Raw genomic sequence first — 57,671 nt, 5'->3', positions numbered from 1 at the left:
ACGAGTTGGGGGCGCGTTTTGGTGCGCGCGGGAGTACTGGTGGTCGCCTTCCTGGGGCTGGTCGCCTTCTCGGTCGTGCTGGCCAAGGTGACGCTGACACCGTCGCCCGCGTCGGAGGGGATCGTCACCTCGAATCTGCACCCGGGCCGGTCCATCCGGCAGTACGCCGAGGACTACACCTTCCTCGCCGCCTGCAAGCAGGCTGGCGGCAACATCCTGCTGGGCGCCCCCTTCGGGATCCTGCTCCCGCTGCTGGTGCCCCGCCGGCTGCGGATGCTGCGGATGACCCTGCTGACCGTCCTGGTCATGGTGGTGGTCGAACTCCTCCAGGGCGCCGCGGTCCAGGGCCGCGCCTTCGACATCGACGACGTCATCCTCAACACGGCCGGTGCGCTGCTCGGCTATCTGGTGCTGGGCCGCAGGATCAGCCACCGCTACCACTCCTACGTGCAGGGGACGGGCCGCGGAGGCCCCGCCGCCCCGGACACCTCCACGCCCGCGCCCGCCCGTGAGCGCTTCCGGTTCGGCCGGCGTGCCGCGGTGGCCGGCGCCCCTGCGGCCGTCGGCGCGAAGAGCGTGCCGGCCAAGCCCGCCGGGGCCCCGCCGGCCAAGCCGGCGAAGCCCTCCCCGGTGAAGAGGCCCGGCGCCAAGGACCCCGCCGGGGCCCGCACGACGCCGGCCACCGGCGGGCGCGCCCTGCTGGACCGCTTCCGCAACCGCTGAACGGGTCCGGGCGCTCGCCCGGACCCGTCACCGGTCCTCGTACGTTCCTCCGGGGTCCGGGCCGCCGTCCCGCGCGGCCCGGACCCCGGAGGGCGAGCCCTAGAGCGCCGGGTAGGCGTTCTTCATGAGCTCCTGGAACTGCGCGGAGAACCACTGTCCGGAGATCGGGGCGTTCGGCAGCGCACCGGACATGCTGTTGCCGTTGCGTGCGTTACCCGTGTACGTCGGGTCGCACATGCGGTCGAATCCCTTGCCCTCGTCGTTCGGGATCGCCGAGCTGGAACCGTCGGACTCCCCCGGGGGCTTCATCCACACGTACGCGTCGATTCCCGCCTCGGGCGCGGCCTTGGGCCGTTCGCCGAGACCGGCTCCGGACTGGTTGCACCAGTTGCCCATGTGGATGCGGCGGTCGATCCGCCCACCGTTGACGTAGGTGTCGACGCTGGTCGTCGCGCCCGGCCCGGTCGGCCGGTTGGCACCGCCCCAGCCGTTGCGGGAGGTGTCGATCAGCATGCCGATCTTCGAGTCGAAGCCGACCGACACCAGCTTGTTCCGGAAGCCCTGGGCGAAGGAGAGCTCGTCCGTGTAGCGGTTCCAGTCCACCCACTTCGACTGCCGCACCGAGGTGCCGTTGACCGAGTCGTCGATGGTGAAGTACTGCTCCTTCAGCGCGCTGTAGTTGGCGGTGTTGGTGATGAAGCCGTGCACGTCGGCGACCGTGGCGCCCTCGGCGGTCGCGGCCGCCTTGAAGGTGTCCGCGGACGGCCCGAAGTTGTCGTCCCAGCCGATCCAGCCGTGGTGGCCGGCGTCGATGTAGTTGTAGACGTTGGCGACGTCGCCCAGCTTGTTCAGGGCGTAGCCGACGCCCTTCACGTAGTTGCCGTTGGCCTTCATCACGTCGCAGTTGGGCGTGGCGGTGGCACGGCTGCCGGTGTTGGTCACCAGGTTCGGCAGCGAGTCGATCTCGACGGTCGTCACGATCCGGAGCCCGGCGTACTTCGCCTCACCGAGGATCGAGGCGATCGGGTCGATGTACTCGGTCTTGTACCGGCCCAGGTCGTTCGGTCCGAGCTCGCCGTTGGAGGCGAGCGCGGCGCAGTCGCGGCCGGGCAGGTTGTAGATGACGAGCTGGACGACCATCTCGCCGCTGCCCTTCTGGGCCAGTGCCGCGTCCAGGTGGTCGCGCAGACCCATCCCGCCGTTGGCGCCCTGGATCGCCGCGATGCGGTCCAGCCAGACACCGGTCGGCTGGTTGGCGACCCGGCTGCCGCCCGGCTCGGCCGCGGCCTTGGCCGACCACTCCGGGTTCACGTAGACCTTGGAGCCGACGTAGGGGTTGTCGACCCTGGTCCCGGTGCCCGGGTCGGTCGGGTCCGTGGGGTCGGTCGGGTCGGTCGGGTCCGTCGGGTCGACGACGCCGCCGTTGCAGGCCACCCCGTTCAGCTTGAAGGCGGCCGGCACGGCGCTCTGGCCGTTGCCGGAGGCGTTGAACCCGAAGGACGCCGAAGCGCCGGTGGCCAGCGTGCCGTTGTACGAGACGTTCTTCGCGGTGACGGCCTTGCCGCTCTGGGTGAGGGCGGCGTTCCAGCCCTGGCTGACCTGCTCGGAGCCCGCGAAGGACCATTCGAGCTGCCAGGCGTTCACCGCCGCCCCGTTGTTGGTGACGTTGACGGAGGCGGTCAGCCCGCCGTTCCACTGGTTCTGGATCGTGTAGTTGACCGTGCAGCCCGCGGCGGCCGCGGCCGCCGTGAACGGCCCGGCGGCCGCGGCGGTCCCTGCCGCCGCGGCGACGAGGGCTCCGGCCGCCATCAGGGCGGTCCGTGATCTGCGCGAGGTGGTGCGGCTCGTGCGGCTCATGCGAATTCCGTTTCCTTAACTGTCCAGGGCGAGCGGGTGGTCCCGCCGCCCGATGTGTACGCGGTGGGGGTGCCGGCGTAGTCACTGATCGGGGACGGACACGGGGAGCTGTCCCAGGTGCTCCAGGTCCGTCCGGGGTACGGGAAAGGGGAAGAGGGGCGCCGGCGGCGTGAGTCGGGCGCCGCGGCGTGCGTCGGCGTGGCTTCCCGGTGACCGGAGTGCACGTCGAAGCGGTCAGCCACAGGACCGGAAAGTGCAGGGGATTCCCGTTCCATTCGGCCGTCGGGGCCATTCCGTGATCCTCGGCGCGACGTCCGGAATTCGTGTGTCACGTCGAAGCGGCGGTCGTGCGGCGGGCGTCCGCAAAAAGCGGTCCGGTGTTTTCCTTTGCTGGTCGGCACTCCTTTCCGTGGACGTCGGAACATGGTTCGCGTACCGGTCCGTGAAAGTCCGGACGGACGCTGGTCCGGCAGGGCCGCCGAAGGCGCCGGGGCCCCGGTGCGGGGGAATTCACCGCCGCGGCGGTCGGCGCCGGGCACGCACGGCGGGTCGTGCCGGACGCGTCGGCGAGCCGGTCGCCGGGGCGGAGGGGTGAGGGGAGGGCCACTGGATCCGGAGGGGTCCGTGGGGTCCGTGGGGTCGTCGTGGAGGCCGGACCTGCCGGTCCGGGGCTAAGGGTTCGGGTCGGCCGTTCCGGTGTCTTGATCGGTGGCGCGGGCGGCGCCATGTGCGTCGACTCGCGTGCTCCGGCGGCGCGTTGGACGCCGGAGTGGGCGGGCCGGGAAGCCGGCGGAAGGTTCCCGCCGGTGGCCCGGAGGCCGTGCCGGGACTCGGACTCCACGGTCCGGGCGCGGACCGCAGGGCCGGATCGGCAAGGCTGTCGTACCGCCGGAAACCGTCCCGCGACCGGTCGGCGGCGGGGTGCTCCGCCGTACGCACGGGGCGGATCCGGAGGCGAAGACCATGGGGGCGATGGTGCTGCCGGCCATGGCCGGAACTGCTCCGAGGAGCAGGCGGAACACGTGCGGGAAGCGCCGAAAAGGAGAGGGACGTGGTGCGAGCGATTCCGTCTGGACCGGACATGCCCCCTACGACATGCCGACCGGTGGAACCGCTCCCACCGATGTGGCACGACGTTAGAGCGTTCACAGGATTCGGTCAACACACCCGTTCTGAACTCTCACTATCGAATTTATTCGACTCTTCACGCGTCTTGACGTCGATTTTGCGCACTCTCCATGCTGGGAGCGCTCCCACCCGTTCAAAGCTTGTGCACAGCCCTTGCACGCCCCCCATGGAAGTCAGAGCCGCGAGGAGGACCCGCGCATGCCCTCGGTCAGCGCACGAAGAACGTGGAGACCCACCGGGCTCCGCAGAACCGGAGTCCGGTCACGCCGGATGTGGACGACGCTCGTCGCGGCCCTCGCCCTCCCTCTGGGCATGACGGCCGCCGGAACGCCCGCCCGTGCGGCGGTCGTCCAGTGCAGCGTCGATCAGAAGACCAACGACTGGGGTTCGGGCTTCACCACCGAACTCACCCTCACCAACCGGGGTACCGCGCCGATCGACGGCTGGACCCTCACCTACGCCTACGCCGGCAACCAGACCCTCACCAACGGCTGGAACGGCACCTGGTCGCAGACCGGCAAGAACGTCAAGGTCACCAACGCCTCCTGGAACGGCAAGGTCGCCGCGGGCGCCGCCGTCACCACCGGCGCCCAGTTCACCTACAGCGGCGCCAACGCGGCGCCCACCTCGTTCGCCGTCAACGGCACGGTCTGCTCCGGCGCCCACCAGCCCCCGATCGCCGTGCTCACCAGCCCGGCCGCCGGATCGGTGTTCACCGCCGGGGACTCCGTCCCGCTCGCCGCCACCGCGGCCGCGGCCGACGGCGCGACGATCAGCAAGGTCGAGTTCTACGACAACACCACGCTCCTGGGCACCGACACCACCTCCCCCTACACCTACAACGCCACCGGCCTCGCGGCGGGCGGGCACTCCGTCTACGCCCGCGCCTACGACAGCCTCGGCGCCTCCGCCGAATCGACCCCGGCGGGCATCACCGTCGCCGCGGGCCCGGCGCTCGTCGCCACCCCCGCCCAACTCGGCGTCCAGCAGGGCAAGTCGGGCACGTTCGACGTCGCCCTCTCCACCCGCCCCACCGCGAACGTGACCGCCACGGTCGCCCGCTCCGCCGGCAACAGCGGCTTGTCCGTCACCTCCGGGGCGAGCCTCACCTTCACCCCCGCCAACTGGTCCACCCCGCAGCGCGTGACCGTCTCCGCCGACGCGGACGGCACCGGTGCCGCCACCTTCACCGTGACCGCACCCGGTCACGGCGCCGCCGAGGTCACCGTCACCCAGCTCGAAGCGGCGGGGGAGTACGACGCCCGCTTCCTCGACCTGTACGGCAAGATCACCGACCCGGCGAACGGCTACTTCTCCCCCGAGGGCATCCCCTACCACTCGGTCGAGACCCTCATCGTCGAAGCGCCCGACCACGGACACGAGACGACGTCGGAGGCGTACAGCTACCTGATCTGGCTCCAGGCCATGTACGGCAAGATCACCGGTGACTGGACCAAGTTCAACGGTGCGTGGGACACCATGGAGAAGTACATGATCCCCACCCACGCCGACCAGCCGACCAACGCCTACTACAACGCCTCCAAGCCGGCCACCTACGCCCCCGAGCACGACGACCCCTCGCAGTACCCCGCCTTCCTCGACGGCTCCGCGGCCTCCGGCGCCGACCCCATCGCCGGCGAGCTGAAGAGCGCCTACGGCACCGCCGACGTCTACGGCATGCACTGGATCCAGGACGTCGACAACACCTACGGATTCGGCAACGAGCCCGGAAAGTGCACCGCCGGCCCGGCCGCCACCGGCCCCTCCTACATCAACACCTTCCAGCGCGGCCCCCAGGAATCGGTCTGGGAGACCGTCACCCACCCCACCTGCGACAACTTCACCTACGGCGGTGACAACGGCTACCTCGACCTGTTCACCGGGGACGCCTCCTACGCCAAGCAGTGGAAGTTCACCAACGCCCCCGACGCCGACGCACGCGCCGTCCAGGCCGCCTACTGGGCCGACGTCTGGGCCGGGGAGCAGGGCAAGAAGAGCCAGGTCGCCGCGACCGTCGGCAAGGCCGCCAAGATGGGCGACTACCTCCGCTACGCCATGTTCGACAAGTACTTCAAGAAGGTCGGCAACTGCGTCGGACCCACCGCCTGCCCGGCCGGCAGCGGCAAGGACAGCTCGCACTACCTGATGTCCTGGTACTACGCCTGGGGCGGTGCCACCGACACCAACGCGGGCTGGGCCTGGCGCATCGGCTCCAGCCACGCCCACGGCGGCTACCAGAACCCGATGGCCGCGTACGCGCTCAGCGCCTACCCCGACCTGAAGCCGAAGTCGGCCACCGGCGCCCAGGACTGGGGCAAGAGCCTCGACCGCCAGCTGGAGTTCTACCGCTGGCTCCAGTCCGACGAGGGAGCCATCGCGGGCGGTGCCACCAACAGCTGGAAGGGCCGCTACGCCCAGCCCCCGGCCGGCACCCCCACCTTCTACGGCATGTACTACGACGAGAAGCCCGTCTACCACGACCCGCCGTCCAACCAGTGGTTCGGCTTCCAGGCCTGGTCGATGGAGCGCGTCGCCGAGTACTACCACGAGTCCGGCGACGCCGAGGCCAAGGCGGTACTCGACAAGTGGGTCGACTGGGCGCTGTCGGAGACCACCGTCAACCCCGACGGCACCTACCGGGTCCCGTCCACCCTCCAGTGGTCCGGCGCACCCGACACCTGGAACGCCGCCGCCCCCGGCGACAACGGCGACCTCCACGTCACCGTCGCCGACTACACCAACGACGTCGGCGTCACCGGCGCCTACGCCCGGACCCTGACCTACTACGCGGCCGAGTCCGGCGACACCGAGGCCGCGGCCACCGCCAAGGCTCTCCTCGACGGCATGTGGGACCACTACCAGGACGACGCAGGCATCGCCGTCCCGGAGACCCGCGCCGACTACAACCGCTTCGACGACCCGGTGTACGTACCGGACGGCTGGACCGGTGCCATGCCCAACGGCGACACCGTCGACGAGGAGTCCACCTTCCTGTCCATCCGCTCCTTCTACCAGGACGACCCGAACTGGCCCAAGGTGCAGGCGTACCTCGACGGGGGAGCCGCCCCCGTCTTCACCTACCACCGGTTCTGGGCGCAGGCCGACATAGCCCTCGCCCTCGGCGCTTACTCCGACCTGCTGGAGTGACCTGACCGGCGGGCGGATCCGGCGGAGGGACGACCCCCGGATCCGCCCGCCCCACCACCTCGCCGGCGGCCGCGACCGACCGTACGGCTTCTCCCGGCGCCGGTGGACCCCACCGGTGCCGGGGGCAGCTCCGTAACCGGGTCGCGTCCGGCCCCCGGGCGGGTCATCATCTCCGGATGACCTGGACCGCACCCGATGCCGCCCGCGCCGACGGCTCTCTCGTCGCCGGCGAGCGCGAGACCCTGACCGACTTCCTCTCCTTCCACCGCGCCACCCTGCTGCAGAAGTGCGCGGGACTGACCGGCCCGCAGCTCGCCGAGCGGGCCGTCCCTCCGTCCCGCCTCAGCCTGCTCGGCCTGGTCCGTCACATGGCCAAAGTCGAACGCACCTGGTTCCGCGAGCGGTTCGCGGGCCAGAAGCTGGAGCCGATGTACGACCCCGCCCTCGGCAAGGACGCGGATTTCGAGCATCTCGACCCCGCCCGCGCCGAGGCCGACCACGCCCGCCTGTGCGAGGAGATCCGCCTCGCCCGGGAAGTCGTGGCGGCCGCGGGTCTCGACGAGACCTTCGTCCACCGGGACGAGGTGTACTCCCTGCGCCTGGTCCACGTGCACATGATCAGCGAGTACTCCCGCCACCTCGGTCACGCCGACCTGCTCCGGGAACGGATCGACGGCGCCAAGGGCTACTGACCCGCCCGCCCCGCCCGCCGCCAGCGCCGTGATCCACCTGCGGACAAGGGCAGTTGGTACCCGAACGGCGGACTGATCCGGCGCTGACGGGTCACATGTCCCTCATGACGTCCACCGACACGGAACCAGACAGCACCCGCAGCCCGGGAAGAGCCACCGGGCGGCCGGGCGGGGTGTGGCTCAGGGCGTTCGGCATCTGCGCCGTCGTCCTGGCCCTGCTCTTCGCGGCCACCCGGCTCGACCTCGTGCCCGGCTTCGACGACCTCTTCGGCGAGGAGACCCAGGACCGCTCGGGCCCCGCCGTCCTGAAGTCCATCCAGGACATGAGCTCCTACGAGGCGGCCTCCGGCAACTTCCAGGTCGTCGTCGACCTGGAGAAGGACGCCAAGTACCTCCCCGACGCGATCCGCGGCACCCGCACCCTGTACGTCGGCGCCGGGACCGTCTCCGCCTCCGTCGACCTCGGCAAGGTCGTCAAGGACGGCGTCGTCGTCGACGAGGAGCGCACCGAGGCCACGCTGCGGCTCCCGCACGCCGTCCTCGGCAAGCCGGCCCTCGACCCCGACCGCTCCTACGCCGTCTCCAAGCAGCGCGGCCTCCTCGACCGCCTCGGCGACTTCTTCTCCGACAACCCGTCCGGCGAGCAGGCGGTCAACAAGCTGGCCGCCCGGCACATCGGCGAGGCCGCGAAGGAGAGCGGCCTGACCGCCCGCGCCGAGAAGAACACCGCGAGCATGCTCAAGGGCCTGCTCGGCTCCCTCGGCTTCGAGACCGTCACCGTGACGTTCGTCGACTGAGCCCCCGAACCCCGCCGCCGGCCCCGTCTCCCTCGCCGACCAGGGCCGGCGGCGGACCCGCCACGTCAACCAGCCACATCCCACCACCCCTCGTACGTGTCGTCGGGCGCCTCCGGCGGCACGCCGCGACCCCGATGCGCGACCGACCGGCTACCTTGCGTCAGCAGTAGTCGATCTTCCGCGCACGAGGGGACCCCCGCATGAACCGCACCCGGACCGCGTTCGCCGCACTCGGCATCACCGCCGGCCTTCTCACGGCACCGGGGGCCTCCGCGTCCGCCGCGCCCGACCCGGTGCCCGCCGTCCAGGCCGCCCGCCCCGAGCCGTGCACCGGCGAGTTCCGCGGCGACGCCCGCCTCGGCCCGAAGTGGCTGCCGAACGAGAACCGGGCCCCCGTCGGCCCGCTGCTGCGGGGATACCGCCGCACCGGTGGCCTCGCGCCCGACGACTTCCTCAAGAAGTACTGGGAGGGCCCGCAGGACACCGGAAGCTGGAAGTACCCGCCCAACGACGGATTCGCCACCGTCAACGGAGAGCTGGACAAGGAACCGTTCAAGCTCCGCCCCGGCCTGCGCCTGGACCGCTTCGGCTCCGAGTACGGCAGTTACCTCGCGCCCGCCGGAGACGCGTACGCCGAGCGCGCGCTGCCCCCGCAGAGCCTCAACACCCGTGACGCCGCGGTGCCGTGCGACTACCGCGTCTACCGGGTGTCCAAGCCCTTCTGGGTCTGGGAGGGCGGTATCGCCCCCTGGTTCGAGCAGCCCGGCGGCGGGCGCCAGATCAAGCTCGACGCCGTCTTCCTCGACCCGGGCGAGGGGCAGCGGCTGAACGTCAAGTGGCTGCTCGACCACGGCTACCTCACCGCCGCCTCCTGAGCCCCGTGGACCGCCGCGCGCTGCGCGCGACCCTGCGCGCGGCCGGGGTGGCCGACGGCTACTACCGCATCGAGGGCGTCCACGAACCGGCCCCGACACCACCGGACTTCCTGTTCCTGCGCGCCGCCCCCGACGGGACCTGGGAGACCGGGGCGTACGAACGCGGCGCCTACGAGGTGGTGGCCCGGCACCCCGACGAGGCCGCCGCCTGCGCCCACCTGCTGAGCCTGCTCACCGGACCGGGCGGGCGGTAGCCGCCGGCGGCCCCGCCCGCCACGAGCCCGGCCCCGGCCGCTCTCCCGTGATCCACAGATCCAGGATCTCGTCCACCGGCCCGCCCCGCCGAGCCGCCTCTCAGGTCCGGGAGTGAACGGCCGGCCCGTTGATCGCTTCGACGACCTGGTCGTAGTCGCCCCGTGCCTCACCGTGGCGGAGGAACTTCACCCGCTCGACCTGGATCTCCTTGGCGTCGGGCCGCGCCTCGATCAGACCGACGGCCTCCGCGACGAACTCGTCCAGGGGCATGGCGGACCCGCTGTCCTCCTGACCGGGCAGCAGCGCGGTGCGGACGGCCGGCGGGACGAGTTCCATCACACGGACCGAGGTGTCGGCGAGCTGGAGACGGATCGACTCGCTGAGCATGTGGATCGCGGCCTTCGACGCGTTGTAACTCGGCGTGAGTCTCAGGGGCGTGAACGCCAGGCCCGAGGAGACCGTCATGATCGTGGCGTCGGGCCGCGTCCGCAGATGCTCCACGAACGCGGCGACGAGCCGGATCGGACCCAGCAGATTGGTCGTCACCGTCTCCTCGGCGGAGGCGAGGAACGACGCGGGGTCGTGCCAGTCTTCGACCCGCATGACGCCGGCCATGGTCACCAGGACGTTGAGATCGGGGTGGTCGGTCAGCACCTGCTCCGTGGCGGCGGCGATGCTCGCCGGGTCCGCCGTGTCGATGTGTACGGTGCCGATGCCCGGGTGTGCGGCGGCGATCCGTTCCAGTAGTTCGGTGCGCCGGCCGCCGACGACCACGGTGTTCCCCCTGGCCCGCAGTTCGAGGGCGAGGGCGAGTCCGATGCCGCTGGTGGAGCCGGGGACGAAGACGGTGTTTCCGGAGATGTTCATGACTCGATGGTGGCCGTCCGGGCGCGGCGGGTGCAGAGACCGCTTGTCGGGGGACCGGCGATCCCTGGCTGAGCGACGCGCGCCGGACCACAATGGGCGCCATGGACCGTGCCGCGCTCGCCGACTTCCTGCGCCACCGCCGCGAGGCCCTCCGGCCGGAGGACGTCGCTCTCCCCCCGGGGGCCCGCAGGCGTACCGCGGGCCTGCGGCGCGAGGAGGTCGCCTCCCTCGCGGTGATGTCGACCGACTACTACACGCGGCTGGAACAGCGGCGCGGCCCGCAGCCCAGTGAGCAGATGCTGGCCTCACTCGCGAGGGCGCTGAGACTGACGAACGACGAGCGCGGCTACCTCTACCGGGTCGCCGGCCACCACGCACCGGCCTCGCTGTCGGCCTCGCCGCACGTCGCTCCCGCGCTGCTGCGGGTGCTGGACCGGCTGGACGACACCCCCGCCCTCATCCTGACCGACCTCGGCGAGACGCTGGTGCAGAACAGGATGGCCCTCGCCCTGTTCGGGGACGCGTCGGCCCACACGGGCCCCGCCCGCAGCGCGGTCTACCGCTGGTTCACCGACCCGGCCGAGCGGTCCCTGTACCCGGAGGCCGACCGGGCCCGGCAGAGCCGTGCGCAGGTGGCCAATCTCCGGGCGGCCCACGGACTGCGAGGTCCCCGGTCCCGGGCCGGCGAACTGGTGAGCGCCCTGGAGAGGGCGAGCGCGGAGTTCGCGGAGCTGTGGGCACGGCACGAGGTCGCCCAGCGGTTCGAGGACCACAAGACGCTCCTCCATCCCGAACTCGGCCCGATCGAAGTGGACTGCCAGGCGCTGTTCACCGAAGACCAGTCCCAGACCCTGCTGGTACTCACCGCTCCGCCCCGGTCCGAGGGCCACGAGAAGCTGCGACTGCTCTCGGCGCTCGGACTCAATCGCTTCGGACCGACGGCCCGCCCGGACGCCGTCCCCACGCCGACGGGGCCCGGCCCGGACGCCTGAGGGTTGCCGGACGCCGACACGCCGGGCCACGGCGCGTGGATGCGCCGTCCCCCATGCGGGGCCATGGTGGACGGATGAACACTGCGGATCTGCTGCTCGACGCGTTCGGACGGGTACGGGAGACGGTGCACACCACCGTCGGCGGCCTGTCGGCCGACCTGCTCAACGCCCGGCCCGACAAGGACGCCAACTCGATCGCCTGGCTGGTGTGGCATCTGACCAGGGTCCAGGACGACCACGTCGCGGACGCCGCCGGCACCGGACAAGTGTGGACCGGCGAGGACTGGGCGGGCCGGTTCGACCTGCCGCTGCCCCCGGAGGCGACCGGATACGGCCACAGTTCGAAGGAGGTGGGGCAGGTCCGGGTCGCGTCGGCCGACCTGCTGCTCGGCTACCACGACGCCGTGCACGCGCGCACCACCGCCTTCGTGCGCGGGCTCGGCGACGACGCGCTGGACAGGATCGTCGACGAGGCGTGGTCGCCCCCGGTGACCCTGGGGGTGCGGCTGATCAGCGTGATCGCGGACGACCTCCAGCACGTCGGCCAGGCCGCGTACGTGCGCGGCGCCCTGGAACGCCGGTAGAGCCGCGCACGACGAACCGGGCGGCGGACGCCCTCGCGCGTCCGTGCGGCTCCGGAATGCCGGTGCCATACTCGAAGGAAGTCCCGCGGGCAGTCAGGCCGGGACCGAAGGGCGAGGCGTCATGAGCTGGGCATCGTGGACAACCAGCGGCGTATACGCGGGAACCGGCGGGGTACGCACCGTCGAGGTGGGCGTCGTGACCGGTGATCTCACCGTCCACACGACGTGGTCGGACGAAGAGGCCGCCGTGGCCGTGCAGTTCAGCGGCTCTTCCGACTGGTTCACCTTGGCGGGAAGTCCCGCGCCGTGCTTTTCCGAAGAAGAGAGCCGCGCGTTCCATCAGTCCGTCGTGGAAGCCGTCCGCGCGGGAGCCGGAGCAACGGTCCCCGTACCGCACGGTGATCCGACGGCGAGACCGCCGTCCCTCGCGTGAGAGGCGGCGCGCTACCGCCCGCCCGGACACCGGGCGGGCGACAACCGTGCCCGCGTGAAACCGGCCGCACGGCTGGGCGGGCACCGCTGACCCGTGCGTGACGCCGACCCCGTCAGCCCCGGCGCCGGGTCAGTCCCGGGTCCGGCCGAACCCCTCGACGTAACGCCGCTGCCAGGGGGTCTCGACCGCACGCGGGTGGTAGTGGCGGCGTACGTAGGACACGGCGTCGGCGGGACGGACGCCGTCCAGCACCGCGATGCAGGCCAGGGCGGTTCCGGTACGCCCCCGGCCCCCGCCGCACGCCACCTCGACCCGTTCGCCCGCCGAACGCCGCCAGGCCTCCTGCAGCACGGCGCGCGCCCCGGCCCGGTCGGCCGGCAGCCAGAAGTCCGGCCAGCGCAGCCATCGCGCCTCCCACCCGACCGGGGTCGGAGGCCGGCCGACGAGGTGGACGGCGAAATCGGGCAGCGGCCCCGGCGGAACCGCGCCGCGCAGCGCCCGCCCCCGGACGCGCCGGCCCGAGGGCAGGCGCATCACCCCCGGAGCGGACGGATTCCACGACGGTGACGGGGTCATCGGCGAAGCCGGGCACCGACGGGCACGAGCCGACGCCTCACGGCGCGGCGGTGTCCGGCCCGGGGCCGGGAACCGGCCGGGCGAGCGTGGGCACGCCGGGGACCTGGTGGCCGCCGCTCGCGAGCATGCGTACCTCTCCGCGTTCGCTGATCTCCGCGCGGACGATCCCCGTGTCGTCCTCGTACACCGGGTAACCCCCCGCGCCGGTGCGCTCGGTGAGGCGTACGACGACCACGTCGTCCTCGGCGCCCGTCGCATGGAAGATCAGCTCGAAACTCTCCGGATGTGCCATGTGTGCCTCCCGACGGGGCGGCGGACTCGGCCGGACCCTTGTCCCATTGTTTCGCACCCGGGTCCGCAGCGCCCCCGCAGGGTCGGGCATTGTGACGGAAAGCGGTCCCTGGGGGAGAGGCGCGGCGCCCGCATGGCGGCAGCCGCCAACGGGCGGAGAGGTCCGGTCGATCGGGTGACGCACACCCGTATGACCACATGACTTTCCGCGGGGCGGGCTAGTCATGCGCACATGAGACTTGATCCTCCACACACGCCCCGTGCATCCACCCGGCGACGCACCGTCCGCATCGCCGCTTCGGCCGTGAGCCTCGCCGTCGCCTCCGTACTGGTGGCGGGCTGCGGACAGGACAGCGACACCGTGACGTCCGCCGCCACCTCGGAGGCGGCCAAGGCCGTTCCCCAGAAGACGACCTCGACGTCCCCCTCCCCGTCCGGCAGCGCCACCGAGACGCTGACGGCGGAGCAGCAGAAGCGCAAGACGGTCCTGGACGCCACGAAGATCACCTATGACGAGGCATCCACCACGGCCGTCGGCGAGGTCTCCGGCAGCACCCTGGTCGACCTGGAACTCGGCGGCCTCGACGACGACGAGGACGCGAGCGCCAGCCCGAGCGCCTCGCCGAGCGGCTCCGCCAGCCCGAGCGGCTCGGCCAGTCCCAGTGGCTCGCCGAGCGGCAGCCCCAGCCCCAGCGGTTCCGCGAGCGCCAGCCCGAGCGGCTCCGCGCCGGAGTGGGTCGCCGAAGTGGCCGAGAAGGACGGCACCGCGCACACCGTCCGCATCGACGCCGTCACCGGCAAGGTGATCGCCACGGAGCCCGACGCCGACCAGGACGCGGACGACAAGAGCGAGCTGGCCGACCTGGTCTCCAAGGCCACGCAGAAGCCCGCGCAGGCCGCCAAGACCGCCACCGGCAAGGCCAAGGGCACTGTGACCTCGATCAACCTGGACCAGAACGACGACGACGTGGTCGTCTGGGCCGTCGACGTCATCGGCAAGGACTGGAACAAGACCTCGTTCGAGATCGACGCCGAGAAGGGCACGATCGTCAAGGAAGAAGTCGACGAGGACTGAGCCCGCGGCGCCCGGCCGGCGCCACGGTTGCGCGGCCCCGTCCGGCGCCCGCCCCCGACCGGGGCGGCCGCCGGGCGGGGCCGCGTCCGTGCGGGGGCACCCCGTGCGCCCGTCGTGCGCCCGGCCGGGGCCGGGTCAGCCGGACCGGTCCGGGTGCAGCACGAGCGACAGGCCGTGTGCCGCGTCCCCGTGCAGCGCGCGGGCGTACGCCGTCTCGTACGCGGCGCTGCCCGCCGCCTCCCGCGCCATCCCCTCCCACCGGTCGCGGATGGCCCCCAGCTCCGGCGTGCCGCGCTGCGGATGGCCGACCATCCGCCAGAACGAGTGCCCCGTGCCCGACGTGCGCGCGGCGGCCAACCCGTCGCCCAGCGACGCGATCGCTCCGGCCAGCAGATCGAGACCGAGCGCTATGCCCAGACTGTCCTTGAGCTCGTGCTTGCTCCGCAGCATGGCGCGGGCGTGCCGCTCGGCGTCGGCCGGACGTCCCCTCAGCAGGTGTATCAGCGCGAGCTGATGATCGGCGTACCCGCGCGCCCAGCGGTCCCCGTACCGCACGCTCAACTCCTGGAGGCCGAGGGCGTCCTCGAAGGCCTCGTCGAGCCGGCCGAGCGCGGTCAGGGCGAACAGCCTTATCACCCGGCAGCGCAGGACCGAGGGGGCCGCCGCCGGGTCCACCGGGAGCTCTTCGAGCGTCCCGTCGCTCACCACCAGCGCCATTTCGGGCCGCCCCATCATCAGGAGGTTCATCCCGACCGTGTGGGCGGCGGACAGGATCGATTCAGCATCGTTGTCCGCGCGCGCGGAACGCTCGCACTCCTCACCCGCCCGCCGCGCCGCCTCGTGGTCGCCCTGGAGCGTGAGGACGATGCCGAGCGCCCACAGCGCACGCGTCCGGTCCGGTCCGCTCTTCGGACCGCACGCCAGTGCCCGGCCCAGGAACGCGCGGGCCTGGTGCAGGTGGCCGCAGCAGCTCCAGAACAGACTGGCCTGCCCGGCCATCGACAGCGCCCGCTCCGGATCGGTCGCCAGCAGATGGTCCAGCGCGGTGCACAGGTCGTGGTGCGCCTCGTCCACCCGCCGGTACCAGGCCAGTTGACCGGGGCCCAGCCAGCCGGTGTGCGCCCGGGCCGCCACCGAGGCGAAGTGCGCCGCGTGGCGGTCGGCCAGCATCTCCTCCTCGCCCAGCTCCCGCAGCCACATCGCCCCGTACTCGCGCAGCGTGTCCAGCATCCGGTAACCGGCACCCTCGCGCCGCAGCACCGACTGGGAGGTGAGCCGGTCCAGGCCGTCCGCCACCCTGCCGACGGCGAGCGGGCCGCCCGCGCACACGATCTGCGCGTCGCTCAGCCGGATCACCCCCCGGAACGTCGACAGCCGTGCCCAGAGCAGCCGCTCCAGCGGAGCGCACAGCTCGTGGCTCCAGCCGATCGTGGTGCGCAGCGCCCGGTGCCGGCGCGGCCAGATGCTGTCGTCGGTGAGGCTGTCCAGGCGCGAGACCAGCGTGGCCGCCAGCTCCTGCGGCCCGGTGTCGCGCAGCCTGGCGCAGGCGAGCTCCAGCGCCAGCGGAATGCCCTCCAGCCGGCGGCAGATCTCGGCGGCCGCGGCGACCGCGGCCGGGGTGTCGAACCGGAGGTCCGGAGCCGCGACGGCGGCCCGGTCGTGGAACAGCCGGAGCGCCTCACCCTCCTCCCCGGCCGCTCCCAGCGGGGGCACCTCCACGACGTACTCGCCGGCCACGTCGAGCGGTTCACGGCTGGTCGCCAGAATGGTCAGCCCCGGTGCCGCGGCGAGGAGTTCGCCCACCAGCCGGCGGCAGGCGCCGACGACCCGCTCGCAGCAGTCCAGGACCAGCAGCAGCTCCCGGTCGGCCAGCCACCGGGCCAGCGCCTGAGCCGGCCGGCGCCTGCTGTGGTCCAGCAGCCCCACGGCGTCGCAGACCGTGGTGGCGAGCGACGCGTCGTCGTACAGGTGCGAGAGGTCGGCCCAGCAGACGCCGCCGGCCCGGTCCGGATCCAGCCGCTCGGCGCACTGGAGTGCCAGGCGGCTCTTGCCGATGCCGCCGGTCCCCGTCAGAGTGACCAGCCGGTGTTCGTCCAGTGCCCGCTCGGTCCGCTCCAGCTCGGCTTCCCTGCCGACGAAACTGGTCGTGACGGCGGGAGGGTTGCCCATCACGGAGGACATCCTGCCTGGCCCCGGACCGCCGCCCCCACCCGCGCGGGGAAGCGGTCGAGAACGGCCGGGAACAATCCAGGAGCGGTCGGGAATTGGCTTGAAAGCGGATGGCGCCGCCGGTGAAGGCCGTTCGAACGGCCGAGAAGCGCCGTCCCGGCGGCCCGTTCACCTCAGGGGACCAGCACCAGCTTTCCCATGGTGCGCCGGGCCAGCAGATCCTCATGGGCCCGCGCCGCCTCCGCCAGCGGGTAGGAGCCGCCGGCCTTCGGCACCAGCCGCCCTTGGAGCGTCAGTTCCAGCAGTCCGGCCAAGGCCGTCGAGAACGCGCCGGGACGGCTCAGCGAGCGCCCGAGCTGGAAACCGGTCACCGATGCGTTGAGCATCAGCAGCCGCGTGGGGTCCAGTGCGGCGGGCGGCGTCCGCGAGGCGTTGCCGTAGGTGACCAGCCGGCCGTGCTCGGCCAGCGATCCCAGGGCCAGATCGAACAGCGCGCCCCCCGACGCGTCCAGTACGACGTCGGCGGGCGCCGCCAACGGGTACTCCACCGCCTCGTCCGCTCCGAGGTCCAGCGCCGCCTTCCGCCGCTCGGCCGTCGACGCCACCGCCAGCACCCGCCCCGCGCCGAACTCACGGGCGAGCTGCACCGCCAGATGGCCGACGCCCCCGGCCGCCGCGTGCACCACCACGGTCTCACCGGGCTGCAGCCGGGCCGCCGACGTCAGCAGGTGCCACGCCGTCAGCCCTTGCATCAGCAGCGACAGGGCCTGCGCCGCGCCCAGTTCCTCCGGGATCTCCACCGCCGCGGCCGGATCGGCGAGCACCCGTTCCGCGTATCCCGCCCGCACCCGCGCCAGCACCCGTCGTCCGTCGGCGGTCCGCCCCACCACCTCGCTGCCGGGCACGAACGGGAACGGCCCCGGCGCCGGGTACGAGCCGTCCGTCACCAGCGTGTCCACGAAGTTGACGCCGGCAGCCTCGACGTCCAGCAGCAACCGCCCCTCGACGGGCTCCGGATCGGGGACCTCGGTGTACGTCAGAACTTCGGGGCCTCCGTGGCGGGAGACATGGACAGCGCGCATGGTCGATCACCGTTTCGACGCGACGGTGGCGGCCGCCCCCGGGGACGGCCCGCCCGGATCCCGGGTTCGGCCTGCTCCCGGCGCAAGGACCTTACCCGGACAGTGCCGGGGCGTCCGCCGCCGCGAGCCCGGCCTCCACGTTCCCCACCGCCGCGTTCCCGGTCTTCGCGTTCCCGGCGTGCGCGACCGCCCAGGTGGGCCGGCCCAGAGTCTCGAACACCCTTCGCGCGCGCTCGGGTTCGGTCCGCACCACCCCGAGCACCCCCGGTACCGCGATGCCCGGCAGCACCAACCGGTACAGATCCGAGGTGAGCACCAGCAGACCGCCCGGGTCCCCGCCCGCCGTCGAGACGAGTTGCAGCCCCGTGAACGCGCCGACCAGCACGTGCGCGGTCTCCACCGGGTCGACGTGCTCGAACACCTCGCCCCGGCGCCGCCCCTCCGACAGCAGCGCCGCGATGGTGTCCCGCCACTGCGGCCACGGCCCACCGAAGAACGGCCGCGCGCTCTGGTCGGCGGCCAGCCGCGCCGCCCCGCGCAGCAGCGGCTCGCGCGGCAGGCGGTACGCGAGCACCAGCCCGAGGTCGACCATGGCCTGCATCGTCAACCGGTGCTCCGGCTTCAGCGCCACCGCCTGCCGCAGCACCGCGTGCGCCAGCGCCTCCTTGCCGGAGAAGTGGAAGTACAGGGCCCCCTTGGTGACCCCGGCCACCGACATGATCTCGCTGATCGTGGCGGCCGCGTACCCGCGCCGGGCGAACACCTCGGCCGCCGCTTCCAGCAGCGCGCGGTACGTCCGTGCGGCCCGCTCCTGCTGCGCCATGCCACGCTCCTTCGCTGCCGCGCGTGCGGCGCCCCGCGACGCGGGCGGTTCCTCCGCCGAGGGAGAACGGACGCGGCGGGGCACCGGAAACGGGCGCGGCGGTATGTTACCGCGCACACCCGTGGGCCACCGCCGTCCCGGACTCGGCGCACGCCCCCTCGCCGGTGCCTGCGGTGTCTCCGGGTAGCGTTCGGTGCGGCGGGGGGCAACGACCCGGCCGGCGGCCCCGGCCGCCCGCCGGGCGGATGGGAAGGGGTGGCGCCATGGGGGCGCTCGAAGGGAAGAACGCGCTGGTCACCGGCGCCGGACGCGGGATCGGCCGGGGCATCGCGACCCGGCTCGCGGCGGACGGCGCGCTCGTCGCCGTGCACTACGCCCGCGACGACGCGTCGGCCGCCGCGACGGTCGCCGCCGTCCGCGCCGCCGGAGGCCGCTGCTTCCCCGTACGCGCTGAACTCGGCGTCCCCGGCGACGTCGACACCCTCTACGAGGCGTACGACGCGGGCCTGCGCGCCGAGGGCGGCGCACCGGGCCTCGACATCCTCGTGAACAACGCCGCCCTCAGCATCTCCGCCCGCGTCGCCGACGTGCGCCCCGAGGACTTCGACCGGCTGATCGCGGTCAACACCAAGGCCCCCCTCTTCGTCGTCCAGGAAGGGCTGAAACGGATGCGGGACGGCGGACGCATCGTCAACATCTCGTCCGCCGCCAGCCGCCGGGCGCTCCCGGGCACCCTCGTCTACTCGATGAGCAAGGCGGCCGTCGACACCCTGACCCTCACGCTGGCGGAGGAACTCGGCCCCCGTGGCATCACGGTCAACGCGGTCGCGCCCGGCTTCGTCGAGACGGAGATGAACGCCTCGCGCCGCGCCACCCCGGAGGCACGGGCCGCGATCGCCGCGCTCTCCGTGTTCGACCGGATCGGCCGGCCCGACGACATCGCCGACATCGTCGCCTTCCTCGCTTCCGACGCCTCCCGCTGGATCACCGGCCAGTACCTCGACGCCACCGGCGGCAGCACCCTCTGACCTCCCGTCAACCCGAACGATCCGTGTACCTCCTGGCGGTGAACTTCCGGGTCGGCGGGGGAATAGTGGCCATCCTCATCCGTTGATCACCACATGACTACTGAGAAGCACGGGACCTTCGGACGGATCGGCATCTGGAGCGCCGCGCTGAGCGGCGCGCGGGCCGACGACGCGGGGAAGGCCGCCATCGCCGACGCGGTCGCCGAACTGGAGGAGCTCGGTTACGGCACGCTCTGGATCGGCGGCAACGCCTCGCCGGACGACGCGGCGGACATCGTTTCCGCCACCCGCCGCGTCACCGTGGCCACCGGCATCCTCTCCATCTGGGACCACACCGCCGAAGAGGTCGCGGCACGGTTCGCCGTCCTCGACACGGCGGCGCGCGAACGCCTCGTGCTCGGCCTGGGCGTCAGCCACGGCCCCATGGTGCCGCAGTACGCCAAGCCGTACAGCGCCATGGTGGGCTACCTCGACGCGCTCGACTCCGCCGTGCCGCCGGTCCCCGCCGACCGGCGGGTCCTCGCCGCGCTCGGCCCCAAGATGCTGAAGCTCGCCGCCGACCGGGCCGAGGGCGCACACCCCTACCTCGTGACCGTGGAGCACACCGCGGAGGCCCGCGCAGCCCTCGGGACCGGCCCGCTGCTCGCCCCGGAACTCACCGTGGTGCTCGACACCGACCTCGACCGGGCCCGCACCACCGCGCGGAACATGCTCACGATGTACCTGCGGCTGCCCAACTACACCGACAACCTGCTGCGCCTGGGCTTCGCCGAGTCCGACTTCGCGGGCGGCGGCAGCGACCGCCTGCTCGACGCCCTGTTCGCGCTCGGCGACACCGACAAGATCGTCGCCCGTACCCGCGCGTACCTCGACGCCGGCGCCGACCACGTGGCGCTCCAGGTGCTCACCGCCGAACAGGGCGGCGGCGGACACCCGTTGCCCGAGTGGCGCGAACTGGCCGCGGCGTTCGGGGACGTCCTGTAGCCCGGCCGGCCGGCCGGTAGTGTCCGCGTCGTGCAGACACGTACGGGAACCGAGACGCTGGCCGTCCCGCCGGGCAGTGTGACGCTGTCCGACCGGCGGACGAACCGCAGGTGGACCGTCGAGGTCGGGTCCTGTCTGCTCGGCGTGTACCCCGTCACCCAGGGCCTGTACGCACAGGTCACCGGCGGGCGGCCGAGCGCCGCGCACGGCGACGAGCTGCCCGTCGAGGGCGTCTCCTGGCAGGACGCGGTCGCGTTCTGCAACGCCCTGTCCGTCCGCGAGGGACTGAGGCCGGTGTACACGATCGGCGACGAGGACGACGTCCGCCGGGACACCGGCGCCGACGGCTACCGGTTGCCCACCGAGGCCGAGTGGGAGCACGCCTGCCGGGCCGGGACCACCGGACCGCACTACGGCCCGCTCGACGAGATCGCCTGGTACCGGGGGAACTCGGGGGAGCGCCCCCACGAGGTGGGCGGGCTCGCGCCCAACGCCTGGGGCTTCCACGACATGCTCGGCAATGTCTGGGACTGGTGCTGGGACGTGTACGACGCCGAGGTCTACGGCGCGTACCGGGTCCTGCGGGGCGGCGGCTGGTTCGACGAGCACTGGAGCTGCCGCGCGTCGGCGCGCCGCCGCAGCCACCCGTCCTACCGGGTGGACGACGTCGGGTTCCGTCTCGCGCGTTCCGTCACCGGCTGAGTCTCGTTCCGGCAGCGGCTGCACCGCGTTCCGCCACCTGCTGCACCGCCTTCCGTCACCTGCTGAACCGGCCCGGGACGACACAGGCGCCCGCCCACGTTGGGCGGGCGCCTGCGCCGTGTGGGCACCCCGCGGAACGTGCCGAACGTCCCGTACCTCGACGAGCTCGCCACCAGGGCGGAACTGCCTGCCTTGCTTTACCGTCCGGATGGTAAAGTAAAAACATGGTAACCAACGCGAAGCGACGCATTCTGGACGGGGCGCTCGATCTCCTGCGCGCCGACGGCGGCGGTTCGATCACCCTGGACGCGGCCGCCAAGCAGGTCGGGCTCACCAAGCCCGGCCTCATGTACCACTTCCCGACCAAGGAAGCGCTCATGAAGGCCGTCGTCGGCCACGTGGCCGACCAGTGGGAGGCGCTCATGGGCGAGTACCTCGGGGAACCCCTGGAAACCGCCCCCGCGCACCGCAGGATCAGCGCCTACGTCGAGGCCGCGCTCGCCGGCCGGTACGACAGCGCCGACTTCGCGATCTTCACCGAGGCCCTCTACCGAGACGACCTCACCGAGACCTGGGTGCGCCGCTTCGAGCCCTGGCTGACGCTCCCCGACGATCTGCCCGCCCAGGAGCGCGCCCGGCTCACCGCAGCCCGCCTGCTGGCCGACGGCTACTGGATGGCGGTCGCCACGCAGGTGTTCCCGCCCCCCGCCCGTGACCACGAGCGGCTCCTCGCGGTCGCCCGCGACCTGGTACGGGAAGGGGCGGCACCGTGAGGAAATGGCTCCTGCTGATGGCGGCGATCCTCCTGGAGGTCTGCGCCACCCTCGCGCTGCGCGCCGCCCTCGACGCACCGGCCTGGTACGTCCTGGTGGTGACCGGCTACATCGGCGCGTTCACCGCGCTCGCGCTGCTGCTCCGCCTCGGCATGGGCGTCGGCGTCGCCTACGGCATCTGGGGCGCGTCCGGTGTCGCCCTCACCGCCGTGCTCGCCACCGTGCTGTTCGGCGACCCGCTGACCGCGACGACCGGCCTCGGCATCGCCCTGGTCGTCGGCGGAGTGCTCTGTGTCGAACTCGGCTCGCACGGCGGAGTCGGACGCGAGAAGACCGCACTCGCCGCGGGCGGAGGGCCGGACCCCTCATGACCTGGCTCTTCCTGACCCTCGCGATCGTGGTCGAGGTGACCGCCACCCTGTCCCTGCGCATGGCGTCGCAGGGCTCCTCCGGCCGCGCCGCGTGGTACACGGTCGTGGGCATCGGCTACCCGGTCGCCTTCGTCCTGCTGGCCCTCGCCCTGGACCGGGGCATGCCGCTCGGCGTGGCGTACGGCATCTGGGCCGCGGCCGGCGTGGCGCTCACGACCCTCGTCTCACGGGTCCTGTTCGGCGAACCCCTGACCCGCGTCATGGGCTTCGGCATCGGCCTCATCGTCGCCGGCGTCCTGCTGATCGAACTCGGCGCGACCCACTGACGGACCCCGACGGTGGCGGTGGCCCGGCCGGGGCCCGGGGCGGATGCCGTCGGCCGGTGCCCCCGTACGGGGCACGCGGCGCGGCGGGAACCGGTGGCCCGGCGTTCGCGGGGTACGGGACATGGCGTGAAACGACTACGACCCGACGAGGCCACCCCGACCCAGGCGGCGCCGCCGCTCAAGAAGGCCCTGACCACGCCGCTGTTGTACTTCTTCATCCTCGGTGACGTGCTCGGCGCCGGCGTCTACGTCCTGGTGGGACAAGTCGCCGCCGAGTCGGGCGGAGCGGTGTGGGTGCCGCTGGGGGTGGCCCTCTGCCTGGCGCTGCTGACCGCCGCCTCCTACGCGGAACTCGTCACCAAGTACCCGCGCGCGGGCGGCGCCTCGCACTACGCCACCCTCGCGTTCGGACCCTTCGCCGGGTTCGTGGCCGGCTACTGCATGCTGGCTGCCGGCATCGTCTCGGTCGCCGCCCTCACCCGGGGCTTCGGCGGCGACTACCTCACCGAGTTCGTCACCCTCCCGGTGGCCGCCGTCTCGGTCGTCTTCCTCGCCGCGCTCGCCCTGCTGAACCTCCGGGGCATCAAGGAGTCGACACGGGCCAACGTGCTGGCCACGGTGATCGAGGTCGGCGGACTGCTCGTCGTCGTCGTTCTCGGTGCCTGGGTCATCCTCCGGGGCGACGGCGACCTCGACCGGCTGACGGACCTCGGAACACCCGAGAAGGGCGCGCTGTCGGCCGTACTGAGCGGCGCCGTGCTGGCCTACTACTCGTTCGTCGGCTTCGAGACCTCCGTCAACGTGGCCGAGGAGGCCCGCGACCCCCGCCGCTCCTATCCGCGCGCGCTGTTCGGCGCGCTGCTCACCGCCGGGGTGGTCTACGTGCTCGTCGGCGTCGCCGCCTCCGCCGTCGTGCCGACCGCGACCCTCGTCGAGTCCAGCGGTCCGCTGCTCGAAGTGGTCGACGCGGCCGGGGGCGTACCGACCACGCTCTTCAGCGCCATCGCCCTGGTCGCCGTGGCCAACGGAGCGCTGCTCACCGGCATCATGTCGTCCCGCCTCGCCTACGGCATGGCGCGCGACGGACTGCTCCCGGCCTTCCTCGGCCGGGTGCTCCCGGGGCGCCGCACCCCCTGGACGGCGATCGTCGTCACCACACTGCTGGCGCTGCTGCTGAGCCTCACCGGCGACGTCGCCGTGCTGGCGTCCACGCTCGTCCTGCTGCTGCTCGTGGTCTTCCTCCTGGTCAACACGGCCGTCCTCGTACTCCGCCGCGACCGCGTCGGCCACGACCACTTCCGCACCCCTACCGTCGTCCCCGTGCTCGGCGTGGCGTCCTGCGTCCTGCTCGCCACCCAGATCGAAGGCGAGGTGTGGGCGAGGGGACTGATCGTGCTGGCCGTCGGTGTCGTCCTCGGAATCGTGGCGGCGGCCCGCCGCCGCGCCGCGGGACACACGGGCGGCGCGGAGGACCGCGAGAGCCCGGTCCGCCGGGACGGGGACAGCGACGTGGGTGGGGACGGGACGGTCTGAGGAGGCGGGGCTTCGCGGTCCGTCGCGGGCCGCGCGGCCCGGCCTCCGGCCCGGGGACGGGCCGGGGACCAGGCGCGCTACGGAGCGGGGGGCGCCCGCAGGCTGTTCATTCAGCACCTTCCCGGCGGCCGACACGGGCAGCGCCTCCAGAAGCGCACTTCGCGCACCCGTTTGGTGCACGCGGAGGCGCCGCCGCTCAACCGTCGTGTGGCGGTGCGGGCTGTTCGATCACGATGACCTCGTCCCCCTCCGCCCAGCGTCGCACCTCGGCCTGGTCCGGGTTGATGAACATCCGCCGTTCGTCGCCCGGCCCGGCCGCGGCGGCGGTGCGGTACCCGATCGCGCAGGCGCCCTGCCGGCCCGCCGACGCCACCACGGTGGCGAAGGACGCCTCGCACCCGGCCCGCACGAAGTGCCGGGCGGCCCGGAGCCGGACGCTGTTGCCGGTCGCGGAGAACAACTCCTCGAACACGACGGCCAGATGGCCGTTCTGGGAGATCTGCGCCATCAGCAGGCCGAGGAGTCGGCCGCTGACGATGAAATCCGTGCCCGGTCCGACCGGCGCGATCACCCGGTTGCGGTCGTCCATCATCTCGGTCGCCACGAACAGCCCCCGCCCGGTGCGCTGTTCGACCGCCCGCAGCAGCAGGAGGGTGACCAGGGTCCGGTCGTCCGGCCCGTCGAGTCCCGGCCGCCGGTCCGGTCCGAGCACCATCACCGAGTCGTACGCGTCCACGTCCAGGGCGTCGATCGTCTCGTGCAGCGCGGGGTCGCCCGCCCGCAGGACCACCGGCAGGGTTCCGCCCGCCGCCGCGGCCGCCGCGGCCACGGCGGAACCGCGCCGCTGCCCGGTCACCACGTCGAGCACGGAGCCCGGCGCGGCGTGCAGGGCGAGTTGGGCGAGAACACGCGGCGCGCGACGGTTCCAGCCGAGCAGCAGGAGCCTGCGGGCACGCGGGGGAGCGGCGGGCAGCGACGTCATCACGGCCGCGTCGACGGACGGCGGTCCCGCGGCGAGCACCGTCGACGCGTCGTCCTCCGCGACGACCAGCAGACGGTCGCCGTCGCGGATCCGCGTCGCCCGGTTCGGATTCAGCAGCACCGCGCCGTCCGCCCGCACGACGCCGACCACGCATGAGGTGCGGTACGCGGTGAGCGCGTCCCGGAAGGGCCGCCCGGTCAGCGAGGGCTCGTCGACGGTGTGGAACTCGGCGCCGGCGAAGTCGAGCAGGTCCTGGTGGGCGTGCGAGAGTCCCGGCTGCTGCACGCACTGCGCCAGCAGCCGGGCCGTGAGGTCGTCCGTCTCCAGGACGGTCGAACGGGGACCTGCCGCGAGCCGTGCCGCCGCCAGATACCGGTCGTCGCGCACCGCCGCGACGACCGGCACGGGTTCGGCGCCGCCTGCCACGGCCCTCAGCGCCAACAGGACCTTCACGGTCTCGGCGTCCAGGGCCGGATCGTCCGGCGGCAGCACGATCACGGCCCGCGCCGTGTCCGGACCCACCCGGGCCAGTACGGCGGGGTCCGTGACGCGGCCGCTGCGGCAGATCAGCCGGGTCCGGAAGGCGTGGCCGACGACCGCGCGCAGTTCCTCCTCCATCTCCGTCTTGTCCCGGTCCGCGACCACGACCACGGTGCCTGCGGCCCGGTGGGCGAGCGCCGCGAGGAGTTCCTGGACCACGGTCGGCGTCTGCTCCGACCACCCCAGGACGATCGTGTGGCCGCTCTCCACCACGGCGGAGTGCCCGCGCCGCAGATCGATGAGCTTCTCGGTGAAACCGGTGGTGATCACGCTGATCACGGTCGAGACGTACAGCAGCGCGATCAGCGCCAGGAGCACGCTGAGGAGCACCCGTTGGGGCGGACCGACCTCCCCACCGAGCCGGAGCGTCTGCCCGGTGCTGCGCCAGACCGCGCCGATCTTCGCGCCCAGCGAGAGCGGAGCCCGGTCGTCCGTCCACACCAGCACGGCGCTCAAGGGGACCACGACGACGAGGCAGGCCAGAGCCAGCCAGCAGATGAGGGTGGAGGTGCCCCGCGCCACGGTCTTGTCGAACCAGTACCGGGCCCTGGCCCCCGGGTCGGGACGCCGCCGGCCGAACCGCCCCGGCAGCGGACCCCCGTCGTCACGGTTCCGCGCCCGGGGCCGCCCCCGCCTCTGCGCCCGTGCCGGTCCACCTGCCGCGCGCTGCCGCGGTACACGTGTGTCACATTCCTTACGCACGTCAGAAGCGTGCCGGGCCGACGCCCCCGGCGGGGCCCCATCCGCCGCCGTTCATCCCTTCGGGAGCCCCGTGCGCCGCGGGGCCCCCGCGGCGCACGGGGTCGCGACCCGCGACCCCGCCGGATCAGCCCATGCTCTTGGCGCCGTCCAGCGCCTCACGGACGATGTCCGCGTGGCCGGCGTGCTGCGCCGTCTCCGCCACGATGTGCAGGAACACCCGCCGCGCCGACCACCGGGCGTCGCCCTCGAACCACGGGGCCTTCGGCAGCGGGTGGGACACCCCGAGGTCGGGCAGCGAGGCGACGAGCCGGTCGGTGGCCCGCGCGACCTCGTCGTACGCGGCGAGCACGTCTTCCAGGGTGTCCTGCGGCAGCATCCGGAACTCGTCGGCGCGACGGGCGAAGTCCTCCTCCGTCATCCGGTCGAAGTCGCCCATCGCGGACGGTCCGTGCTGGACGAACTCGCTCCAGCCGCGCTCCACCGAGGTCACGTGTTTGATCAGGCCGCCCAGGCAGAGCTCGCTGACGGTGGTCCGCCGCCCGGCCTGCTCGTCGTCGAGGCCGCGGACGGTGAAGCGCAGGAAGTGCCGCTGCTTGCCCAGCGCCTCCAGCAGATCGGCTCGTTCGCCGTCCAGGGGCCGTGCGTCCGTGTTTCCCGTGGTCCCCGCGTCGACAGTCATGATCGTCTCCTCCGTCGTCCGTGTACGTCCGTGCCCTGCTTCACGTCCCACGATAGAAGTCGTAGCGGTCACTTTCCGTCCTCAATACGCGGCAGGATGGGTTTCATGGCGAACACGAGCACCCGGACGCTCCGACTGCTGTCCCTTCTGCAGACCCACCGCTACTGGCCCGGCGGTGAACTCGCCGACCGGCTCGGCGTGTCCGTGCGCACCCTGCGCCGGGACGTCGACCGGCTGCGGGAACTGGGCTATCCGGTCGACGCCCAGCGCGGCGTCGACGGCGGATACCAACTCGCGGCGGGCGCCGCACTCCCGCCGCTGGTGATCGACGACGAGGAGGCGGTCGCGCTGGCCGTCGGGCTCCAGGCCGCCGCCCAGGGCGCGGTGGAGGGGATCGCGGAGTCGTCGGTCCGGGCGCTGGCCAAGGTGGTGCAGGTGATGCCCGCCCGGCTGCGGCGCCGCGTCGAGGCGCTGCGGGCGATGACCGAGTCCGCCGAGTGGGGCGGAACCGGCGGAGCGGGGGAGGGCGTCGACCCGTCGGTGCTCACGGCCGTCGCGCTGGCCTGCCGGGACAACGAGCAGCTGCGGTTCTCGTACACCGCGGGCGGCGGCGGGGTCACCGAGCGGCAGGTGGAGCCGTACCGGCTGGTGCGGATGGGCCGCCGCTGGTACCTCGTCGCGTACGACCTCACCCGCTGCGACTGGCGCACCTTCCGGGCCGACCGGATGGGGCCGCCGACCGGGGGCGGCGTCCGGTTCCGGCCGCGCGACCTGCCCGCCGAGGACGCCGCCGCGTTCGTCCGCGGCCGGCTGGAGGACCTGCCGCGCCCGTACCGCGTGGAGGTCGAGGTAGGTGCTCCGCTCGCCCGGATACGTGAGCGGGTCGGCCGCTGGGCCGCGGTCGAGGAGGCCGGGGGAGAGGGCTGCCGGGTGACGATGACGGCGGACTCGCTGGACTGGCCGGTCATGGTGCTGAGCCTGGTCGACGCTCCCCTCCGGGTCGTCGGGCCGCCCGAACTGCGCGAACGGCTCCGCGAGGTCGGCCACCGCTTCGGCCACGCCTGAGCCCGCACGGCCGGGCCCGGGCCCGCCCCCAGGGGTGCCGGAGCCCCGCCTCCGGACCCGCACGGGCCCGCCCCCGAGGGCGCCCGGGCCTCGCGTGCCCCGTCCGTCACCGTGTCCGGGGCGATCGATCCAGCCCTACCGCCGCACCCGATTCCGCACGCGCTCTTTAATGATCCTCAATGAACGTGCATCATATGGATGTCAGTTTCAGTCAGTGAATGCGATGTGTTCGCGTCCCGTCCCTGTCGGAGCGGGACGCCTGAGGAGTCGTCGACCATGCGAGATGAACAGGCCGCGTACGAGATCGCCGTGATCGGCGGGGGACTGGCCGGCGTGTGCGCCGCCGTCGCCGCGGCCCGGCTCGGACGCCGCGTCGCCCTGGTGCACAACCGGCCCGTCCTGGGCGGGAACAGCAGCAGCGAGGTGCGGGTCTGGGTCTGCGGCGCCACCGCCCACGGTGTCCACCGCTGGGCCCGCGAGACCGGAATCATGGGCGAGCTCTACACCGAGAACCAGTACCGCAACCCTGAGGGGAACCCGTACTACTGGGACCAGGTCGTCCTCGACGCCGTACGCGCCGAACCCCTCATCGACCTCTACCTCAACACCGACGTCCGCGAGGTGGAGGCCGACGGGCCCGCCGACGACCGAACCGTCCGCTCCGTCACCGGCTGGATGATGGGCTCCGAACGCCGCATCACCTTCACCGCCGGCACCTTCCTCGACTGCACCGGCGACGGCCTGGTGGGACACCTCGCCGGAGCACGCAGCAGGATCGGGCGCGAGGCGGCGGACGAGTTCGGCGAGCCCTGGGCCCCCGAGGAGGCCGACGGCGCACTGCTCGGCTCGACCATCCTCTTCTACACCAAGGACGCCGGACGCCCCGTCAAGTTCGTCCCCCCGTCCTACGCCAAGGACCTCACCACCACCCCCATCCTCCGCAACCGGGTGCTGCGCACCGGCGACAACGGCTGCGACTACTGGTGGGTCGAGTGGGGCGGTGAGCTCGACACCGTCCACGACAACGAGCGCATCCGCGACGAGCTCCAGTCCGTGGTCATGGGCATCTGGGACCACATCAAGAACTCCGGCGAGTTCGACGCGGACCACCTCACCCTGGAGTGGGTGGGCAGCCTGCCCGGAAAGCGCGAGTACCGCCGCTTCATCGGCGACCACGTCCTCACCCAGCGGGACATCCTGGAGCAGACCCAGTTCCCCGACCGGGTCGCGTTCGGCGGCTGGTCGGTGGACCTCCACCCGGTGGCCGGGATGTACGCCGACGAGCCCGGAGCCCGCCAGCGGTACGCCGACGGCATCTTCCACATCCCGCTGCGCAGCCTGTACTCCGTCAACGTGAACAACCTGCTGTTCGCCGGCCGCAACATCTCCGCCACCCACATCGCCTTCGGCGCGACCCGCGTCATGGCCACCTGCGCGACCCTCGGTGAGGCGGCCGGCACCGCCGCCGCGCTGTGCGTCTCGGAGAAGCTCACTCCCCGCGAACTCGCCGCGGACCGCGCGGACCTGGTCTCCGCGACGCTGCTGCGGCAGGACGCATCCGTCGTCGGACTCGCCGTGCCCGACCCCGGCGACCTCGCGCCGAAGGCCCGCGCCTCCGCCTCCTCGCACCTCACCGCCCTCGGCGCACAGGCCGGTCCCGCCACCGGGGCCGAACCCTGTCCGCTCACCCGCGACCTGGGCCTGCTGCTCCCCGTCGATCCCGCGCTGGATACCCTGGACCTGCTGGTCAGGGCCGACGCGGAGACCGAGCTGACCGTGGAACTGTGGGCCACCGGCCTGCCGGAAAACGGCGTCCCCGTCAGCCTCACCACGACCCGGACCGTCGCGGTGCCGGCGGGCGGCCCCGACTGGGTCACCGTCCCCTTCGGCCACCGGCCGGGGGCACCGGAGAACGTCGTCGTGGTCGTCCGGGAGAACCCCGCCGCCGCGCTGTACCTGACGGACTCCAGGACCGACGGCGTACTCGCTCTGCGCCGTCGGGCGCACGGCGACGCCGCCGTCGACCACGACATCCCGGAGGAGGAGGGCCAGCTCGTCCTGGAATGGTCCGCCCGCGAACTGCGCCGCCGCAGCTTCTGCTTCCGCGCGAGCCCCGACACCGGCGCGTTCGCCCCGGCGAAGGCGGTGGACGGCTACCAACGCCCCTACGGCGGGCCGCACATGTGGGTCTCCGGGCCGCTCGCCGACGGACCCGCACACCTGCGGCTCGACTGGGACGAGCCCTGTCCGATCGGCGTCGTGCACCTGGTCTTCGACGACGACGTGGACGAGTACCTGAACAACCTGCACCGCCACCGCACCCCGTTCGAGGTCATGCCGGAACTGGTGAAGGACTACCGGGTACAGATCCTGGACGCCGAAGGCGAGTGGCACACCGTCGTCACCGAGCTCGGCAACCGCCGCCGTCACCGCGTCCACCGCGTCGGGGACGCGGACGCCCCGGTGCGCACCACCGCGTTGCGGATCCTCGCGGACGCCACCCACGGCGCCGACCGGGCCCACGTGATCGCGGTGCGCGCGTACCGCGACTGATGCGGGAACACGGCCCGCGGGCTCCCACCCGAAGGGCCCGCACACCGGAACGGCCCCCTCCCGCGGGAGGGGGCCGTTCCGGTGGAAACGTCGTGCCGGGGCGCGCCGCGGTCAGGCGTGACGACGGTTTCCGGTGATCACGCGGTACAGGACGAGAAGGATGATCGAACCGATGATGGCGGCGATCCAGGTGGAGAGGTCGAAGAAGCCGTCGATGGAGTCGACGCCGAAGATGACCTTGCCGAGCCAGCCGCCGAGGAGGCCGCCTGCGATGCCGATGAGCATCGTGATGATGACGCCGCCCGGGTCCTTGCCCGGCATGAGCGCCTTGGCGATGAAGCCGGCCAGCAGACCGATGAGTATCCAGGCGATGATGCCCATGTGCGTCTCCTACCTCGTGGTGTAAAGCCGGTGTGAATAAAGCCGGTGTCAAGACTCCGTGTTTACCGGTTCCGCGCTTTCAAACACGCCGTGTCCGAAAGTCCCGCACATCGGAGCCGGGAGCGGGGGCGGTCGGGGACCGAAGCGGTGGAGGCGTGCCCGGCGCGGCGAGCGGCCGGTGCCCGCTTCCCGGCGGCCCGGCCGGGTGTCTCCTGGCCCGGCGGGAAGTCCTCTGCGCCGCGTCGAAGGCGATCGAGTCGGACCCTTCGGTGGTCCGGTACGCAGACGAACCGACGGAGGTCCGGCCGGCGATCCGGGCGGCCGGGGCCCTGGGCCCCACCGACTGAGCCCCGGCGCGCGGCTCTCACAGCCGCGCGAACAGACCGTCCAGCGGAGCCGGTACGTCGTCGCGGCCGAGCGCCTCGACCAGCAGGCGGCCGTAACGGATCTTGCGGCCCTTGCGGGTGCCGAGGAACCGCCGCAACTGCTGCTCACGCGCGCGCCCTTGTTGCGCCGGCTGATGCAGGAAGGTCTGCCAGGGCCTCATTTCGCCCGCGGCGTCCACCACCTGTTCCGCACGCGCCGTGCCGAGCGCGCGGACGAACTCGTCCTCCAGGTCCGCCACGCACACGAAGACGTCCCCGACCGGCGCGCCCGCCCGCAGCAGTCCGCGGTCGTAGTAAGGCTGCTCCCGACGGTCACAGAGTCCGGTGAGCCGCAGCCCGAGACCGGGCGGGCCGAGGAGCGAGGCGTACCGGCCGACGTTCGTCGCCCCGCCCATCGGCACCACGCACACCCCTTCCGCGGCCAGGTCCCGGCCCCGCTTTTCGGCCAGCGTCTCCACGGCCGCGAGATCGCTCAAGCCCTCGACCAGCACCGCCGTCCGCACCCCCGCCCGCTCGGCCGCCTCGCTCGCCGGGCCCCCGGGACCGCCGGCCGCCCAGCGGGCGACCGCGTCCCGGAACGTCTGCCGTGTCTCCGCCATGGGGTGAGTCTGCACCCGGTCGGCATCGCCCGCGAGAAGGTCCGGACCAGTGTCTTGACGTCTCCTTGTGGAGTCCCTTAAATCAAGTAGTGAATTAACGGGGCGAGTTGCCCGCGCGCTCCGAGTGTCGTCCACGGCCCGGAGCGCGGGTCGCTCCGTTCCCATGGCTGTCATGTGCATGACCTAAACGCCGTGTCCTTCGCCCCCACCGAAAGACGTGATGACCGTGCGAGCACTCTCCACCCCCTTACCGCGCCGCTTCGCCCTGTGCGCCGTCGCCCTGCTCTGCTGGGTCGGCACGATGACCGCGGCCCCGGCGCACGCCGCTCCCGCCCCGGTGGCCGGCGCCGCCGCCGCGACGACCTTCGCCGACGAGTTCAACGGCGCCGCGGGATCGGCCGTCGACGGCGGCAAGTGGCAGACCGAGACCGGCGACAACGTCAGCAACCACGAGCGGCAGTACTACACGGCGGGCACCTCCAACGCCGCCCTCGACGGACAGGGCAACCTCGTCATCACCGCCCGCAAGGAGAACCCGGCCAACTACACCTGCTGGTACGGCCGGTGCGAGTACACCTCGGCCCGGCTCAACACCGCGGGCCGGTTCACCTCGACGTACGGTCACGTCGAGACGCGGATGAAGATTCCGCGCGGGCAGGGCATCTGGCCCGCGTTCTGGATGCTCGGCGACGACCTGGGAAGCGTCGGATGGCCCAACAGCGGTGAGATCGACATCATGGAGAACGTCGGCTTCGAACCCGGCACGGTCCACGGCACCATCCACGGTCCCGGCTACTCCGGTTCGGGCGGCATCGGCGCCGCGTACTCCCTGCCGTCCGGCCAGGCCTTCGCCGACGCCTTCCACACCTTCGCGGTGGACTGGGCACCCGACTCGATCACCTGGTCCGTCGACGGCAACGTCTACCAGCGGCGCACCCCGGCCGACCTGGGCGGCAGGAGCTGGGTCTTCAACAAGCCCTTCTTCGTCATCCTGAACCTGGCGGTCGGCGGCTACTGGCCCGGTGACCCCGACGCGAGCACCTCTTTCCCGCAGCAGCTCGTCGTCGACTACGTGCGCGTGACGACCGGGAACACCGCGACCGGCGGAACGATCACCGGCCTCGGCGGGAAGTGCGTGGACGTCGCCGGGGCCGCCACCGCCAACGGCACCGCGGTGCAGCTCTACGACTGCAACGGCACCGCCGCGCAGAAGTGGACCGCCGGGTCCGACGGCACGATCCGGGCGCTGGGCAAGTGCCTGGACGTCAAGGACGGCAGCACGGCCGACGGTGCCCAGCTCCAGCTCTGGGACTGCAACGGCACGGCCGCCCAGCGGTGGGCGGTCTCCGGGGCGCGCGACATCGTGGGCATCCAGGCCAACAAATGCATGGACGCCACCGGCAACAGCTCCGCGAACGGCACCCGGCTCCAGATCTGGACGTGTGCCGGCACCGCCAACCAGAAGTGGACGGTCAACGCGGCCTGAACCAGGCCCACGCCCACCGCCCGGACATCCCGGCGCCCGGGGGAGCGGGCCGCGATGTCCGGGCGGAAGGAATCCGGGGGGGGCGTCGGGTCCGGCACCGTCGCCCCCGGGGACCGGGCGGGTCAGTGGCGGTCGCCGTGACCCGCGTCGTGCCGGTCGTCCGGCGTCTTCGACACCTTGCCGAGGGTCGCGGTGACCGCGGGCTCCAGGTTCTTGAACTGCGAGGTGTACGGGCCGACCTTGATGCCCTTCACCCCGTTCAGGGCCGCGAGTTCCTGGAACGACGAGCGCCGCCCGGCGTGTCGCCCCGGGGGCGGGCCGCGCTCGCCCGGCGTGTCGCCACGCGGGCAGCCGGAGGACCGCCCCGGAGCCCACGCGCCGCCCGGCGCATCCGTTCGGTGAACCCGCCCGGCGGGCGTCCGGCCCGGCCGTGCCCCCGACCCCGGTCGTCGTTCCGCGCCATGGGATGCGGTACGAAGACCGGTGTGAACGAAGAGACCCGGCCCGCGACCGTTCGCGTGTTCATCGCCCTCGCCCCGCCCGACCACGCGAAGCGGGAACTGGCCCGCGCACTGCGCCCCAGCTACGACACGCACCCCGGCTTGCGGTGGAACCGCATCGAGGACTGGCACATCACCCTCGCCTTCCTCGGCCAGTTGGCGAGCGGCACGGTCCCGCTGCTGCGGGACCCACTCGCCGCCGTCGCGGCGGGCAGGATCTCGCCCCGGCTCGCGCTGCGCGGCGGCGGGACCTTCGACGACCGAGTGGTGTGGAGCGGGATCGACGGCGGACTCGACGCCCTGCACGCGCTGGCAGCCGACGTACGCGCCGCCGTCCGGGGCAGCGGAGTCACCTGCGAGGAGCGGCCCCTGCGTCCCCATCTGACTCTGGCCCGCGCCCGCAGGGGCGACCTCACCTCGGCCGGAGAGGTCGCCGCCGCCCTCGCCGGATTCACCGGCGTCCACTGGCCCGCCGCGCGGTTGCACCTGGTCGCCAGCACCCCGCTCCGCGCCCCCGGCCCCATCCGCTACCGAGACGTCGACGCCTGGCCGTTCGGCGACGACGCCCGCCTCGGCAGGACCACGAACGACGGTGCCACGGGCGGCGGTTCCCTGGGTGGGAGTACCACGGGCAAGGGGGCCGTGGGTGGGTGAGGAGCCACGGGCATGGGGCCACGGGCGGGGGAATCGGCCACGGCGCGCCGTGCGGCGGGACCGGAGACGCCTGGACCGGGCCGAACAAGACCGGGGGCGCCTGCACCGGGCCGGGCGGGACCGGAACCGACGGAGGTACGGGACACGAGGGCCCGTCGACCCGGAGCGAGGGGTAATCGGTATCCCATATTCGGGTTTTGCTAGGGTCGCGGCATGCGGCTGACCAGATTCACCGATATCGCCCTCCGCGCCGTGATGCGCCTGGCCGTCGCGGAGGCCGACGGGCCCGTTCCGACCACCCGTGACGTGGCCGAGACCATGTGGGTGCCCGCCACCCACATGGCCAAGGTCGTCGCCCGGCTGCAATGCCTCGGCGTGGTGGAGGCACGGCGTGGGCGCGGGGGCGGACTCGCGCTGACCGGGCTGGGCCGCAACGCCTCGGTCGGCTGGCTCGTGCGTGAACTCGAAGGCGGGGGAGAGGTGGTGGCCTGCGAGGGCGACACCCCCTGCCCGCTGCGCGGGGCATGCCGTCTGCGCGGGGCGCTGCGGAGTGCGCAGGAGGCGTTCTACGCGGCCCTCGACCCGCTCACCGTCGCCGACCTGGTGGCCTCGCCGACCGGACCGGTGCTCGTCGGGCTGACCGGCCGGGACCCGCGCACGGGCTGACGCGCCCTCACTCACGTCCTCGCTTCTTCCCGAAAACCTGAAGATCATCTACCGCTGAGGAATCGCCGTGCTGTCCGAGCAGTCCGTGCCCGTCGTCCGGGCCACCCTCCCCGCCGTGGGCGCCGCGATCGGAGAGATCGCCGACCGCTTCTACTCCCGGCTCTTCGTCGCGCACCCGGAACTGCTGCGAGACTTCTTCAACCGCGGCAACCAGGCCAACGGAGAGCAGCGCCGGGCGCTCGCCGGCTCCATCGCCGCCTTCGCGGGCATGCTGCTGGAGAGGCCCGACGAACGCCCGGACGCCATGCTCGGCCGCATAGCCGGTAAGCACGCATCCCTCGGCGTCACCCCCGAGCAGTACAAGGTCGTCCACCAGCACCTCTTCGCGGCCATCGTCGAAGTGCTCGGCGACGCCGTCACCCCGGAGGTCGCCGAAGCCTGGGACGAGGTGTACTGGCTGATGGCCGGCGCGCTCATCGCCGCCGAGGCCCGCCTGTACCAGCAGGCGGGCGTCCGTGAGGGCGAGGTGTGGCGCCCCATGGAGATCGTGTCCCGCACCCGGGAGACGGACGACGTCGTCTCGTTCGTCCTGCGCCCGGCCGACGGCCGGCCCGCCGCCGTGTTCCGGCCCGGCCAGTACGTCAGCGTCCAGGTCCGACTGCCCGACGGAGCCCGCCAGATACGCCAGTACAGCCTCTCCGGCGTGCCGGGCGAGGACTGGCGGATCAGCGTCAGGCGGGTGGACGGGACGGCCCCCGCACCCGACGGCGAGGTCTCGCGCCACCTGCACGCGCACGCGCGGCCCGGCGACGAGCTGACCGTCTCCCTCCCCTTCGGCGACCTGGTGCTCGACGACCGCGACGAGGGGCCGCTGCTCCTCGCCTCCGCCGGCATCGGGGGCACCCCCATGATGTCCCTGATCGGTCACCTGACCGCGAGCGGCCGGCCCCGCCCGGTCATCGTCGCCCACGCCGACCGCAGCCCCGCCGACCACGCCCACCGCGCGGAGCTCGGCCTGCTCGTCGGCAACAACCCGCATGCCGCCCTGCATCTCTGGTACGAGAACCACGGCCCGGTCGCGGAGCAGTCCGACGGCGACGGTGTGACCACGGCCGCCGGACGGATGGACCTCGCCTCGATCGACCTCCCGGAGGACCTGACCGTCTACCTGTGCGGCCCGCTGCCCTTCATGCGCGCGGTCCGCGGCGACCTGCTGCGCCGGGGCGTCCCCGCCGAGCGGATCCACTACGAGGTGTTCGGCCCCGACCTCTGGTTCGGTCAGCAGTGACCACCCGGTTCCGCGCCGGGGACGGAGAAGGGCTCCGGAGCGTCGGCTCCGGGGCCAGCGACGACGGCCGGAGCCGAACGGGGTGCGCAGGGCTCCTGCCCGGTGGCCCGGGCACCGGCCGAGGCCGGGCCCGGCTCCGTCATCGGCCGGACGGCGTCAGGGCTTGAGCAGGGCCTTGATCGCGCGGCGTTCGTCCATGGCCCGGTAGCCCTCGGCCACCTGGTCGAGGGGCAGGGTGAGGTCGAAGACCCTGCCCGGGTCGATGCGGCCCGACAGCACGCGCTCGACGAGGTCGGGGAGGTAGCGGCGCACGGGGGCGGGACCGCCGCGCAGGCCGACGTGGGAGAAGAACAGCTCGTCGCCGTCGACGGCGACGTCGTGGGGGACGCCGACGAAGCCGACGTTGCCGCCGGGCCGGGCGGAGTGCAGCGCCTGCCGCATGGCCTCCGCGGTGCCGACGCACTCCAGGACACTGTCGGCGCCGATGCCGCCGGTGAGGTCCTTGATCCGGGCGATGCCCTCGTCGCCACGCTCGGTGACGATGTCGGTGGCACCGAACTCCAGGGCGAGCTTCTGACGGGAGGCATGGCGGCTCATCGCGATGATCCGGTCCGCGCCCCTCTCCCTGGCCGCGATCACGGCGGACAGGCCGACCGCACCGTCGCCGACGACCACGGCGGTCGAACCGGGCTGCACCTCGGCGGCGTCGGCGGCCCACCAACCGGTGCCCATGACGTCGGAGACGGCCAGCAGGCTCGGCCAGAACTCCTCGCCCGGAACCTCGTCGGTGGCGACGAGGGTACCCTCGGCGTTCGGGACGCGGATGTAGTCGGCCTGGCAGGTCGACATGAACTCGCGGTGCAGGCAGTTCGACTGGAAGCCGTTCGAACAGTTCGCACAGGTGTTGTCCGAGGTCGCGAACGAGCCGACGACGAACTGCCCCGGCTTCACCGAGGTGACCCCGCTGCCGACCTCCTCGACGAAACCGACGTACTCGTGCCCCATCGGGTGGGGGGCTCCGATCGGCTCCAGACCGCGCCAGGGCCACAGGTCCGAGCCGCAGACGCAGGAGACGGCGGTGCGGATGACCGCGTCGGTCGGGTGGAGGATCTTCGGGTCGTCCAGCGTCTCGAATCGGACGTCGCCGGGGGCGTGGATCACTGCGCCGCGCATGAGGGTTCCTTACGTGCTGGGGGTTTCGCCGGCCCGGCGCGGGCGGCGGAAGAGCGGCCCGCGCCGGGAGCGGGCTCCGCCCGTGCCGCACTCGGGCCGGGCGGAAAGCACCACGTCATCCAGGTAACCGCGCTTCGCGGAGGGCAACCAGTCACCGCCGATGGGTGTACCCGCAGTGCACCCCTCCCGCGGCGGACCGCGCGTACTGTCGAAGGGTGGACAACCAGCAAGAGGTCCGCGAGTTCCTCACCTCGCGACGGGCCAAGATCACTCCCGAGCGGGCCGGCCTGCCCTCCGGTACCCGGCGGCGCGTCCCCGGCCTGCGCCGCAGCGAGGTCGCCGCCCTCGCCGACATGAGCGTCGAGTACTACGCCAAACTCGAACGCGGCAACCTCGCCGGCGCCTCCCCGGCCGTCCTCGAAGCGGTCGCCCGAGCCCTGAGGCTCGACGACGCCGAACGCGCCCACCTGCTGCACCTGGCCCAGGCCGCCGACGGCTCCGACGTCCTCACCCGCCCGCGCCGCCGCCGCACCGCCCGGCAGTGGACGCCCCACCCCAGCCTGCAGTGGACCCTGGACGCGATCACCGCCGGACCCGCCTTCGTCCGCAACGGCCGCATGGACGTGCTCGCCGTCAACCCGCTGGGCCGCGCCTTCTACAGCGACGTCTACGCCGCCCCCGCCAACCAGGAGAACCTTGCCCGGTTCACCTTCCTCGACCCGGCCTCCCGCCGCTTCTACCCCGACTGGGACCTCGCCGCCGACATCACCGTGGCGATCCTGCGCACCGAAGCGGGGCGCAACCCGCACGACAAGGAACTGCACGACCTCGTGGGCGAACTCTCCACCCGCGACGACGAGTTCCGCACCCGCTGGGGCGCCCACAACGTCCGCCAGCACGGCACCGGCACCAAGCGCTTCACCCACGCCGCCGTCGGTGGGTTGACCCTCGCCTACGAAGGGCTGGAGATGGCTGCGGAGCCCGGCCTCACCCTCACCGTCTACGCGGCCGAGCCGGGCTCGCCCTCCGAAGAGGGCCTGCGGCTGCTCGCCTCCTGGGCCGCGACACAGGAGGCCGCGATCCCCGAGCGGGAGACCTCCGCCAGGCCGGGCCCGTCGGCCGGCTGACCGTCCGGCCCGTCGGCGGTCCTCTCCCGGCCGGAGCCGACCCCGCCCCGGCTTGTCGCTCGACCGGGCGCACCTCCTGCGTCCTGTGTTCGACGCTGACCGCGCACGGAGCGCGGAGCCCAGCGGTTCGCAGGGGTACGGCGGGGAGTCGAGGAAGACTGGGGCGATCCCCCGGCGCACCGCCCGGATCCGGGGCGGTGTGGAGTCGGGTCACCGGCACGGCACGGCAGCACAGCGCCGCCCGCGCGGGTCGGCGGGCCACTGCCGGCGCCCGGCCGGGGACCCCAAGCGCGGGCGGGCCGGCGGCTTCGGTCACCGGCCGGCGCGCACACGCAGCGCCAGAGCCCCGGCCAGCGCGAGCCCGGTCGCGCCCAGCAGCAGGAGTGCGGTCCGCGAGCGGGACGCGGCGGGTGCCCCGGCCTCCGTACGGTCCTCGCAGCGCCCTTCGACGGACAGTACGCCTCCGTCGCTGCCCACCGAGGCGAGCGAGCCCGAGGACAGCACCGACCAGACGGAGCCCGCGGACAGGGCGGAGCCGATCGAACCCGCCGACAGGGCGCTGCCGATGGAACCGGCGGACAGGGCGCTGCCGATGGAGCCTGCGGACAGCGCGCTCCCGACGGATCCGACGGACAGGACGCTGCCGACCGAGCCGATCGACAGGACGGACCCCACCGAGCCGATGGACAGGAAGGAGTTCTTCGACCAGAGGGAGAGCGTGGAACCGTGGGCGCGGGCCGGGGAGTGTGTCATCCGGTCATTGTGGTGGGGGATCCGTGCCCCGGCCAGGGGGCGGTCCCGCGTATCCGGCCGGACACGCGGGCACCCGGGCCGGGGCAGGCGGCCCGTCAGCGGCGGGGTCGCGGTGGCCCACGGCGGGGAGGCGGCGGCGTTTCCCTGCCGCTGACGGTCGCGGGGGCGTTCCGCCCGCCGGGCTCCGCAGCGTACGTCGATGGCCTGCGGGCCGATCCTCACGGGTGGGCGGCACTGTGTCGCTTGAGCGGACCGCTGTACGCCGAACTCGGCGCGCTCAACGCCACACCGCCTCCGGATGTGGTGGCAGACCAGGCAGATCGAGTCGACCTCATCATCGGTCGGCGCAATCGCGGAGCGGCCCCCTACGGAACGGCGTTCGACCAGGCGCGGCAGCGCATCGCGCGCGCCGAAGCACACGGACTCCCCGACCAGGTCCACCTGGCCCACATCCAGGCGCCGGCAGATCTGGGGCGCCTGCTCGACGAACTGGCCGTCACCTGACGGGTACCCGTGCCGGCGCGACGCTCTCCACCGAGTGCCGCAGGCTACCTGCCGCGCTATGGCAGACACGTTCGATCGCGCCACTGCGGCGAAGGGGGGACAGCTCCGGGGCATGCGCGTCCGGCACGGTGCATCCGCCCGCCCGCCCACCGTGCCGACAGCCGGAATCCCGCCACAAGCGACCACCGCGCCCTCGTGCTGATGCGTCATCCGGGGGCCTCCCGCGGGACCTCGCGCTGAACTCCGGCCGTCCCACCCGCCCTGAAGATCACCGGCCTCGGCCCGGTGGACGTGGTGGGACGGGAGCGGGTGACGGCGGTCTCCGGCTGGGACGCCCCCGCGGCGGGCCGCCCGCCGCCCGCGGACGTCGCTGGGCGGTCGAGCCGGGCCGCCCGCCGCCCGCGGACGCCGCTGGGCCGTCCGGTCGATCCGGGCCGTCCGCGGCGCCCGATCCGGGGAAGGGGTACCGGAAGCGGGCCGGCCACGGGGCCGCCCCTCCCGGAATCCCGGCGGCACGAAGGAGTGGACGATGGCGGAGCAGAGTCCGAAGGCGCGGGACGGCGCACCCGGCAGGAGCACGGAACTCGCCCTGCCCGTGGCGGAGCGGGCCGGCTGGGACGAGGTCGACGTACGGGCGGTGGACACCGTCCGGCTGCTCGCCGCCGACGCGGTCCAGAAGGCGGGCAACGGCCACCCGGGGACCGCGATGAGCCTTGCGCCGCTGGCGTACCTGCTGTTCCAGAACGTGATGCGGCACGACCCGGCCGACGACCAGTGGCTCGGCCGGGACCGGTTCGTACTGTCCTGCGGCCACTCCAGCCTCACCCTGTACATCCAGCTCTACCTGTCCGGCTACGGCCTGGAGCTCTCGGACCTGGAGGCGTACCGGACCTGGGGCTCGGCCACCCCCGGGCACCCCGAGTACCGGCACACCCGAGGGGTGGAGATCACCACCGGGCCGCTCGGCCAGGGACTGGCGGCCGCGGTGGGCATGGCCATGGCGGCCCGCCGCGAACGCGGCCTGCTCGACCCCGACGCCCCGGCGGGCCGGAGCCCGTTCGACCACCATGTGTACGTCATCGCCTCGGACGGCGACATGATGGAAGGCGTCACCGCGGAGGCGTCCTCCCTCGCCGGACACCAGGAACTCGGCGACCTCGTGGTGTTCTACGACGCCAACCAGATCTCCATCGAGGACGACACCGACGTCTCCTTCAGCGAGGACGTGGCCGCCCGCTACGCCGCCTACGGCTGGCACGTGCAGCACGTCGACTGGCGCGACGGCGACGCCTACGTCGAGGACGTCGACGCCCTGCTCACCGCGATCGAGGCGGCGAAGAGCGAGCGGGGGCGCCCCTCCCTGATCGTGCTGCGCACGCTGATCGGCTGGCCCGCGCCGACCAAGCGGAACACCGGCAAGGCCCACGGCTCCGCCCTCGGGGAGGAGGAGGTCGCCGCCACCAAGGAACTGCTCGGCTTCGACCCGTCCCGCCACTTCGCCGTCGAGGACGAGGTGCTGCGCCGGGCCCGCGGAGCCGGTGAGCGCGGAGCGGCGGCCCGCGCCCGCTGGCAGGACGACTTCGCCGCCTGGCGCACCGCCCACCCCGAACGGGCCGCCCTGCTCGACCGGCTGCTGCGCCGGCGGCTGCCGGAGGGATGGACCGACGCGCTGCCGGAGTTCCCCGCCGACGACAAGGGCATGGCCACCCGCAAGGCGTCCGGCCAGGTGCTGGCCGCCCTCGCCCCGGTGCTGCCGGAGCTCTGGGGCGGATCGGCCGACCTCGCCGAGAGCAACAACACCACCATGGAGGGCGTGGACTCCTTCCTGCCCGCCGACCGGCAGACCCGGATGTGGAAGGGCGGACCGTACGGCCGGACCCTGCACTTCGGGATCCGGGAGCACGCCATGGGCGCCGTCCTCAACGGCATCGCCCTGCAGAGCCTCACCCGGCCCTACGGCGGCACGTTCCTGACGTTCTCCGACTACATGCGCCCCGCAGTCCGGCTGGCCGCCCTGATGGAACTGCCGGCCGTCTACGTCTGGACGCACGACTCCATCGGCCTGGGGGAGGACGGGCCCACCCACCAGCCCGTCGAACACCTCGCGGCGCTGCGCGCGATCCCCGGCCTCGACGTCGTACGCCCCGGCGACGCGAACGAGACCGCCGTCTGCTGGCGCACCGTGCTGGAGCACACCGACCGCCCCGCCGGCCTGATCCTGACCCGGCAGAACCTCCCCGTCCTCGACCGGACCCCCGGCTCCGGCCACGCTCCCGCGGCCCTGGCGTCCCGCGGCGGCTACGTCCTCACCGACCGCGGTCCGGGCGCAGTGCCCGACGTCGTGCTGATCGCCACCGGGTCGGAGGTGCAGATCGCGCTGGACGCCTGCGCCCTGCTGGTGGAGGAGGACCGCACGGTCCGGGTGGTGTCGATGCCCTGCCGCGAATGGTTCGCCGCCCAGCCGGCCGCTTACCAGGACGAGGTGCTGCCGCCCGCGGTCCGCGCCCGGGTGAGCGTGGAAGCCGCCGTCGGGCAGGGCTGGCGCGAGATCGTCGGAGACGCGGGGCGCGTCGTCAGCCTCGAACACTACGGAGCGTCGGCCGACTACCAGCGGCTCTACACCGAGTTCGGCATCACCGCGGAGGCCGTCGCCCGAGCCGCCCGCGACAGCGTCGAGGACGCCGCGGCCCCGCCCCGGCCCGGTGGCGTGCAGCATACCTCCGCGCCCACGGCGGGCGGGACCGCCGACCGCCCCTGACGACGTGCCATGCGGCCGGGCACCCCCGCATCCGGGACCTGCCCGGCCGTTCGCGCGCCCGCCCGAAGGCCGGGCGGACCCGTCGGGGAACCCGCCGGGCGGTCGCCGGAGAACCCGGCGGGAGGGGCTCCGCCGCGCGGACCGCGAGGTGGGGAAGGACGCGCCGCGGTCGGTAGGCGGATTCTCGGTGGTGAGCGGGGCGTGCACCCGGCGCATGGGGGCTCAATCGGCCCACTGAATTGCGCTGGCGCGCGCGCACATTATCCGAAATCGTGTGGTCAATTTTAACTGAAACGGACATGTCGGACGTTGAGTGGCGCGTTGTCGTCGCACGATTTCGATTGGCATATGTCCGGGGCGCAGCGATTTTCAGCCGCCGGGATGCGTGACGATAAGCAAGAACATGAAGGTGTGCCATAGCGCGTCGCTCTTCCTCTAATGTGATTGGCGTGAACGCAAGGAGTGCGGACGGCCGTTGCGCGATTGCCGGCGGTGGCCGGCCGTCGGGACACAGGAGGAATGACCGTTTCCCGTGGCGCGAGTGCGACGCGGGGAGCGGAGGGTTCCGCGAGGTGTCCGCGGACGCCGGACAATGCCGCGCGCCGCAGAGAGAGTTCGAACATTTCGTGTACATGGGGAGAATGGTGGGGGAGAGGCCGTGACCAATCCTTTCGACGACGAGGCCGGTCGGTTTCTGGCGCTGGTGAACGACGAGGGGCAGTACTCGTTGTGGCCCGCGCGCATCGACGTTCCGGGTGGCTGGAGGACCGTCGGCCCCGAGGGGTCGCGCCAGGAGTGTCTGGATCTGATTGAGGGCGTCTGGACCGACATGCGGCCCGCCGGCCTGGTACGGGCGATGGAGGCGGAGCCCCGCTAGGCGGGCGGTCTCTCCGAGACCGGTAGGCCGGCAGGGGGCCGGGACGGATTTCCGGCCCCCGGGCTGATCGATTCTGTCACGCTCAGACAGAACCGATCAAAAATTGTCAGACACTGATCGAGAATCGCCAGAAGAATTCATTTTGGCTTCTGTGTCTCTCTTTTCGGCCGGGCCGCATCGCGCCCCGGCTTCTCCACGCGAATTCGGCCCCGCCTCCCTTGGTGCGGCTGGAACCGAAGGCGATGTCCCGGCGGCGCAGGACGCTCGGGCGCCACGAAGGCCATTCGCTCCCGAAGGGCCTCCCCCGACGCGTCCTTCGCGCCCGCGCGGCCGGTTTCCGCCTGCCTTCTTCGTCGTCCCCGGAAAATCTCCTCGAAGGTGTGCACTGGCATGCAGGAAAACGAATTCCCCTCGGTTACCGCTGCTCCCGAAGAGCTCCTCGACCTGACCGGCGCGCAGCAGGGCGTCTGGTACGGGCAGGCGGTCGATCCGGACAGTCCGAAATACAACATCGGAGAATGCTTCGAGATTCGGGGCGACCTCGACCCGGACGTGTTCGCCGCCGCGCTCGACCGCGCCGCCGTCCTGTGCGACAGCCTCAACCTGGAGTTCGTCGCCACGGACGGCGCGGTCCGGCAACGGGTCGCCCCCCGCCCGCGGCGGGCCGTCGGTCGGCTCCTGCGGGTCGACCTCTCCGGTGAGGCCGACCCCGCCGCCGCCGCCGAACGCTACATGGCCGACGACATGGCAGCCGTCGACCGGCTCGACGCACCGCGCCACCACTTCGCGCTGCTGCGGCTCGGTGACCGCTCGCACCTCTGGTACGCACGTTTCCACCACATAGCCGTCGACGGCCTCGGCGGCGCTGTCTTCAACCGCACCGTCGCCGACCTCTACGCACGCGCGCTGCGCGGCGAAGACCTCGCACACCTCGAACTGCCCGCCGCTCCGCTCGCCGACCTGGTCGCCGACGAAACGGCCCACCGCGCCTCCGACCGCCACGAGGCCGACCGGTCCTACTGGAACGACAAGTTCGCCGACCGTGCGACGGCGGGCGACCGGGGGTCGGGCGCCGCGCCGCTCATCCGCAGACGGACCGACGCCGCGGCCCCGGCCGTCGCGGCGGAACTGCGGCTCCACACCGGCGAAACGCTGCCCGTGCACGTCATGGACGACCTGCGCCGGCTCGCGGCCGGCAGCCGCACCAGCTGGACCGCCGTGCTGGTGGGCGCCGTCGCCGCCTACGTCGGACGGATCACCGGGACGTCGGACGTCACCGTGGGTCTCGCCTCCAACGGCCGGCACGGCGGGCTGAGACACATCGTCGGCATGACCGCCAACATCCTTCCCCTACGCCTCACCCTCACGGCCGACATGACGATCGACGCCCTCGTCCGTGCCGTCGCCGCCGAGATGCGCGGCGCCCTGCGCCACCGCCGCTTCTCCCGCGAACAACTGGCCCGTGAGCTGAGCATGGCCGACGGCGCGGCCCGCCTGACCGACGTCGTCGTCAACATCATGGGCTACGAGTACGACCTCGACCTCGCCGGGACGCCCGCCCGCTCCCGCGTGCTGTCCATCGGCCCGGTCGACGACGTGTCCCTCTTCGTCGCCGAACGGTCCGAGGGCACCGGACCGCAGATCGGGTTCGACGCCGACCCGGACCTCTACCACCCCGACGACGTGCGGGCGCACCAGCAGGCGCTCGCGTCCTTCCTCTCGGCGCTGGCCGCCGCGGACGGCGGCACCCCGCTGCGCGACGTGCCGGTGCTCGACCGGGCGACGGCCGAAGGACTGCTCGCGCGGGGGCGGGGCGCCGCGCTGCCCGCCGGGACGCTCGGCACGGGACTGCCCGAGGCGTTCGCCGGCCAGGCCCGCCGGACGCCGGACGCCCCGGCCGTGACCGACGGCGCCGTCACCCTCTCCTACGCGGAACTGGCCCGGACCGCGCGTGCTCTGTCCGAGGCGTTGACCGGCTGGGGCGTCACCGCCGAGGACGGTGTCGGTGTGATGGTCGGCCGCGGCGCCGCCACGGTTACCGCCACGCTGGCAGCGGTCGGCGCGGGCGCCGCCTACGTACCCATGGACCCGGCCTGGCCCGCCGAGCGCCTGCGCCGGGTGGCGGACGTCGCGGGCGTCCGCGCCCTGGTGGTCGACGAGACCACCGCCGACCGGCCCTGGGTGAAGGAGACCGCCGCGCTCCTCCCGGTGATCGTCGTCGACGGCTCCGGCGGCGTCAGACGCGGTGCCCCGCCGCGTCCGGGGCCGTTGCCGACGGCGTGGCACGGCGACCGCCTCGCCTACGTGATGTTCACCTCCGGCTCCACCGGCACGCCCAAGGGCGTCGGCGTCACCCACAGCGACGTCCTCGCCCTGGCCGCCGACACCACCTGGGCGGGCGGCGCCAGTGACGCGGTGCTGCTGCACTCGGCGTACGTGTTCGACGCCTCCACCTACGAGATCTGGGTCCCGCTCCTGAACGGCGGCCGAGTGGTCGTCGCGCCGGACGGCGTCCTGGAGCCGCGTGTCCTGGCCGACACGGTGCGCCGTCACGGAGTGACCGCGCTCTTCCTCACCACCGCGCTGTTCAACGTGGTGGCGGAGGAGGACCCGGCCGCGTTCGCGCCCCTGCGGCTGGTCGCCGCGGGCGGCGAGGCCGCCACGCCGGGACTGATGCAGCGGGTGGCCGCCGCGGCGCCGGACACGCGGGTCCTGCACGTCTACGGCCCCACCGAGACCACCACGTTCGCCGCACGCCATCCCGTGTCGGCCGCCGCCCCGGGCGTGCCGCCCATCGGCCGGCCCCTGGACGGGATGCGCCTGTACGTCCTCGACGCCTCGCTCGGCCCGGTGCCCGACAGCGTGGTGGGGGAGCTGTACGTGGCGGGCCACGGTGTCGCCCGCGGATACCTGGACCGCCCCGGACCGACCGCGACCCGGTTCGTCGCCGACCCCCACGGCCCGCGCGGCAGCAGAATGTACCGCACCGGTGACCTGGTGCGCCGGGCCCCGGGCGGGGACATCGAGTACGTCGGGCGCGTGGACGGGCAGATCAAGCTGCGGGGGTTCCGCATCGAGCCCGCCGAGATCGAGAACACCCTGCTCGCCGATCCCGGTGTGCGCGCCGCGTGCGTCCTGCTCCGGGAGGACGTGCCCGGCGACCGCAGGCTCGTCGCCTACGTCGTGCCCGTCCCCGGCGCCCGGCCGGACGAGGCCGCCCTCGCCCGCCGCACCGCACGCGCGCTGCCCTCCTACCTGGTGCCCTCCACGTTCGTCCTCCTCGACGCGCTGCCCCTCACCCCCAACGGCAAGACCGACCGCCGCGCCCTGCCCGCGCCGCGGGTAGCCGCCCCCTCGGGCCGGGCCCCGCGCACGGCCCACGAAGCCGTCCTGGCCGGCCTGTTCGCCGACGTGCTCGGTCTGGAATCCGTCGGCGTCGAGGACAACTTCTTCTCCCTCGGTGGCCACTCCCTGCTCGCCACCCGGCTCACCGCACGGGCCCGCGCCGCCCTCGGGGCCGAACTCGACCTGCGCACCCTCTTCGACCACCCCACCGTCGCCGCCCTGGCCGCCGTCGTCGACACCGCGGGAGCGGCCAGGCCCGCCCTCGTCCCGCAGCCGCGGCCCGACGTGCTGCCGCTCTCCTCGGCGCAGCAACGCCTGTGGTTCCTCAACCGTGTCGAGGGACCCGCTGCCACCTACAACGTGCCCTTCGTCCTCGGACTCGACGGCCCCCTCGACCCGCACGCCCTGCGGGGCGCCCTGGCCGACGTCGTGGTCCGGCACGAGAGTCTGCGGACCGTCCTGGCCGAACGCGACGGCGTGGCCCGGCAGGAGGTGCTCGGCGCCGAGGCCGCGGCCTCGCTCGTCCCCCTCGTCGTCGAGCACGGCCCGTCGGACGGAACCGCCGACGCCTGGGCGGAGGAAACGATCCGCCGACTGACGGCCGTTCCCTTCGACCTGACCGGCGAAGCTGCGGTCCGCGCCCATCTGCTCCGGCTCGGCGACGCCCGCCACGTCCTTGTCGTGGTCCTCCACCACGTCGTCGCCGACGGCTGGTCCCTCGCCCCGCTCAGTCGCGACCTCGGCGCCGCCTACCGGGCCCGGACCACCGGCTCGGACCGCCCCGACTGGCCCGAACTGCGGGTGCAGTACGCCGACTACACCCTGTGGCAGCGCCGACTGCTCGGCGACGACGGCGACCCGGAGAGCCTGGCCGCCCGTCAGCTCGCCTTCTGGCGCGAAGCGCTCCGCGGCGCCCCGGACCTGCTCGACACGGGGCACGACCGGCCCCGGCCGGCGGTACCGAGCCACCGGGGCGACACCGTCCCCTTCGCCCTGCCCGCCGACGTCCACCGCACGCTCACGCGGCTCGCCCGGACCGCGGGATGCACCCCCTTCATGGTGCTCCAGGCGGCCCTGGCCGTGACACTGCACGCCCACGGCGCGGGCACCGACATCCCGCTCGGGACCGCGGTGGCCGGCCGCACCGACGAGGGCCTGGACGATCTGGTCGGGTTCTTCGTCAACACGCTCGTGCTGCGCACGGACGTGTCCGGTGACCCGACCTTCCGGGAACTGCTGCACCGGGTGAAGGAGTTCGACGTCGCCGCCTTCGGCAACGGCGACCTCCCCTTCGAGCGGCTGGTGGAGGCGCTCAATCCCGAGCGCTCCGGCGACCACCACCCGCTGTTCCAGACGATGCTGGTCCTCCAGAACCAGGACCGGGCGGCGCTCGACCTGCCCGGCATCACCGTCCACGACCGCTCCCGCCACACCGGCATCAGCAAGTTCGACCTGACGTTCTCGCTGACCGAGCTGACCGAGCTGACCGAGCTGACCGAGCTGACCGAGCTGACCGAGCTGACCGAGCTGACCGACCTGACCGGCCCGGACGCGCTGACCGCCGCGCCCGCGTCCCCGACGGGACCCGCCGGCATCGGCGGGTACCTGGAGTACGCCACCGACCTGTTCGACGCCGCCACCGCCCATGCGCTGAGCACCCGTTTCGCCCGCATCCTCACCCAGGCCGTCACCCACCCCGACCTGCCCGTCGGCGACCTCGACCCGCTCGCCCCCGGTGAGCGGGACCGCCTGCTCGACACGGGACGCGGCGCCCGGGCGCCGCTGCCCGGCCGGACCGCCCCCGAGGCGATCGTGGAACAGGCCGCGCGCACCCCCCGGGCGATCGCCGTGCGCGACGCCCGCACCAGCCTCAGCTACGCCGAACTGGCCGCCCGCTCCGAGGCGCTCGCCCACGTCCTGCGCGAGCGCGGGGCGGGCCCCGGAACGCGGGTGGCCGTCGCCGCTCCTCCGTCCGTGCACACCGTCGTCGCCCTGCTGGCCGTGCTGCGCTCCGGCGCCGCCTGCGTGCCCGTCGACCCCGGGTACCCGGCGGCCCGCGTCCGGCACATGCTCGACGACGCCCGCCCGGTGCTGCTGCTCACCACCGCCGCCGCGGGCGCGGAGCTTCCCGCCGGCGAGCTGCCGCGCATCGCCCTCGACGACCCCGCGGCGGTCCGCCCCACCGGCCCGGTCGTGCCCCTGGACCCGCCCCGCCCCGTGGACCCCGCCTGCGTCATCTACACCTCCGGCTCCACGGGCCGCCCCAAGGGCGTGGTGGTCGCGCACCTGGGCCTCGCCAACCACATGGCCTGGATGGGCCGGTATCTGGACCTGTCCCCGCGGGACCGGGTCCTCGCCCGGACCTCCACCAGCTTCGACGCCTCGCTGTGGGAACTCCTCCTGCCGCTCATGAACGGCGCCGAGGTCTGCGTCCTGCCCCAGGGAGCCAACCGGGAGCCCCGGGCACTCGTCTCCTGGATGCACCGCTTCGGCGTCACCGTCGCCCAGTTCGTCCCCTCGCACCTGACGCTCGTACTGGCCGAAGCCGCCGACGCCGCGCCCCTCCCGGACCTGCGCGCCGTCCTGTGCGGCGGCGAACCGCTGTCGCGCCCGCTCGCCGACGACGTCGCCCGCCGGTGGGGGGCCGAGGTGCACAACCTCTACGGACCCACCGAGACGACCATCGACGCGACCGCCCACCGGGTCACCGGACCCGCCCGGCCGGACGGACCCGACACCGGCCCGCAGCCCGACTCCGTGCCGGTCGGCCGTCCCGTCGACACCATGCGCGCCTACGTCCTCGACGGGCGGCTGCGGCCCGTGCCGCCCGGCGTCACAGGCGAGCTCTACCTGTCCGGACCCAACCTGGCCCTCGGCTACCTGGAGCGCGGGAGCCTGACGGCCGCGCGGTTCGTCGCCGACCCGTTCGACGCGCCCGGCACCCGCATGTACCGGACCGGTGACCTCGTACGCTGGAGGGCGGACGGGCTGCTCGACTACGTGGCTCGCGCCGACGACCAGGTCAAACTCCGCGGCTTCCGCATCGAGCTGGGCGAGGTGGAGGCGGCGCTCGCGGCCATCGCCGGGGTCACGGCCGCCTGTGCCGTGATCCGCGAGGACGTCCCCGGCCGTCCGCGCCTGGTGGCCTACGCGGCGGCAGGCGACCCCGCCCCCCGCCCCGAGGCCCTGCGCGACGCCCTCGCCGAGACACTCCCGCACTTCATGGTGCCCGGTGCCGTCGTCGTCCTGGACGCGCTCCCGCTGCTGCCCAACGGCAAGGTGGACCGGCGGGCCCTGCCGGAGCCAGGACCGGGCGCCGACGCTCCGGTCGGCACCGGGCCGCGCACCCTCGCCGAGGACCTGCTCGCCGGGATCTTCGCCGACGTGCTCGACCGCCCCTTCGTGGGTCCTCACGAGAGCTTCTTCGACCTCGGAGGCCACTCGCTGCTCGCGATGCGCGTCGTCAGCCGCATCCGCGCCGTCCTCGGCGTGGAGACGGCGGTACGCACCCTCTTCGAGCACCCGACCGTGACCGCGCTCGCCCGGGTCCTCGACGCCCCCGGCCGGTCCCGTCCGCCGGTGGTGCCCGTGCGGACGCGGCCCGATCCGCTGCCGCTGTCCTTCGCCCAGCGACGCCTGTGGTTCCTCGACCGGCTCGAAGGGCCCGGCTCCGCCTACCACATCCCGCTCGTCCTCGAACTCGGCGGCGCGCTGGACGCGGACGCGCTGCGCGCCGCGCTGGGCGACGTCGTGGCACGACACGAGGCACTGCGCACGGTGTTCCCCGAACAGGACGGTGTGCCGCGGCAGTCGGTGCTCCCCGCCGGCCTCGCCGCGCCCGACCTGCCCGTGGTGCCCACGCCGCCCGGAGACCTGGAGGCGGCCGTCCTGGCCGCCGTGCACGAACCCTTCGACGTGACGGCCGAACCTCCCCTGCGCGCCCTGCTGTTGCGCCCCGCGCCCGACCGCCACGTGCTCGTCCTCGTCCTCCACCACATCGCGGCCGACGGATGGTCCCTCGCCCCGCTCGCCCGCCACCTCGGCGACGCCTACCGGGCCCGGCTGGCGGGCCGGGAGTTCCGCCCGACGGGCGCCGGCACGCCGCTCCAGTACGCCGACTACACCCTCTGGCAGCACACCGTCCTCGGTGAAGACGACGGCGGCGACGCGCGGGGAGAGGGCCCCGGCGACACCCCGCACGGCGTGCTGCGGCAGCAGCTCGACCACTGGCACACCGCACTCGCCGGCCTGCCCGGACTGATCGATCTGCCGCTGGACCGGCCGCGCCCGGCCACCGTCGACCCGCACGGCGCCGTCCACGCCTTCGAGGTGCCGCCCGCCCTGCACGCCCGGCTGCTGCGCCTGGCGAGGGAGTCGGGAAGCAGCCTCTTCATGGTGGTCCAGGCGGCGGTCGCCACCCTGCTGCACCGGCACGGCGCCGGCGACGACATCCCGCTCGGCACCCCGGTGGCCGGCCGGACCGACGAGGCCCTGGAAGACCTGGTCGGCCTCTTCGTCAACACCCTCGTGCTGCGCACGGACCTCTCCGGCAACCCCACCTTCGCCGAACTGCTCGGGCGCGTGCGGGGATTCGACCTGGCCGCCTACGCGCACCAGGACGTGCCCTTCGAGCGTCTGGTGGAGAGCGTCAACCCGGTGCGGGCCCGCGACCACCACCCGCTGTTCCAGACCATGCTGGTCCTCCAGAACCAGGAGACCGCCCGCCCCGACCTGCCCGGCCTCACCGTCGAGGACCGGCTCGTCCACAACGGCCTGAGCAAGTTCGACCTCACCTTCGCCTTCACCGAGGAGCCGGGCGGCGGCGGGCTCGCCGCGGGCGTCGAGTACGCCACCGCCCTCTTCGACCGGACGACCGTCGAGACCCTCGCGGCCCGTCTGGTCCGTCTTCTGGAACTGGTGGCCGCCGACTCCACCCGTCCCCTCTCGCGCTACGACCTCATGACGCCCGACGAGCACGTCCACGTCACCCGCTGGGGCACCGGACGTGAACTTCCCGCTGCCTCCGCCGCCACCACCCTGCCCGCCCTCTTCGCCGACCGGGCCCGTCGCACCCCGCACGCCACGGCCGTCGTCGAGGACGCCACCGTGCTCACGTACGCCGAACTCGACCGGCTGTCCGCGGACCTCGCCGCCGCACTGGCGGGCCACGGCGCCGGGGCCGAACGCGGGGTCGGTGTGCTGATCGGCAGATCCCCGGCCGTGGTGACGGCGACGCTCGGCGCCGTCCGCGCGGCCGCCGCCTACGTCCCGCTGGACACGCGCTGGCCCGAGGAGCGCCTCGCGCAGGTCGTCGCGGCGGCGTCCGTGTGCGTCCTCGTCGTGGACGAAGACGCCCTGACCGACCCCCGGGTGGCCGCCGCGGCCGGCCGGACCCCGGTCGTGGTCGTCGACCGGCTCGGCCGGATCGTGCGCGGCGCCCCCGCCGCACCCGGCGTTCCGGCGCGGGTGCCGGGCGCCGACGCCCTCGCCTACGTCATGTTCACCTCCGGCTCCACCGGTCTGCCCAAGGGCGTCGGCGTCACCCACGCCGACGTCACGGCGCTCGCCTCCGACACGGCGTGGCGGGACGGCGCCGCCGACGCGGTGCTGATGCACAGCGCGTACGTCTTCGACGCCTCGACGTTCGAGATCTGGGTCCCGCTCCTGAACGGCGGCCGGATCGTCGTCGCGCCGGACGGCGTGCTGGAGGCCCACACCCTGGACCGGTCCGTCCGTGACCACGGCGTCACCGCGGTCTTCCTCACGACGGCCCTCTTCAACGTGATCGCCGAGACGGACCCCCGCGCCTTCACGGGTCTGCGCCTGGTCTGCGCGGGCGGGGAACTCGCCTCCCCGGACGCGATGCAGCGCGTGGCGGACACCGCGTACGGGACGCGCGTCCTGCACGTGTACGGACCGACCGAGACCACCACCTTCGCCACCCGCCACCCCGTGACGGCCGGGCTGCCGTCCGGACCGCCGCCCATCGGCCGCCCGCTGGACGGCATGCGCCTGTACGTCCTCGACGGTTCCCTGGAGCAGGTCCCGCCCGGGGTCGTGGGCGAGTTGTACCTCGCCGGACGCGGCGTGGCCCGCGGGTACACCGGGCTGCCGGGCCTGACGGCCGCGCGGTTCGTCGCCGACCCCTTCGGCCCGGCGGGCGGGCGCATGTACCGCACCGGCGACCTGGTCCGCTGGACCGGCGACGGCCATATCGCCTACGTCGCCCGCGCGGACGGCCAGGTGAAGCTGCGCGGCTACCGCGTCGAACTCGGCGAGATCGAGGCCGCTCTCGCCTCCTGCGAGGACGTGGCCGACTCCTTCGCCGTCGTCACCGAGGACGCCCCGGACGACCGGCGGCTGGTGGCATACGTGGTGCCCGCCGCCGGCGCCCGCCCCGACGCCGCCGGGCTCGCCCGTGCCCTCGGCCGGACCCTGCCCGCCTATCTGGTGCCCTCCGCGTTCGTGCTGCTCGACGCGCTGCCCCTGACCGTCAACGGCAAGGTCGACCGCGCCGCCCTGCCGGACCCCGCCCGGCACGCACCGGGCCGGGGACGCGCACCGCGCACCGCCCGCGAGGAGATCCTCTGCGGGCTCTTCGCCGGCGTACTCGGCCTGGAGGCCGCCGGAGTCGACGACGACTTCTTCGCCCGCGGCGGCCACTCCCTGCTCGCCACCCGGCTGGCGGCCCGCATCCGGACCGCGCTCGCCGTGGAGGTCCAGGTCAGGACGGTCTTCGAGCACCCCACCCCGGCGGCCCTCGCCGCCGCACTGGACACGGCGGAAGGGGCCAGGACCCCGCTGGAGCGCACCCCGGTCCGACCCGACCCGCTGCCGCTCTCCTACGCGCAGCAACGCCTGTGGTTCCTCAACCGGTTCGAGGGCCCCAGCGCCACCTACAACGTGCCGCTCGTGCTGCGCCTGGACGGTTTCCTGGACGTGGACGCCCTGGAACACGCCCTGGTGGACGTCGTCCACCGGCACGAGAGCCTGCGCACCGTCTTCCCCGACACCGGCGGCGTCGCGCGGCAGGTCGTCCTCGACGCCTCCGCCGCGGACCTCGACCTGACCCCGCTCGACACCTATCCGGACCGCCTGGACGACGTGCTGACCGCCCAGGTCGCGCACCCCTTCGACATCGGCGTCGAACTCCCCGTCCGCGCCCGGCTGGTACGGCTCGGGGCACGGGCCCACGTCCTCGTGCTGGTCGTCCACCACATCGCCGGCGACGGCTGGTCCCTGGCACCGCTCGCCCGCGACCTGGCCGAGGCCTACCGGGCACGCGTCGCGGGCGAGGAGCCCTCCTGGCGGGAGCCGGACGTCCAGTACGCCGACTACACCCTGTGGCAGCGCGCGCTGCTGGGGGACGAAAGCGACCCGACGAGCCGTGCGGCCCGCCAACTCGACCACTGGAGGGACGCGTTGGCAGGATCACCCGAACTGCTCGACCTGCCGTACGACCGGCCCCGGCCCGCCGTCATGCTCCACCGCGGCGACGCGGTCCCCTTCACCGTCGACGCGGAGACCCACCGGGCCCTCACCGGCCTCGCCCGCGCCCGCGGATGCAGCCTGTTCATGGTGCTCCAGGCGGCCGTCTCGGTGCTGCTCTCCCGGCACGGCGCGGGCGACGACATCCCGCTCGGGACCGCCGTCGCCGGCCGCACCGACGAGGCCCTCGACGACCTGGTCGGCTTCTTCGTCAACACCCTCGTCCTGCGCACCGACCTCACCGGTGATCCCACCTTCGCCGACGTGCTCGACCGGGTGCGGGAGTTCGACCTGGCGGCCTACGCCCACCAGGACGTGCCGTTCGAAAGGCTGGTGGACTCCCTCAGCCCCGCACGGGCCCAGAACCACCATCCGCTCTTCCAGACCATGCTCGTCCTGCAGAACCAGGAGGAGGCCACGATCGAACTGCCGGGCCTCGCCGTCGCCGAACAGCCCGTCCGTACCGGCATCAGCAAGTTCGACCTCACCTTCACCTTCACCGAGAGGCAGGACGACGGAGCCCGGCCCGCGGGACTCGACGCGACCCTGGAGTACTCCACCGAACTCTTCGCGGACCCCACGGCGCACGCGCTGACGGCCCGGCTGACCCGGCTGCTGTCCGCCTTCGCCGCCGACCCCGCCCAGCGCGTCCACGCCACGCAGGTGATGGAAACCGGCGAGGCGCGGCGCCTGGACCGACTGGCACGCGGCCCGGTCACCCCCGTGCCCCGCCCCACCGCTCCCGACGCCTTCCGCGCGCAGTGCGCCCGCACCCCCGAGGCGACCGCGGTGTCCGACGGCGAACGCCTCCTCACCTTCGGCGCGCTCGACCTGCTGTCGGACGACCTGGCCCACCACCTGCGCGACCGGGGCATCGGCCGCGGCGACCTCGTCGCCGTCGCCCTGGAGGGGACCGCCGACCAGAGCGTCGCGATGCTGGCGGTCGCCAAGGCCGGGGCCGCCTGCCTGCCCCTCGACCTGGACTACCCCGAGGCCCGCGTCGCCCACATGCTCGCCGACGCGCGTCCGGCGCTGCTCCTCACCCACGGCGCGGAACGCGCCGCACGCGTGGCCGGGTCCGTGCCCCGTCTCTCCCTCGACGACCGGGCCCGCTGGTCCACCGGACGCGCGGGGCCGCCGGCGCCCGGCCCCGACCCGCGCGACGCCGCGTACGTCATCTACACCTCCGGCTCCACCGGCCGCCCCAAGGGAGTCGTCGTCACCCACGCCTCCCTGACCAACCACATGGCGTGGATGGCCGGCCACCTCACCCTCACGGGGGACGACCGGGTGCTCGCCCGCACCTCGCCCAGCTTCGACGCCTCGGTCTGGGAGACCTGGCTGCCCCTCCTGCACGGCGGCGCCACCTGCCCCGTGCCGCCCGCCCTCAACCACGACCCCGCCGGACTGCTCGCGCACATGCGGCGGGTCGGCGTGACCGTCGCCCAGTTCGTCCCCTCGCACCTGCGGGTCGTCCTCGACGAGGCAGACGGACACCGGCCGCCCGCCACCCTGCGGGCCGTCCTGTGCGGCGGCGAGCCGCTGACGACGTCCCTGGCGGAGCGGACCCGCACGGCCTGGCGGGTCGAGGTGCACAACCTCTACGGCCCGACCGAGACCACCATCGACGCCACCGCCCACCACCACCGGCGCCCCGCCAAGGGGGCCCCGGCGGGGGAGGGGACGGTGCCCATCGGCACCCCGGTCGACAACACCCGTGCCTACGTCCTCGACCGCGGCCTGCTGCCCGTCCCGCCCGGCGTCACCGGAGAGCTCTACGTCGCGGGCGACGGACTGGCACGCGGCTACCTCGGCCGGCCGGGGCTCACCGCGGCCCGGTTCGTCGCCGACCCGTACGGCCCCGCCGGAAGCCGTATGTACCGCACCGGGGACCTCGTCCGGCGCGGCGCCCGCGGGCTGCTCACCTACGTCTCCCGCGCGGACGACCAGGTCAAGCTGCACGGTTTCCGCATCGAACCGGGCGAGGTGGAGGCCGCGCTCACCGCACTCGACGGCGTCGCCGCCGCCTGCGTCCTCGTCCGCGAGGACCGGCCGGGCGAACGCCGGCTGGTCGCCTACACCGTCCCCGACCGGCGCGCGGGCACCGCGGTCCCCGACACCGCCGCGCTGCGCGCCCGGCTCACCGCCTCGCTGCCGCCGTACATGGTCCCCGCCGTGTTCGTGGAACTCGACGGCCTGCCGGTACTGCCCAACGGCAAGACCGACCGGGCCGCGCTGCCGGCCCCCGGACGCCCGGAGGCCGGCGGCCCCGGCGGACGGCCCCGCAACGCGCGGGAAGAAGTCGTGTGCGAGGTGTTCGCCGCCGTCCTGGGCGTCGCCGACGTCCGCACCGACGACGACTTCTTCGCCCTCGGCGGCGACAGCATCCTCTCCATCCAGCTCGTGAGCCGCCTCCGCGAAGCCGGCCTCGGGGTCACCCCGAGAGACGTCTTCACGCACCGCACGCCCGAAGCCGTCGCCGCCGCCGCCACCGGGCCCGTACCCGTCGCCGAGGAGCCGGACGGGGAGAACACCGGGGTCATGGAACCGACCCCGATAGCCGCCCGGTTCCTGGAGGGACCGGGCCCTTCGGACGGTTACAACCAGTCCGCCGTGCTGCGTACCCCGGCCGGCGCGGACACCGGGTCTCTGGCCGCCGCCCTCCAACTGGTCCTCGACCACCACGACACCCTGCGCCTGCGAACCCTCCGGTCGCCCGAAGGACAGGCGCAGTTGGAAGTGCTCCCGCCCGGCGCCGTGGACGCCGCCACCCGCCTCACCCGCCTCGACGTCCGGGGCCTGGCCGCCACCGCCCTGCGGGCGGCCGTCACCTCCGCGGGCGACGAGGCCCGCCGACGGCTCGCCCCCGCGGACGGACGCGTCGTCGAAGCAGTCTGGTGCGACGCCGGACCGGACGAACGGGGACGACTGCTCCTGGTCGTCCACCACCTCGCCGTCGACTCGGTCTCCTGGCGCATCCTCGCCGCGGACCTCGCCATCGCCTGGCGGGCCGTCACCGTCGACCCGACGGCCACCCTGCCGGCCGTCGGCACCTCCTACCGCCGCTGGTCACGGCTCCTGG

At 73.4% G+C, this 57,671-nt stretch carries 42 protein-coding genes (2 of these 42 running past the window's edge); 28 read left to right on the top strand and 14 right to left on the bottom strand.

Annotation, left to right across the window (positions count from 1 at the left end; translation table 11 throughout):
* A protein-coding gene (locus tag Q0994_RS18220; RefSeq protein ID WP_299536005.1) for a VanZ family protein crosses the window boundary here: on the top strand, window positions 1-723 show its 3' portion. It extends 33 nt beyond the left edge of the window; 723 of the gene's 756 nt are visible here — the last part of the coding sequence; the start codon falls outside the window, past its left edge; the stop codon is at window positions 721-723.
* 99 nt (window positions 724-822) lie between these two features.
* On the opposite strand, the gene Q0994_RS18215 is transcribed toward Q0994_RS18220, so the two are convergent.
* Complete coding sequence (locus Q0994_RS18215; RefSeq protein ID WP_299536004.1) at window positions 823-2,580, bottom strand: glycoside hydrolase family 6 protein; 1,758 nt, start codon at window positions 2,578-2,580, stop codon at window positions 823-825.
* 1,398 nt (window positions 2,581-3,978) lie between these two features.
* Here Q0994_RS18215 and Q0994_RS18210 point away from each other — a divergent pair.
* The 5 genes from Q0994_RS18210 to Q0994_RS18190 all read left to right on the top strand — a co-directional run bounded on the left by Q0994_RS18210 (window position 3,979) and on the right by Q0994_RS18190 (window position 9,473).
* The gene (locus Q0994_RS18210; protein WP_299536002.1) at window positions 3,979-6,855 is read left to right on the top strand and encodes a glycoside hydrolase family 48 protein; all 2,877 of its coding nucleotides are present in this window, start codon (window positions 3,979-3,981) and stop codon (window positions 6,853-6,855) included.
* Window positions 6,856-7,031: 176 nt separating this feature from the next.
* A complete protein-coding gene (locus Q0994_RS18205) occupies window positions 7,032-7,547 on the top strand; it encodes a DinB family protein (protein WP_299535999.1) in 516 nt (171 codons plus the stop codon).
* Window positions 7,548-7,651: 104 nt separating this feature from the next.
* Window positions 7,652-8,344: a DUF4230 domain-containing protein gene (locus Q0994_RS18200; protein ID WP_299535996.1), complete on the top strand. Its 693-nt coding sequence runs from the start codon at window positions 7,652-7,654 to the stop codon at window positions 8,342-8,344.
* Between the two features lie 200 nt (window positions 8,345-8,544).
* Complete coding sequence (locus Q0994_RS18195) at window positions 8,545-9,219, top strand: TNT domain-containing protein (protein WP_299535994.1); 675 nt, start codon at window positions 8,545-8,547, stop codon at window positions 9,217-9,219.
* A 5-nt stretch (window positions 9,220-9,224) separates the two neighbouring features.
* Window positions 9,225-9,473 (top strand): hypothetical protein, encoded by a 249-nt coding sequence (locus tag Q0994_RS18190; RefSeq protein ID WP_299535992.1) that lies wholly within the window; start codon window positions 9,225-9,227, stop codon window positions 9,471-9,473.
* Window positions 9,474-9,573: 100 nt separating this feature from the next.
* Here Q0994_RS18190 and Q0994_RS18185 read toward each other — a convergent pair whose 3' ends face one another.
* Window positions 9,574-10,341 carry an SDR family oxidoreductase gene (locus tag Q0994_RS18185; protein ID WP_299535989.1) on the bottom strand — a complete coding sequence of 256 codons (768 nt, stop codon included), beginning with the start codon at window positions 10,339-10,341 and terminating at the stop codon, window positions 9,574-9,576.
* A gap of 101 nt (window positions 10,342-10,442) precedes the next feature.
* On the opposite strand from Q0994_RS18185, the gene Q0994_RS18180 reads away from it, so the two are divergent.
* The 3 genes from Q0994_RS18180 to Q0994_RS18170 all read left to right on the top strand — a co-directional run bounded on the left by Q0994_RS18180 (window position 10,443) and on the right by Q0994_RS18170 (window position 12,350).
* Window positions 10,443-11,333: a helix-turn-helix transcriptional regulator gene (locus Q0994_RS18180; protein ID WP_299535986.1), complete on the top strand. Its 891-nt coding sequence runs from the start codon at window positions 10,443-10,445 to the stop codon at window positions 11,331-11,333.
* A gap of 74 nt (window positions 11,334-11,407) precedes the next feature.
* A complete protein-coding gene (locus tag Q0994_RS18175) occupies window positions 11,408-11,917 on the top strand; it encodes a mycothiol transferase (RefSeq protein ID WP_299535983.1) in 510 nt (169 codons plus the stop codon).
* Between the two features lie 121 nt (window positions 11,918-12,038).
* Window positions 12,039-12,350, top strand: coding sequence for a hypothetical protein (locus tag Q0994_RS18170; protein ID WP_299535980.1), 312 nt, complete (start codon window positions 12,039-12,041; stop codon window positions 12,348-12,350).
* Window positions 12,351-12,479: 129 nt separating this feature from the next.
* On the opposite strand, the gene Q0994_RS18165 is transcribed toward Q0994_RS18170, so the two are convergent.
* Both Q0994_RS18165 and Q0994_RS18160 read right to left on the bottom strand, forming a co-directional pair.
* The gene (locus tag Q0994_RS18165; protein WP_299536228.1) at window positions 12,480-12,884 is read right to left on the bottom strand and encodes a protein phosphatase; all 405 of its coding nucleotides are present in this window, start codon (window positions 12,882-12,884) and stop codon (window positions 12,480-12,482) included.
* Between the two features lie 79 nt (window positions 12,885-12,963).
* Window positions 12,964-13,218: a DUF6296 family protein gene (locus tag Q0994_RS18160; RefSeq protein WP_299535977.1), complete on the bottom strand. Its 255-nt coding sequence runs from the start codon at window positions 13,216-13,218 to the stop codon at window positions 12,964-12,966.
* Between the two features lie 231 nt (window positions 13,219-13,449).
* Here Q0994_RS18160 and Q0994_RS18155 point away from each other — a divergent pair, with 231 nt between their 5' ends.
* A complete protein-coding gene (locus Q0994_RS18155; protein ID WP_299535974.1) occupies window positions 13,450-14,292 on the top strand; it encodes a PepSY domain-containing protein in 843 nt (280 codons plus the stop codon).
* A 135-nt stretch (window positions 14,293-14,427) separates the two neighbouring features.
* Here Q0994_RS18155 and Q0994_RS18150 read toward each other — a convergent pair whose 3' ends face one another.
* The 3 genes from Q0994_RS18150 to Q0994_RS18140 all read right to left on the bottom strand — a co-directional run bounded on the left by Q0994_RS18150 (window position 14,428) and on the right by Q0994_RS18140 (window position 18,366).
* Entirely contained in the window at window positions 14,428-16,461 is a 2,034-nt protein-coding gene (locus Q0994_RS18150; protein ID WP_299535972.1) for an AAA family ATPase, read from the bottom strand.
* A gap of 173 nt (window positions 16,462-16,634) precedes the next feature.
* On the bottom strand, window positions 16,635-17,543 hold the full coding sequence (locus tag Q0994_RS18145) for a zinc-binding dehydrogenase (protein ID WP_299535969.1): 909 nt from the start codon (window positions 17,541-17,543) through the stop codon (window positions 16,635-16,637).
* A 91-nt stretch (window positions 17,544-17,634) separates the two neighbouring features.
* Window positions 17,635-18,366 carry a ScbR family autoregulator-binding transcription factor gene (locus Q0994_RS18140; protein ID WP_299535966.1) on the bottom strand — a complete coding sequence of 244 codons (732 nt, stop codon included), beginning with the start codon at window positions 18,364-18,366 and terminating at the stop codon, window positions 17,635-17,637.
* Between the two features lie 263 nt (window positions 18,367-18,629).
* Here Q0994_RS18140 and Q0994_RS18135 point away from each other — a divergent pair, with 263 nt between their 5' ends.
* The 7 genes from Q0994_RS18135 (at window position 18,630) to Q0994_RS18105 (ending at window position 24,083) form a co-directional block, all read left to right on the top strand.
* Window positions 18,630-19,394: an SDR family oxidoreductase gene (locus Q0994_RS18135; protein ID WP_299535963.1), complete on the top strand. Its 765-nt coding sequence runs from the start codon at window positions 18,630-18,632 to the stop codon at window positions 19,392-19,394.
* Between the two features lie 93 nt (window positions 19,395-19,487).
* Window positions 19,488-20,378 carry an LLM class F420-dependent oxidoreductase gene (locus Q0994_RS18130; RefSeq protein WP_299535961.1) on the top strand — a complete coding sequence of 297 codons (891 nt, stop codon included), beginning with the start codon at window positions 19,488-19,490 and terminating at the stop codon, window positions 20,376-20,378.
* Window positions 20,379-20,408: 30 nt separating this feature from the next.
* A complete protein-coding gene (locus Q0994_RS18125; RefSeq protein ID WP_299535959.1) occupies window positions 20,409-21,080 on the top strand; it encodes a formylglycine-generating enzyme family protein in 672 nt (223 codons plus the stop codon).
* Window positions 21,081-21,304: 224 nt separating this feature from the next.
* Entirely contained in the window at window positions 21,305-21,853 is a 549-nt protein-coding gene (locus Q0994_RS18120) for a TetR/AcrR family transcriptional regulator (protein WP_299535957.1), read from the top strand.
* Window positions 21,850-22,224 (top strand): multidrug efflux SMR transporter, encoded by a 375-nt coding sequence (locus Q0994_RS18115; RefSeq protein ID WP_299535955.1) that lies wholly within the window; start codon window positions 21,850-21,852, stop codon window positions 22,222-22,224. The genes Q0994_RS18120 and Q0994_RS18115 overlap by 4 nt, the downstream gene beginning before the upstream one ends.
* A complete protein-coding gene (locus Q0994_RS18110) occupies window positions 22,221-22,550 on the top strand; it encodes a multidrug efflux SMR transporter (RefSeq protein WP_299535953.1) in 330 nt (109 codons plus the stop codon). The genes Q0994_RS18115 and Q0994_RS18110 overlap by 4 nt, the downstream gene beginning before the upstream one ends.
* A 126-nt stretch (window positions 22,551-22,676) precedes the next feature.
* On the top strand, window positions 22,677-24,083 hold the full coding sequence (locus tag Q0994_RS18105; protein WP_299535951.1) for an APC family permease: 1,407 nt from the start codon (window positions 22,677-22,679) through the stop codon (window positions 24,081-24,083).
* A gap of 196 nt (window positions 24,084-24,279) precedes the next feature.
* Here the strand turns inward: Q0994_RS18105 and Q0994_RS18100 are convergent, their stop codons facing one another.
* Both Q0994_RS18100 and Q0994_RS18095 read right to left on the bottom strand, forming a co-directional pair.
* Window positions 24,280-26,127 carry a CASTOR/POLLUX-related putative ion channel gene (locus Q0994_RS18100; RefSeq protein WP_299535949.1) on the bottom strand — a complete coding sequence of 616 codons (1,848 nt, stop codon included), beginning with the start codon at window positions 26,125-26,127 and terminating at the stop codon, window positions 24,280-24,282.
* A gap of 304 nt (window positions 26,128-26,431) precedes the next feature.
* Window positions 26,432-26,986: a DinB family protein gene (locus Q0994_RS18095; protein WP_299535947.1), complete on the bottom strand. Its 555-nt coding sequence runs from the start codon at window positions 26,984-26,986 to the stop codon at window positions 26,432-26,434.
* Window positions 26,987-27,091: 105 nt separating this feature from the next.
* On the opposite strand from Q0994_RS18095, the gene Q0994_RS18090 reads away from it, so the two are divergent.
* Together Q0994_RS18090 and Q0994_RS18085 are read left to right on the top strand one after the other, a co-directional pair.
* On the top strand, window positions 27,092-28,051 hold the full coding sequence (locus tag Q0994_RS18090; RefSeq protein ID WP_299535944.1) for a YafY family protein: 960 nt from the start codon (window positions 27,092-27,094) through the stop codon (window positions 28,049-28,051).
* Window positions 28,052-28,327: 276 nt separating this feature from the next.
* Complete coding sequence (locus Q0994_RS18085) at window positions 28,328-30,604, top strand: FAD-dependent oxidoreductase (protein WP_299535942.1); 2,277 nt, start codon at window positions 28,328-28,330, stop codon at window positions 30,602-30,604.
* Between the two features lie 111 nt (window positions 30,605-30,715).
* Here Q0994_RS18085 and Q0994_RS18080 read toward each other — a convergent pair whose 3' ends face one another.
* Window positions 30,716-30,985, bottom strand: a complete 270-nt coding sequence (locus tag Q0994_RS18080) for a GlsB/YeaQ/YmgE family stress response membrane protein (RefSeq protein ID WP_299535940.1) — start codon at window positions 30,983-30,985, stop codon at window positions 30,716-30,718.
* A 364-nt stretch (window positions 30,986-31,349) separates the two neighbouring features.
* Complete coding sequence (locus tag Q0994_RS18075; protein WP_299535938.1) at window positions 31,350-31,970, bottom strand: TOPRIM nucleotidyl transferase/hydrolase domain-containing protein; 621 nt, start codon at window positions 31,968-31,970, stop codon at window positions 31,350-31,352.
* Window positions 31,971-32,190: 220 nt separating this feature from the next.
* Here Q0994_RS18075 and Q0994_RS18070 point away from each other — a divergent pair, with 220 nt between their 5' ends.
* Window positions 32,191-33,456, top strand: coding sequence for a family 16 glycosylhydrolase (locus Q0994_RS18070; RefSeq protein ID WP_299535935.1), 1,266 nt, complete (start codon window positions 32,191-32,193; stop codon window positions 33,454-33,456).
* A gap of 122 nt (window positions 33,457-33,578) precedes the next feature.
* On the opposite strand, the gene Q0994_RS18065 is transcribed toward Q0994_RS18070, so the two are convergent.
* Window positions 33,579-33,710, bottom strand: a complete 132-nt coding sequence (locus Q0994_RS18065; RefSeq protein ID WP_299535933.1) for a hypothetical protein — start codon at window positions 33,708-33,710, stop codon at window positions 33,579-33,581.
* A 231-nt stretch (window positions 33,711-33,941) separates the two neighbouring features.
* Here Q0994_RS18065 and thpR point away from each other — a divergent pair, with 231 nt between their 5' ends.
* The 3 genes from thpR to Q0994_RS18050 all read left to right on the top strand — a co-directional run bounded on the left by thpR (window position 33,942) and on the right by Q0994_RS18050 (window position 36,564).
* Window positions 33,942-34,610, top strand: a complete 669-nt coding sequence (gene thpR, locus Q0994_RS18060) for an RNA 2',3'-cyclic phosphodiesterase (RefSeq protein WP_299535930.1) — start codon at window positions 33,942-33,944, stop codon at window positions 34,608-34,610.
* A gap of 213 nt (window positions 34,611-34,823) precedes the next feature.
* Window positions 34,824-35,276: an Rrf2 family transcriptional regulator gene (locus tag Q0994_RS18055; protein WP_299535928.1), complete on the top strand. Its 453-nt coding sequence runs from the start codon at window positions 34,824-34,826 to the stop codon at window positions 35,274-35,276.
* A gap of 67 nt (window positions 35,277-35,343) precedes the next feature.
* A complete protein-coding gene (locus tag Q0994_RS18050; protein ID WP_299535926.1) occupies window positions 35,344-36,564 on the top strand; it encodes a globin domain-containing protein in 1,221 nt (406 codons plus the stop codon).
* Window positions 36,565-36,720: 156 nt separating this feature from the next.
* On the opposite strand, the gene Q0994_RS18045 is transcribed toward Q0994_RS18050, so the two are convergent.
* Window positions 36,721-37,737 carry a zinc-dependent alcohol dehydrogenase family protein gene (locus Q0994_RS18045; RefSeq protein ID WP_299535924.1) on the bottom strand — a complete coding sequence of 339 codons (1,017 nt, stop codon included), beginning with the start codon at window positions 37,735-37,737 and terminating at the stop codon, window positions 36,721-36,723.
* A gap of 215 nt (window positions 37,738-37,952) precedes the next feature.
* On the opposite strand from Q0994_RS18045, the gene Q0994_RS18040 reads away from it, so the two are divergent.
* Complete coding sequence (locus Q0994_RS18040) at window positions 37,953-38,864, top strand: helix-turn-helix transcriptional regulator (RefSeq protein WP_299535922.1); 912 nt, start codon at window positions 37,953-37,955, stop codon at window positions 38,862-38,864.
* A 312-nt stretch (window positions 38,865-39,176) separates the two neighbouring features.
* Here Q0994_RS18040 and Q0994_RS18035 read toward each other — a convergent pair whose 3' ends face one another.
* Window positions 39,177-39,617, bottom strand: a complete 441-nt coding sequence (locus Q0994_RS18035) for a hypothetical protein (protein WP_299535920.1) — start codon at window positions 39,615-39,617, stop codon at window positions 39,177-39,179.
* Between the two features lie 243 nt (window positions 39,618-39,860).
* Between Q0994_RS18035 and Q0994_RS18030 the strand changes: the two genes are divergently transcribed.
* The 4 genes from Q0994_RS18030 to Q0994_RS18015 all read left to right on the top strand — a co-directional run.
* Window positions 39,861-40,121 carry a hypothetical protein gene (locus tag Q0994_RS18030; protein WP_299535918.1) on the top strand — a complete coding sequence of 87 codons (261 nt, stop codon included), beginning with the start codon at window positions 39,861-39,863 and terminating at the stop codon, window positions 40,119-40,121.
* A gap of 529 nt (window positions 40,122-40,650) precedes the next feature.
* Window positions 40,651-42,879: a transketolase gene (gene tkt, locus Q0994_RS18025; RefSeq protein WP_299535916.1), complete on the top strand. Its 2,229-nt coding sequence runs from the start codon at window positions 40,651-40,653 to the stop codon at window positions 42,877-42,879.
* 658 nt (window positions 42,880-43,537) lie between these two features.
* A complete protein-coding gene (locus Q0994_RS18020) occupies window positions 43,538-43,756 on the top strand; it encodes an MbtH family protein (protein WP_299535914.1) in 219 nt (72 codons plus the stop codon).
* Between the two features lie 390 nt (window positions 43,757-44,146).
* On the top strand, window positions 44,147-57,671 hold the 5' portion of the coding sequence (locus Q0994_RS18015) for a non-ribosomal peptide synthetase (protein WP_299535912.1). The gene runs 956 nt beyond the window's last position; 13,525 of the gene's 14,481 nt are visible here — the first part of the coding sequence; the start codon lies at window positions 44,147-44,149; its stop codon lies beyond the right edge, outside the window.

Source organism: uncultured Streptomyces sp. (assembly GCF_947488945.1).
Lineage (GTDB): Bacteria > Actinomycetota > Actinomycetes > Streptomycetales > Streptomycetaceae > Streptomyces.
This window is presented reverse-complemented; position numbering and strand designations above follow the sequence as displayed.

Coding starts and splice junctions, on each gene's coding strand:
- Q0994_RS18215 (WP_299536004.1), bottom strand. CDS start 2,580: ATGAGCCGCACGAGCCGCACCACCTCGCGCAGATCACGGACCGCCCTG.
- Q0994_RS18210 (WP_299536002.1), top strand. CDS start 3,979: ATGTGGACGACGCTCGTCGCGGCCCTCGCCCTCCCTCTGGGCATGACG.
- Q0994_RS18205 (WP_299535999.1), top strand. CDS start 7,032: ATGACCTGGACCGCACCCGATGCCGCCCGCGCCGACGGCTCTCTCGTC.
- Q0994_RS18200 (WP_299535996.1), top strand. CDS start 7,652: ATGACGTCCACCGACACGGAACCAGACAGCACCCGCAGCCCGGGAAGA.
- Q0994_RS18195 (WP_299535994.1), top strand. CDS start 8,545: ATGAACCGCACCCGGACCGCGTTCGCCGCACTCGGCATCACCGCCGGC.
- Q0994_RS18185 (WP_299535989.1), bottom strand. CDS start 10,341: ATGAACATCTCCGGAAACACCGTCTTCGTCCCCGGCTCCACCAGCGGC.
- Q0994_RS18180 (WP_299535986.1), top strand. CDS start 10,443: ATGGACCGTGCCGCGCTCGCCGACTTCCTGCGCCACCGCCGCGAGGCC.
- Q0994_RS18175 (WP_299535983.1), top strand. CDS start 11,408: ATGAACACTGCGGATCTGCTGCTCGACGCGTTCGGACGGGTACGGGAG.
- Q0994_RS18170 (WP_299535980.1), top strand. CDS start 12,039: ATGAGCTGGGCATCGTGGACAACCAGCGGCGTATACGCGGGAACCGGC.
- Q0994_RS18165 (WP_299536228.1), bottom strand. CDS start 12,884: ATGCGCCTGCCCTCGGGCCGGCGCGTCCGGGGGCGGGCGCTGCGCGGC.
- Q0994_RS18160 (WP_299535977.1), bottom strand. CDS start 13,218: ATGGCACATCCGGAGAGTTTCGAGCTGATCTTCCATGCGACGGGCGCC.
- Q0994_RS18155 (WP_299535974.1), top strand. CDS start 13,450: ATGAGACTTGATCCTCCACACACGCCCCGTGCATCCACCCGGCGACGC.
- Q0994_RS18150 (WP_299535972.1), bottom strand. CDS start 16,461: ATGGGCAACCCTCCCGCCGTCACGACCAGTTTCGTCGGCAGGGAAGCC.
- Q0994_RS18145 (WP_299535969.1), bottom strand. CDS start 17,543: ATGCGCGCTGTCCATGTCTCCCGCCACGGAGGCCCCGAAGTTCTGACG.
- Q0994_RS18140 (WP_299535966.1), bottom strand. CDS start 18,366: ATGGCGCAGCAGGAGCGGGCCGCACGGACGTACCGCGCGCTGCTGGAA.
- Q0994_RS18135 (WP_299535963.1), top strand. CDS start 18,630: ATGGGGGCGCTCGAAGGGAAGAACGCGCTGGTCACCGGCGCCGGACGC.
- Q0994_RS18130 (WP_299535961.1), top strand. CDS start 19,488: ATGACTACTGAGAAGCACGGGACCTTCGGACGGATCGGCATCTGGAGC.
- Q0994_RS18120 (WP_299535957.1), top strand. CDS start 21,305: ATGGTAACCAACGCGAAGCGACGCATTCTGGACGGGGCGCTCGATCTC.
- Q0994_RS18110 (WP_299535953.1), top strand. CDS start 22,221: ATGACCTGGCTCTTCCTGACCCTCGCGATCGTGGTCGAGGTGACCGCC.
- Q0994_RS18095 (WP_299535947.1), bottom strand. CDS start 26,986: ATGACTGTCGACGCGGGGACCACGGGAAACACGGACGCACGGCCCCTG.
- Q0994_RS18090 (WP_299535944.1), top strand. CDS start 27,092: ATGGCGAACACGAGCACCCGGACGCTCCGACTGCTGTCCCTTCTGCAG.
- Q0994_RS18085 (WP_299535942.1), top strand. CDS start 28,328: ATGCGAGATGAACAGGCCGCGTACGAGATCGCCGTGATCGGCGGGGGA.
- Q0994_RS18080 (WP_299535940.1), bottom strand. CDS start 30,985: ATGGGCATCATCGCCTGGATACTCATCGGTCTGCTGGCCGGCTTCATC.
- Q0994_RS18075 (WP_299535938.1), bottom strand. CDS start 31,970: ATGGCGGAGACACGGCAGACGTTCCGGGACGCGGTCGCCCGCTGGGCG.
- Q0994_RS18070 (WP_299535935.1), top strand. CDS start 32,191: ATGACCGTGCGAGCACTCTCCACCCCCTTACCGCGCCGCTTCGCCCTG.
- Q0994_RS18055 (WP_299535928.1), top strand. CDS start 34,824: ATGCGGCTGACCAGATTCACCGATATCGCCCTCCGCGCCGTGATGCGC.
- Q0994_RS18045 (WP_299535924.1), bottom strand. CDS start 37,737: ATGCGCGGCGCAGTGATCCACGCCCCCGGCGACGTCCGATTCGAGACG.
- Q0994_RS18035 (WP_299535920.1), bottom strand. CDS start 39,617: ATGACACACTCCCCGGCCCGCGCCCACGGTTCCACGCTCTCCCTCTGG.
- tkt (WP_299535916.1), top strand. CDS start 40,651: ATGGCGGAGCAGAGTCCGAAGGCGCGGGACGGCGCACCCGGCAGGAGC.